Here is a 50,330-nt window from a genome sequence, read left to right as displayed (position 1 = left end):
CCGCCCTGCCGGGGCCGGTCGCCCCGCCGCCGGCACCCGTGCCCGCTCCCCCGCCCGCTGCCGCGCCGGTGCCCGCCGCGCCGCTGGTCGGCGGCTTCAGCCCGGTGCGCCGCGGTGCCCCGGAACTGGGCCCTGTGGTCAAGGCCGCGGTGGCCCATCTTACCCCGGCGCGCCACGCCCGCGCCCGGCTGCTCATGGCCGAGCGCCAGGTGGTGGCGGGCAGCCATTACCGGCTGCTGCTGAAGCTGCGCGACGGGTCGGTCTGGCGGGTCATGGTCTGGCAGCGGCTCGACCGCAGCCTGCAGATCACCGAGGCGGTGCGCACCCTGTCCTGAGCCCCTTCAGACCTTCACCGAACGCAATCCGGCCCGGCCCGCCACAGAGGGCGGACCGGGCCGGAAGAGGCTGGAGGCCGTGGCGCGCGCGGCGGGCTACGGGACCACCGCGCGCGCCCGCGGAGCTCAGCGCATCGCGATCTTGGTGCGCTCGACCTCGGCGAGGCTGAAGGCCACCGGATTGCCGTTGAAGGTGCCGCGGACCAGCCGCTGGCCGACGATGAGGCGGAAGCTGCGGCCGTCGCTGGCCGAACCCGAGATCACCCGCTGTCCCTTGCTGCTGGTGCGCTCGACGTAGGTGTAGGTCGTCCCGGCGTGCTGGAACTGGCCGGTGGCTTCGGCCTGGGCCATGGTGGCGGCGCCGAAAGCGAATGTTGCGACTGCGAAGGTCTTGGCGGCGAAAGTCATCTTGGTCATGGCATTGATCCCTGTTTTGGAGATGAATGCCCCGGGCATCCGTATGTTGTGCCCCCACTTTGCCTTTGTTGCATTGCGGCGCAATTGAATTGTGCGGCGCAGCAATTGCGCTTCATGCAACTGGAGCCCAGTGGGCTTGCCTGTCCGGGCGCGGCGCCGCACAAGGCCGGGATGAGCGACCCCGACGATCTTGCCATCCGCCTGCGCCGCGCGACGTTCAACCGGGCCCTGGCCGGCGGCGACCTGGCCGCGATCGGCCCGCTGTTGGCGCGCGATGTGGTGCTGGTGACCGGCACCGACAGCGCCGTGCTGGCGGGGCGCAAGGCGCAGCTCCAGGCCTGGCAACGCGAATTCGCCGTGCCGCCCGCCGCGCGCCAGCGCTATGTGCGCACGCCGGCTACGATCACGCTGTCCGCCGCCGCGCCGGTCGCGCTGGAGCAGGGCGCCTGGACCTGTACCGTGGGCGAGGCCGTGACCGCAGCGGGGAGCTATGCCGCGAAGTGGCGCAAGGTGGACGCGGACTGGGTGATCGAGGCGGAGATCTTCGTCACCTTGGCCTAGGCCAGGCAGCGCCCGGGACTAGTCCGCGCCCGGATCCTCGGCGTTGTCCGCCACCGAGGCGGTGAGGATGTCGAAGTCGTGGCCATCCCATTGCGGTTCGGCATCGATCCGGGCGATGACCCGCTGCGCCGCGCGCGCCAGCGGGCCGGCATGGGGGTTGAGCGCGATCGGCCTCGCCGCGGCGCGGGCATCGGCCAGCCGGTGCCGCCGGACGAGCTCGGACACCAGCGTCATCCGCAGGCCGAGGTCAAACGGCGCCAGCCGCGAGGCCTTGAGCAGTCCGTTGAAGGCGAGCTCGGTGGGCGGCAGGTCCTGCCGCATGTAGCTGTAGTAGAAGTAGATCAGCGGCAGCGGATGGTCGGGCTCGCGCCGGTTGAGCTGGGCGAAGGTGACCCGCGCCTGGCGGTAGGCCGCGGCCCGGTCGGCCGCCTCCTCGGCCAGGCGGAACTGCGCCAGGCCCTTCTGGACATAGGCCTTGGCCAGCGTGGGGTCGCGCGCCAGCGCGGCATCCGCCGCGGCGATCGCCTCACGGTCGTTGCCGGCGTCGTGCTCGGCCTCGGCCAGCGCGGCCTGGACCCGCGGATCGTCGGGATGACGCGCGGCAACGGCGCGGGCCTCGACCAGCAGGGCCTTGGCCTGTTCGGCATCGACCCCGCGCTCGGACCGGATCCGCACCGGCAGAATGGCCGCTTCGCCCGCGGCGAGCCGGCGCAGGCTGACCGGTCCCGATGGCACGAGCGACGGCTTGAGGTCGAAGCTCATCATCCGGCGCTTGATCAGATAGCGGTCGAGATCGTGCTCGAGCACGGCAAGGTCGCCGAAGGCCTCCAGCGCGGCTTCTCGCGAACTGCGCCCCTTGGTCAGTCCCTGAAGATAGCGGTTCAGCTGGCCTTTGCGCTCGGGGTCGAAGGTCAGGTAGTGGAACAGCAGCCAGCTCTTTCCATAGAATGCGTCGTAGCGTCGGCTGGGCGTCTGCTTGGGCGGATCGAGCAGTTCGCTGACCGGCACGTCGCGGGCAAAGCCGGGGACGAGGAGTTCCGCGGCGCGATGCAGCGCCGGCCGGCCGATCACCACGCCGCCCGCGGACGGGAAGGTTGCCGCCGAGAAGAATTCGGCCGCGCCCTCGGCATACCAGCGGGGCATCGGAAAGTTGCTGCTGGTGAGCATGAAATGGTGGGTGTATTCGTGGAGCAGCGTGCTCATCGACTGGTCGAGGTCGCGCGAGTTGGTCCTGACCGTCGGCACGATCGCCAGCGATCCGCCCGCGCGCGGCAGGTAGAACCCCCCGAGAAACCGGTTGTTGCCGCCGTGCAGCTTGCGGACGTCTTGTTCGGACCGGACGACATAGACGGTGACCCGGTTGGATGGGCTCGGCGGCTCGGGGCTGGCGTTGGTGAGCATGGCGAGCGCGGCATGGTAGCGTTCGAGCTGCTCGGCAAAGCGGCGGATCTGGGCTTCGCTTTCGTCGGCATAGACCACGAAATGGGCGCTTGACGCCTCGGTCCATTCCGCCCGGGCCACCGTCGGCGCGAACGCCGCCGCCACCAGGGCCATCACCCGCGCGAACCGCATCGACCGTATCCGATCCGCGACCCGGGCCCACTATTGCGCCGCTGGCAACGCCTGACAAGATCCGGTGAGACCCCTAGGTTCCGGGTCAGCTCCCCCCAAACAGTGGCGATGCCGGGCCCTTGCCCCGCCCGGCGACGCGACGAGGCTGTCCCGTGGGTCGTCGAGCGGGGCAGTGGGCCGGCATCGCTTTCCCGCCAGGGAACCCCCTAGCGCTTGCGCACGAACTCCGCGCGCAACACCAGGCCCTTGATGCCGGGATAGCGGCAGTCGATCTCCTGCGCATCGCCGGTCAGGCGGATCGACTTGATCAGCGTGCCCTGCTTCAATGTCTGCCCGGCGCCCTTGACCACAAGATCCTTGATCAGGGTCACCTGGTCGCCATCGGCCAGCAGGTTGCCCACCGCGTCGCGCACCTCGATGGCCGCGCCGGCGGCCTGCCGGGCGGCCAGCGTGGCGGCGGGCAGCCACTCGCCGCTATCCTCGTCGTACACGTAGTCTTCGTCGTCCGCGGCCATGCTGTCCTCCGTCCCTGCAAGGCCGGCCCCTGCCAGCCCGCAGGCCGCTTGGCCAGCGCCGCGTCAGTCGGTGACGCTGTAGCCGCGGCCGACCGGGGCCTTGGGCCTGGCGGCGTTGAACACCGCCCCGGCCGCGACCCGGCTGCCGCGGATCACCAGGACCAGCGTGTCGCCGGCCTCGATCCGCACGTCATCACCGGGATGGAGGAAGCTCTGCGCCGGGCCGGTGCCCGCGGCGCGGTCGATCTGGACGATGAAGAAGCCGCCATTGCCGCGCCGCTCGGCCTCGGCCACGGTGGCGCCGGCCAGCGCCGAGTGCGGCGGTACGGTGACCGCCTCGAGTTCGAGCCCGAAATCGTTCAGCCCGCGCTTGAGCTCGCGCAGCTCGCTGCTCTCGCCGAGGAAACGTGCGGTGCGCGGATAGATGATCAGCTCGGCGATCCGCTCGGCACCGATGTGGGTGGGCAGCACCACCTTGTCGGCTCCGGCGTGGATCAGCTTGCCCTCGGTGCTCGGCGCCTCGCCGCGGGCGATGATCTCGAGCCGGGGGTTAAGATTGCGCGCCGACAGCGTGATGAACACGTTGGTGGCATCGTCGGGCAGGACCGTCGCCAGCACCCGCGCGCGTTCGATCCCGGCCTCCCGCAGCGATTGCTCGTCGGTGGCGTCGGCGCAGAGCGCCAGATAGCCGAGCGCGCGGATCTCCTCGCACTTGCCGGTGTCGCGCTCGACGATGATGAACGGCGTCCGCGCCGCCGCCAGCTCCTTGGCGAGCTGCAGCCCGATCCGGCCGAAGCCGCAGATGATGGCGTGGTCGGTCAGGCGTTCGATCTGGCTCTGCATGCGGTCGATCCCGAGAAAGCGCTTGAGCTGGTAATGGGCGAAGACCTGCACGAGTGCACCGGTCAGCACCAGCATGCCGGTGCAGCCGAGCACGATCGTGGCGATCGCCAGCCCGCGCAGGTAAAGGGTGTCGATCGGGCGGACTTCGCCATAGCCGACCGAGAAGATCGTCAGCGTGACCATGTAGGCCGCATCGCCGAGTGACCAGCCGGCGGCCATGAACCCCGCCGTCGCGGCGCAGAACACCACGATCATGTAAACTAGGGTGCGCCGCAGGTTCTGCAGCGGCGGGCCGATCACGCTGGACGCGGCCTGTTCGATCAACTGGTTGCGACGATCCGCCATGAAAACCCCCGACGCCAGAGTGACCGCGCCCGCGGGGGTTGTCCAGCCGCTGCAGCGCGGCGGACCGAAGGTGATTGACCGGCGGGGGAGAGGGCTGGGGCTGGTGCCGTCCCTGTTTCAGGTGAACCGAAACAGTCCCTAAAGCCGGCGGACCGCCTCGAGCGGCTCGTGGGTGGCCAGCGCGCGTTCGGTTGCCGGCGGGATCTCGCGGCAGAACTCGACCCCCATGTTCTCGTCCTCACGCCAGCGGACGTAACCGGTGATCGTGCCGATTCGGGTGAACTGCAGCGCCACGAAGTGGCCCGGACCGATTGCCGGATCGGCATGGCGCACGCAGCACCCGAACGAGGAGACATCGACCAGTGCGAGCCGGCCGGCGGGCTGGGCATAGACATCGAACCGGGCGACCCGGCTGCGCCGGCGCCGCTCGTCGGCCGATGTGGCGGCAAGGGCCGCGGGATCGGCCGTCGGGTCGCCGAACGGGTCGGCGCGCGAGACAAGACGGACAGGATGCGTCGACACCGATGGGTTCTCCTGCGGCCGGCCGGTTTACCGGGACGCAGGGAACCTACGCAGCGGAGAGCTAACGCGGCGTTAAACGCCGGCAACGGCCCGTCGCACCCCGGCCCGATGCGCCGGGCCGGGGTCGCCTGCTCGGGTCGGTCAGGCAGGCTCGGACACGGGGGCCCGCGCGGGCAGGGGCTTCGGTTCCGGCTGCAGGCCCAGCTCGAGCGCGGCGAGGAACTGGTCGGTGGCGCGCTCCCAGGTGAAGCGCGCGCCGTAGACCGCGGCGGCCGAGCGATCGAGCCGCAGCGCGCGGTGGATCGCGCTGGGCAGGCTGGGGTCCAGCGCGGCGATCGTCGCGGGCATGGCCCCATCGGCCCCGCGGCCATCGCGGCCGAGGATGTCGAGCGGGCCGGCAACCGGGAAGGCCGCCACCGGCAGCCCGCAGGCCAGCGCCTCGAGCACGACCAGCCCGAAGGTGTCGGTCAGGCTGGGAAAGACGAACACGTCGGCGCCGCGATAGGCGCTGGCAAGATCCTCGCCCGCCAGCGCGCCAAGGAACACCGCCGCGGGGAAGCGGCTGCGCAGGCTCTCCAGCGCCGGTCCATCGCCAACCACAACCTTGGTGCCGGGCACGTCCGCGGTGAGGAAGGCCTCGAGGTTCTTTTCCGGCGCAACCCGGCCGACATTGAGCAGGATCGGCCCACGGCCTTGCGCCTTCAGCGCGGCGAGCGCCGGGTGCGGCGGGCGATCGGGGCGGAAGGTCCAGCCATCGATCCCGCGGCCCCATAGCGCGGTGCGGGGCAGGCCGCGCGCCGCCAGCTCGGCGGCGAGTGTGGGGGTCGAGACCATGACGGCGCGGCTCGGGGCGTGGAAGCGGCGCAGCACCGGCCAGAACCATTCGGCGTCCATGCCCGTGCGCACCGCCAGGTAGTCCGGGAAGCGGGTGTGGAAGGCGCTGGTGAAGGGCACCCCGCGCGCGATGCACCAGCCGCGGGCGGACCAGCCGATCGGCCCTTCGGTGGCGATGTGGACGATGTCGGGGGCGAAGCCGTCGAGCAGCCGCCGCGCGGTGAACCGCGGCGCCAGCGCCAGGCGGATCTGGCTGTAGCCCGGCATCGGCAGCGTGGCGAAGCGCAGCGGGGTGATCAGCTCGACCTCGTGCCCGCGGCGGTCGAGCTCGGCGACCGTGGCAGCCAGGGTCCGGACCACCCCGTTGACCTGCGGGAACCAGGCATCCGAGGCGATCGCGATGCGCAGCGGACGGGACAGATCGGTCATGGCTCAGCCCTCCGCGCCGGCCAGGGCCGGGACCGGGAGCCGAGCGGCGGTCTCGGCCGCGGTGTCGCGGCCCGGGGTGGTGCCGGCGCTGTCGCGGGTGCGGATCTCGGCGGCCCAGTCGATGATGTGCATGGCCCCGTCGGCCTCCTCGACCAGCGCGGTACAGCTCTCCACCCAGTCGCCGTCGTTGTAATAGGTGACCGGGCCGATCTGGCGGATCTCGGCGCAGTGGATATGGCCGCAGACGATCCCGTCGGCGCCGCGGGCCATCGCCTCCTGGGCCACCGCGTCCTCGAAGTTGCAGACGAACTGGACCGCGTTCTTGACCCGCTTCTTGAGATAGCCGGACAGCGACCAGTAGGGCAGCTTGAACTGGCGGCGCACCCGGTTGACCACGATGTTGAGCCGCAGCATCAGCCCGTAGGCCTTGTCGCCGAGGAAGGCGAGCCACCTGGCATAGAGCACCACCCCGTCGAACGAATCGCCGTGCAGCACCAGCAGCTTGCGGCCGTCGGCGGTGATGTGCTCGGCCTCGAGCACCAGTTCGACCCCGCCGAAGGTGAGCCCGGCGAAATCGCGCAGCATCTCGTCATGGTTGCCTGCGACGAACACCACGCGGGTGCCGTTGTGCGCCATCTTGAGCACGCGGCGCACCACCTCGTTGTGGGCATCGGGCCAATACCAGCCCTTGCGCAGGCGCCAGCCGTCGACCACGTCGCCGACCAGGTAGAGCGTACGGCACTCGATCGAGCGGAGGAAATCGACCAGCATCTCGGCATTGCAGCCGCGGGTGCCGAGGTGGATGTCCGAGATCCACACCGTGCGGACCTTGCGCTTGGGGCGGAAGGCGCGGGGCTCGGGCAGGTTCAGCCATTGTGGCAGGCCGCCCGCCGCGCTTTCCGGCCCGGTGCCGGCGCGGGCGAGGAGATCTTCGACGGCTTCGGCAACGCGTGTGGCCATGATCCGGCTCCATGATCCGTTTCTGCGGTCATGGCAGCGCGAGGTTGCCGCGCGATGACGGAGCGGCGACAGTTGGGTTACAGCGCGAGGCGGCCGGTTCAGGCGCTTTCGCGGATGACCAGCTCGGGCGCCATGATGGTCGAGCCGGTCGCCTCGCCGGCGAGGCGGCGCAGCAGGTTGGCGACCAGCGTGCGCGCCCCTGCGGCGATGTCCTGGCGCACGGTGGTGAGTTGCGGCACGGTCTGGGTAGCCAGCGGCAGATCGTCGAAGCCGACGATCGCGATGTCCTCGGGCACCTTGCGGTGGCGCTCGTGGAGCAGGCGCACCGTGGCCATGGCGATCACGTCCGAGGCGGCGAAGATGCCGTCGATCGCTGGGTCCATGCGGTCGAGGTCCGCCGCGATCTGGCCGGGCATCTCCTGCTGCGACAGGTGCGTGGGATAGACCGCGAGGGTGGCGCCGCTGCCGCTTTCGGCCAGGGCGGCGCGCGCTCCGGCCAGCCGCTGTTCGATCTCTAGCCCGGTGGTATCGCCGAAGAAGGCGAGCCGGCGGCGCCCGCGCGACAGCAGGTGGCGCACGGCCAGCTGCCCGCCGACGAAGCTGTCGGTCCCGACCACGCAGTGCCGCTGGCCGGGGCGGGCGGTGCCCCAGACAACCAGCGGCGGATAGACCGCGGCGGTGCGCTCGATCGCGGCAAACTGGTCGGACTGGCCGATCATCACCACCCCGTCGAGCATCCCGGAATCGACGATCCGTTCGAGCCAGTCTTCCCCGTCGGCAGGGATCACCCGGCTCAGCATCAGGTCGTAGCCGACCTCGGTCAGCCCATCGGCAAGGTGGCCGAGCATGGTCATGAAGAAGGGATCGGAAATGTGCTGCTTCTTCTCGTGGCCGAGCGGGATGACCACGCCGATCACCCCGGTCTGGCCGGTGCGCAGGCGGCTGGCCATCTGGTTGGGGCGGAAGCCGTGCTCGCGGGCCAGGGCCTGGATCCGTTCGCGCGTGCGGCTGTTGACCAGCTCCTTGCCGGCCAGCGCGCGCGACACGGTTCCGGCCGAGACCCCCGCCAGCTTCGCCAGTTCCGAGATGTTGCGGATGCGGCGCGGTTTGGCTTCGGGCTCGGCTGTCATGCCCCGGTCTCCCCTTGGTGCGGTCTGGGTCGGCTGGTGTCGCCGGGTCGGCGCGGCCTCCGGAACCATCTAAGCGCCTGATTGCAGGCGGGCAATGCTTTGCGCAGCGCGATGCGCCGAAGGCGGCCGGCCGATGTTTCAACGTCTGGCGGCCCGGACCGTTCCGATCGCGGCGGGCTTGTCTCGTCCGGCCGGCGGTCCTAGCCAAGGCACATGAACCAGCCCGTCCCTTCCCAGGTCCCGGTATCCACCTTGGCGTCCACTCCTGCCATCGCCGCGGTCGAACCGTTCCATGCCATCGCGGTGAGCCGCGTCGCGCACGAGCTGGCCGAGGCAGGGCTCGACGTGATCCACATGGAGTTCGGCCAGCCGTCGACCAGCGCGCCGGCCGGAGCGATCGCCGAGGCGCACCGGGTGCTCGACACCGAGCCGATGGGCTACTGGGAGAGCAATCCGCTGAAGGAGCGGATCGCCGCCGACTATGCCGAGCGCTACGGCGTGACGGTGGACCGCGAGCAGGTGATCCTGACCTGCGGCGCCTCGCCCGCGCTGGTGCTGGCGCTATCGTGCCTGTTCGCCCCGGGTGCGCGGGTGGCGCTCGCCCGGCCTGGCTATGTGGCCTATCGCAACACCCTGCGCGCGCTCTACCTCGAGCCGGTCGAGTTGCCCTGCGGCGAGGCCGAGCGTTTCCAGCTGACCGCCGCGGCGCTGGCCGCGCTCGATCCCGCGCCCGACGGGGTGATCATCGCCAGCCCGGCCAATCCCACCGGCACGATCATCCCGCCTGACGAGCTGGCGGCCATCGTCGCCGTCTGCCGCGCACGCGGGATCCGCATCGTCTCGGACGAGATCTACCACGGGCTGAGCTATGTCGGCCCCGCCCGCTCGGTGCTGGAGCACGCCCCTGAAGCCTTCGTGGTGAACAGCTTTTCCAAGTACTTCAGCATGCCTGGCTGGCGGCTCGGCTGGCTGGTGGTGCCCCCGGCCAGCATCCCCGCCGCGCGGGCGCGGATGGGCAACCTGTTCCTCACCCCGCCGGTGATCGCCCAGCGGGCCGGGCTGGCGGCCTTCGCCTGCCGCCCCGAACTGGAGGACTATGTGGCGACCTATGCGCGCAACCGCGACCGCCTGCTGGCCGCGCTGCCCGCGCTGGGCCTGAGCCGGGTCGCGCCCCCGGACGGGGCGTTCTACCTCTATGCCGATATCGGCCACCTGACCGACGACAGCCTGGCCTTCTGCGAACGGCTGTTGCGGGACACCGGGGTCTGCACCGCGCCAGGGATCGATTTCGATCCGGTCGACGGCCACCGCTTCATGCGCTTCAGTTTCGCGGTCTCGACCGCGCTGGTCGAAGAGGCGATCGCCCGGATGATCCCGTGGTTCGCCCGCCAGCCCCGGCGGGAAGTGTAAAACATCCTCAGGTCTGCGGGATAGGGGTTCCCGTGGGCTGGCGTTCACCAGCGCTTCAGCGAATGTCGCGAAATGATACGGGCTCGCGCATCGCGGGTTTTCCCGTGATTGACCGGCCGGCGCCGTGCCGGAAGGACGGGGCCGAACAACAAAGGGATTCGCGCCGGTGATGAAGCGCAACACGATTGGAGCCCTGGGGCCGGGCCAGGCCGAGTGGACCGCGGTAGGCGTGCTGGAGGACTGGCGTGACCGCCTCGCCGATCTGGCGACGGCCTGCGCCGGGGCCTATGCCGACGAGGAGCACACCCACCTGCTAGCGCTGCACGCGCTGGTGGCAGCGGCGCCGCACCCGGTGCTGGTGACCGGACTGGCCGTGCCGGCCGAAATCCGCCTCCTGGGCCTGCTTGAGGCCGGCGGCGCAGCCTCGGCGGCGCTGGCGCTGATCGGACCGGAGTGCGGTTACTTGCTCTCGCGCGGGAGCAACGGGGATCATCTGGCCAGCGTGGTCCTGCCCGGCGCGTCGCAGGAGGTGTCGGCCTGCGGCGATACCGCCGCGCTGGCCTTGGTCGGGGCGCTGGCCCGGGCGCTGGCCGAACCGGTCATCGGCCGCCCCGCACAGGCCTGAGCCGAGCCCGGGACGGCGCCGGGCCGGCCCTGCGCGCCGGTTCAGCCTACCAGCGAAGCCTCGATCGCGATCCGGATCGCTTCCGACGTATGGGTTGCGCCCATCTTGTTGAGCATGTTGGCGCGGTGGATCTCGACCGTGCGCGGCGAGATGTTCAACTTCTCGCCGATCAGGCGGTTCGACAGGCCGCCAGCCACTCCCGCCAGCACTTCGCGCTCGCGCTTGGTCAGCCGCTCGACCCGGCTGCGGGCGACCGCCTCGCGCAGCTTGGCCCCGGCGACAGAGCGGGCGCGCTCCTCGGCCAGGTCCATGCTGTCGGTCAGCTGGCGTTCGTCGAACGGCCAGACCATGTAGTCCACCGCGCCGTGCAGCACGGCCTCGACGATGCGCCGCGGCGAAGGCTCGTCGGCGAAGGCGATGATCGGCAGCCAGTCTCCGGTCTGCCCCATGTGCTGAAGCAAATCGGCGATCGCGGTGCCGTTGTCATGCACGAGCAGCAGGCCGTCGCGGGGCCAGCGGCTGAACAACTCGGAGGTGTCCTCGAACGGCTCGACGTGCAGGCCGCTGCCTGACAGGCAATGCGAGATTGCGGCCCGGCGGCGGAAGTCACCATCGACGAGAAGGAGGTTGTTGCGTCTGGTCATGCCCCAAGCCTTACCGATTTGTGCGTAAGGGTTAAGCCGGAGACGGCTCCGCAATGGAGCAATATTCAATCCGTTTTGAACACAATTCGCCGAGTGGTATGATCCGCAAGCGCAATTTTCTCAGCAATCGCGCCACGTGAGACCTTACCGGAGTGGTATGGTCAGTTCGGCTTCGCGTTCACCACCAGCGCCGAGGCGATATCGACGAAGTCTGCCCGGACCCGGCTGATCTGCTCGGGATCGAAGGTCAGCACGCTGTCGAGCACCGCCTGACGCGCGGCCTGGTAGAACTGGCGCAGCGCCGCCGCAACCCCCTCGTTGCCGTTCACGCCCAGCTGCAGCGCGGTCAGCGCCGACAGCGCGCGGGTGATCGCCTTGCTCTTGGTGGCGTTGTCCCCACGTTCGTGCGCGAACAGGGCCGAGCCGAGCGCAGCGATCAGGTGCTCGTAGCACAGCCCGACCAGCTCCATCGGATCGCAGCCGGTCACCCGGGCGTCGAAGTCGACCCGGCGGTAGGCGTCCTGGGGATTGTGGCGGGCGAGCAGGGTCATGGGGCGGCGTCCTCAGGCTGGATCAGTTGTTGCTCGAGTTCCACGCGTCGATCTGGTTCTTGAGGAACGTCAGCGTCGAGGTGGAGGCCGAGACATTGGTCTGGGTCTTGGCAAAGCGGGTAACGAGCTGCTGGCGGAGCAGCTCCTGCTTGTCCGCGATGGCCGCGAGGTCGCTTGACAGCCGGGTCTTCAGCCCGGTGTAGCGGTTGACCGACGAGGTCAGCGAGAAGGCGTCGGTGCTGCGGTTCATCCGCCGGGCGAGCCCGTCGATCGTGCTGTAGACACCGTCGATGCCGTTGGTGAACATCGCGGCGACCCCGGTGGGATCGGCGCGCAGGGCGGCGGTCAGGCGGGCACCATCAAGCTGGAAGGTGCCGTCGCGCTGGATCGCCACGCCCAGGTCCGCCAGCGTACGCGGCGCGCCGGCCGGTGCATTCGGCATGATCACCTGGCCCGAAAGCTGGGACAGCGACCGCTTTAGGGCAAGTGCGCCGCCGTCGCGGGCCAGATCGCCGCTGAGTGGATCGGTGGCGGTGCGAACCTCGCTGGCGAGCTGGTTGAGCGCCGAGACGAAGTCGGTCATGACCTCGCTGATCGCGCTGGTGTTGTCGGCGAAGGTCAGCGTCGCCGGTGCCCCGGTGTTGGTCGCGGTGAGCGTCAGGTTGAGCCCCGGGATCACCTCGTTGACGGTGTTCGTGGGCGACGACATCGGCAGGCCATCGAGCCGGAAGCTGGCGTTCTGCGCCGTCGTGAGCAGGCGGTTGGTCGCCCCCATCGTCGGGTTCCAGGCGAACTGGGCGAGGCCGGGATCGGCCGGGTCCTCGGTCGCCTCGATGACGAAGCCGTTGACCGCGCCCTCGGCGCCCTTGACCATCAGCCGCGGGCCGTCGGTGGTATTGGCGACATAGGCCGAGACGCCGGCGCGCGCGCCGTTGATGGCCGAGGCGATATCGGCGATGTCGGCCCCGGCGGCGATCGTCAGATCGATCGCCGGGCGCGCGGTGTCCTCGGTGAAGCTGCTCCCGGCGACCGTGCCGAAGCGCAGCGTCAGCGTGCCCGAACCGACCGTGGCGGTGGTCGAGGCGACCGGCGGGCTGGCGAGCGACTGGGCCGCGGCGAGCTGGGTGACCTCGAGGGTGTAGCTGCCCCTGGGGGTGGCCGAACCCGACAGCCGCGGCGTGGCAACCGCTGCCGACAGCGACGGCTGCGGCGAGAGGTCGCCGCTGCGCACCCGGTCGCCGATCGAGGTGGCGAAGGTCTGCAGCATCGACCGGAGATTGCCGGCCACGCTGATCTGCTTGTCGAGCGTGTCGGTCCGGGTGGTCAGGCGGTCGGTCTGGCCGGCGAACTGGGCTGCGGCGAGGTTTGCCGCGAGGGTGTTCCAGTCGACCGAGTTGGCGCCGTTCAGCGACGTGAGGATCGCGCTGGACGCGGCGCTCCTGGTGGTGGCGGCGGAGGTGGTCGACATGCTGTTCAGAACGGTCCGGAACGACAGGAATTAATCCCGCGTCGCCAGCGCCACGACAAAACCACCGAGGCGTCGGCGACGCCGGTGGACAGGCCCGGCGGCATGCTCAGCGCGCCCCCGGATCGGGCCGGCCATCGGCGTCGAAGCGCAGCTCGAGCGGGACGTCGATGCGCGGCAGCGGGCGGGTCTCGCCCCGCTTCAGGGCCATGACAAAGCCGAGCACGCCAGCCACCGCGGCATAAAGCTCCTCGCGGATCACCTGGTTCTCGCGCGTGGTGAAGTAGACCGAGCGCGCGAGCGCGGGATACTCCAGCAGCGGGACCTCCAGTTCACGTGCCAGCTCGCGCATCGCCAGCGCCTTCTCGCCGCGGCCCTTGGCCAGCACGATCGGGGCCGAGGCGCGGTCGGGGTCGTAGACCATCGCCACCGAGAAATGGGTCGGGTTGGTCAGGACGAACTGCGCCTCGCGCATCACCTTCTGCATCGAGCCCATCGCCAGCTGGCGCTGGCGCTGACGGATTGCCGCCTTGCGCTCGGGGCTGCCCTCGCTTTCCTTGTGCTCGTCCTTGACCTCCTGCAGGCTCATCCGCAGTCGCAGGAAGCGGCGCACCCACTGGATCGGAAAGTCGATCCCGGCGATCAGCACCAGCCCCACGCTCAGCGCGAAAAGCAGCGACATCACCGCGTCCCAGGCGGCGACCAGCTGGCCCGAGAGCGGCGCGCGGGCGAGGTCGATCAGCCCGGCAAGGTGCTCGCGCGCCCAGTAGTAGGTGATCGCACCGAGCAGGATCGACTTGGCCAGGCTCTTGCCCAGCTCGACCAGGCCCTGGGTGCCGAACATCCGCTTGAGCCCGCTCAGCGGGTTGATCCGGCTGCCCTTGGGCATCAGGTTGCTGCCCAGCCAGCGGCCTTCGCCGAACCCAAGCTGCGAGGCGATCGAGGCGAAGCAGACCATCACCCCCAGCACCAGCACCGGCGGCGCCACCGCGATCAGGGCGTTGAGCATCAGCGCGCCCGGCGCGAAATCGACCACCTCGGCCCGGCCGAAGGTCAGCCCCCCGGCGAGCGTCCCGGAGAGCAGGCCGAACAGCCAGGGCCCGGCCAGCTTGAGCCAGGCCGCCCCGGCGAGCATGGCGACCGCGGTGGCCAGTTCGCGCGAGCGCAGGACATCGCCCTGCCGCGCGGCGTCGCGTTTGCGTTTCTCGGTTGGGGCTAGGGTCTTTTCCCCGGCGCTCTCGCTCATTGGAGCAGCACCCCTTCGGCCTGCCGCAGCGCCTGGGCAGAGAGATCGGCCATCATGTCACCGGTCAGCGGGGCCGAGACGATCAGCGCGGCCAGCCCGGCCAGCACGCCGGCCGGCAGACCCAGCGAGAACAGGTTGAGCGACGGTGCCGAGCGGCTCACCACCCCGGCGGCGAACTGCACCAGCAGCAGGATCAGCGTGACCGGCAGCGCGATCGCGACGGCGGTGATAAACATCTGGGTGGCGAAGCCGGCGATCAGGGCCAGCCGGTCGGGTCCCAGCCAGGTGTGGCCGGGGGGAAAGCTGGCATAGGACTTGATGATCAGGTCGATGAACAGCAGGTGCCCGCCGAGCCCGAGGAAGACCAGGGTGAGGATCACGCCGTAGTACTGGCCGAGCGCGGGCGATTGCGCCCCGGTCTGCGGATCGGCGGCGGCGGCGATCGACATGCCCATGCCCGCGCCGATCACCTCGGCCGCGATCGTCGGCGCGGCGAAGGACAGCTGCAGCACGAAGCCCAGCGCCAGCCCGACCAGCACCTCGCCGGCCACGGCCAGCATGCCGGGCAACGAGAACAGCGCGGCGGGGGCCTGGACCCCGGTCCAGTTGCACACGAGGATGCCGATCGCCCCGGTCACGATCACCCTGGCCTGCGGCGGCACCCCCGAGGCGCCGAAGAACGGGGCGGCGAACAGCGCCGCGCCGATCCGCGTCATCAGGAACAGCCAGCGCCAGAACTCGGTTTCGAGCGCCCCCAGGCCGAAGTTCAAGGCCAGCATCGCGCGGCGCTCAGACCTTGCCCAGGCGGGCGATCTCGCCGAAGATCTCCTGGGTGAAATCGCCGACGAGACCAAGCATCGAGGCGCCCATCACCACCAGCACCAGCGCGATCACGCCCAGTTTGGGGACGAAGGTGAGCGTCTGCTCGTTCACCGAGGTGGCGGCCTGGACGATGCCGATGACGATACCCACCGCGAGGCTGGCCAGCAGCACCGGGGCGGCCACCAGCGCCGTGATGTAGAGCATCCGGTCGGCCAGGGCGAGGAGCGAGGCGGTATCGTCCATCAGCCGAAACTCGCCGCAAGGCTGCCCATCAGCAGCGCCCAGCCATCGACCAGGACGAACAGCAGCAGCTTGAAGGGCAGCGAGACGATCGTCGGGCTCATCATCATCATGCCCAGGCTCATCAGCACCGAGGAGACCACGAGGTCGATCACCAGGAAGGGCAGGAACAGCATGAAGCCGATCTGGAAGGCGGTCTTCAGCTCGCTGGTGACGAAGGCCGGGAGCAGGATCGAGAAGGGCACGTCCTGGGTGCGGGCGAACTTGGGCGCCTTGGCCATGTCGGCGAACATCGCCAGGTCATGCTCGCGGGTCTGGCGGATCATGAAGGCGTGGAACTGCAGCCCGGCGGTGCTGATCGCCTGCTCGGCATTGATCTGCCCGGCGGCATAGGGCTGGATCGCCTGCTGGCTGACCTTGTCGAGCGTGGGCGCCATGATAAACAGGGAGAGGAACAGCGACAGCCCGATCAGCACCTGATTGGGCGGGCTCTGCTGCAGGCCGAGCGCCTGGCGCAGGATACCGAGCACCACCAGCACGCGGGTGAAGCTGGTCATCATCAGCACGAGGCTGGGCAGGATGGTCAGCAGCCCCATGATCAGGAGCAGCTGGAGCGACAGCGTCAACCCGCCGCCGGGGCCCCCGTTCATCGATTGAAAGGCACGGTCGAGCGCGCCGGGGATGGCCGAGGAGCCGGCGGCCTGGGCCTGGGCGTGGACCAGCGTCGGGGTGACCAGCAGCGCCAGGGCCGGGACGATCCGGGACATGCGCCTCATGCCGCGGGCTCCGCGGCCGAGGTGGCGGAAGGCGTGGCGGACGGGGTGGCGGACGGGTTGGGCAGGGCGCGTGCCGGGGCCTCGGCCAGCCGGGTCAGGCCATTGCGCGAGGCCGAGACAAGGATCTCGCGGCCGTGGAACTCGATCACCGCCAGCTTGAGCGTGGGCGAGAGCATGGTGGTCTCGATCACGCGTACCGCCTTGGTCTGGCCCGGCGCGGCGCCGAAGCGGCCCTGCATCTTTTGCAGCAGCTTGAGCGTGCCCCAGATCAGCCCGCCGATCAGCGGGAGCACGATGAACAGCTTGAGGACGTACCAGAGCATCAGGCGGCCTCGGCCCCCGAACCGCCCGCGAGCTCGACGATGCGCAGCCCGAAGCGACCGTTCTCGGCGACGATCTCGCCCTTGGCGATCAGCTTGCCGTTGACCATCACGTCGAGCAGCTCGTCGGTCAGCCGGTCAAGCATGACGACGCTTTCCTCGCCCAGCGAGAGCACGTCCTTCAGCTTCATTTCGGTGCGGCCGAGTTCGACCGTGACGCGCACGTCGACATCCTTGAGGAGATCGAAGCCGCGGGTGGGAAGGGTCATTGGGGTGTTCCTCGAGGTCAGCTGAAGGGCAGTCAGAAGGCGGAGCGGATCTGGAGCGCGACGCGGTCGTCGGCAGCGCCGACCGTGCCGGTGGCCACGGTCACGGCGCCGAGCCGCAGCGGGACCTGGCGCGCGACGGCGACGGGGACGACCATGCCGGGCTCGAGCCGGGCAACGGTCGCCATGGCCATGGCCATGTCGACCAGCACGGCCGAGAGCTGCATCGGCACATCGGCGAAGGGCTCGGCCAGCGGGTCGGCCATGGCGTGACGGACCGGCGCCGAGCGGCGCGGACTGGTCGAGAACAGCGCGCTGAGGGTGGGCAGCGGCAGGGCCAGCGAGATCTGCCAGGTGTCGCCGCCGGGCTCGGTCACGTCGAGCTCGAGCTGGGCGACGGTGGCGTCGCGGGCGAAGGGTTCGAGCAGCACGAGGTTGCCGTTGCGGCGCAGTGGCCGCAGCGCCTCGGGCTGGCCGGGGACGAGCACCGCGGCCAGCTCGCGCACCAGCATGGTCTCGAGCCGGACGATCATCAGCTCGGCCGAGACCGGGAACTCGGCGGGGAGCGGCGAGGGGGCCTCGCCGCGGCCGCCGAAGGTGCGGTCGACCATCCGCAGCACCGCCGCGGCGTCGAGCGAGGCCAGCAGCGGCAGGCTCTCGGCGCCGACCCCGATCAGGCTGTTGGCGGCCAGGTCCGGGGCGAACATGGCGATGTCCTCGAGCGTGGTGAGCTTGGCCGGCTTGGCCTTGACCGTCAGCGCCTTGCCGCCGGCCAGCGGTGCCAGTCCGGCCAGCAGCGGCCGCGTCAGGCGCTCGCCGGCGCGGGTCAGCAGCGGCAGCAGCTCTTCCGGGCCGGGCTCTGCGCGGAGCAGCTCGGGGCAGTGCTGGGCCACGGCGCGGGCGGCCACGGGCGGACGTTCAGGCTTCACCGGGGATCCCTCACTGGACCAGGAACGACTTGAAATAGACCTCGTCGACCCCGCCGAAGCCCTCTTCCTTGGTCAGGACCTGGTTGATCGCCTGGGTCAGGCGCTTCTGCAGCTTCTCCTTGCCGGCCAGCGAGCCGATGTCTTCCTCGGGGGTGTCGGCCAGCACGTTGAGCATGGCCGAGCGGATCGCCAGCTCGTGCTTCTTCAGCCACATCAGCACGCGCCCGTCGCGGCGGGTCGAGCAGGCGATCGCGACCTGGACCAGCGCATCCGACTCCTTGAGGTTCGAGGTGAACTCGTCGGAGAAGGTAAAGTAGCTGGTCTTGTACTCGCTGCCGCCCTCGCCCTCGACTTCGGCAGCGCCGCCTTCGCCTTCCTTCTCGCCCTCCTTCTTGGGCGCGTAGGGGTCCTCCTCGCCCTTGCGGACGAGCTTGGGGTTGTTGTCTTCCTTGACCTCCTTGTCGTGCCCGCCGCCGATCACGCCGGCCACGACGAGACCATAGACGCCGCCGCCACTCACCGCGATCAGCACGACCGGGATCAGCAGCTTCATCAGCATGCCGCCCTTCTTCTTCTTCTTGGGCTTTTCTTCCTTGTCAGAACTCATGGCTGGATCTCTCCGGAGTCAGTCGAATGGGGCGATCGCAGGATGATCAGGCGAAGATGCCGCGCGGGCGGGCCGGATCGGCCGCATCGCGGGCAGGACTGCGGTTGGCGGCGGGGGCCTGCTCGGCCGCATCGAAGCGGGCGCCGCGGCCCTGCCGCTGGCCGGCCTCGCCGCCCTGTGCCGAAGCCTCGCCGCGGGCGAGGCCGGTGCCGGCCCAGCCCGGCGTGGACTGGCCGGAGGGGCTGCCGTCCCGGCCCGCACCGTCCGCGCTCGTGGCGCTGCCGGGGGCCGGGATCGCGGCCTGGACCGCGCGGGCGAAGTCCGGATCGGGGCTGGCGACCGAGACGGCGAGCCCGTTCTGGTCCTGCTGGAAGCTGAGCGAGATCGGGCCGAACTCGGCGTGGTTGAGCCCGATGTTGACCGTCTGGGGTAGGCCGGTCTGGGCCGCATCGCGCGCGGTCATCAGGCGGTCCATCAGGGCGGCGAAATCGCGCGGCTGGGGCGCCCCGGACAGCACCGGGCCGCTCGCACCGCCCGCTGCCGGGACGACGCCGGGGGCCGGGGCCGGGTTGCCGAGCAGGCTCGCGGTATCGGGTGCAAGGGCCGGCTCGGCCAGGCCGGCCGCCGGGCTCTCGCCCTCGGCCGACAGCATGGGGCGCAGGCGCAGGCCCGTGGCCGGGCGGGCGGCCGGAGCTTCGAAGGTGAGCGCGGCGGCCTGGGCCGGATCGGTCTGCGCCGGATCGAGCCGCAGCGCCAGCGCCGCGTCCTGCGGCTGGGCCGGCGTCGCGGCGGCGGCAGCCGCGCCCGGCAGGGCCTCGCGCAGCGGCAGGGGCCGGCCGAGCAGCTGGGCCTCAATCAGCGGCGAGAGGCCAGACGGGGTCGCGGTGGCGGCGGGGGCGGTTTCGGGCATGGTCTCGGGCGAGGCCGCGACGAGGCTCAGGCTGGTCGTGGTCACGCTGGCGATCAGCACCGGGGCGCCATCCTCGCTGGTGGCATCGCCGGGCTCGCCAGAGGCCCCGTCCGCAGCCAGACCCGCCGCCGGCTTCGCGCCCGGCATCTCGGCTTGGGGCAGGCGCAGCGCGCGCAACGCCGCGAGCAGGGTGGGAACGGCCTGCGCCGCCTCGGTGGCCGCGTCAGGGGCGGTCGGGGTGGCTTCGCCGGGGGCGGTAGGCGCCGCCGGCAGGCTCTCGGGCAGGGTACCCGGCAACAGACCCGGCAAGATCTTGCCGGCCAGCGGCAGGGGGGCGGCAAGGATTGGCTGGGCGCCGACCAGTTCGGCATCGCTTTCGAGCGGGAGCGCGGGCACCGATCCGGAGCTGGCGACGGCGGGAGCCGTCGGGGCGGTGCCGGGCGCGGTGGCCAGCAGCTCGGCAAAGCTCCCGGTTTCCGGGGTGCCGGCCCCGTTGTCGGCCGGCGAACCGGCGAGCGCGACCGTGGCGCTGACAACGGAAGGTGCGGCAGGCTGGATCATGGCGGCAGGTCCCCAGAGAGTGTCTGCGATCTGCTATTCAAGCTCCGTGCCAAGTTGCTTGCGCGCGGTGAGCGGGGCCTGCTCGCCCTGGCTCGCCAGCGCCTTGGCCTCGGCCCGGGCGCGGTCTTCCACGGCCTGGCGGCGGCGCTCGGCCTCGGACAGCTTGAGCAGCTTGGTGTCGGCGATCCCGCGGGCACGTTCGGCATCGGCCACGGTGCTGCGCGCAACTCCGGCGAGCCCCTCGCGGAAGCTGGTCATCAGGCGCAGGGCCTGGCCGTCGGTCATGTCGCGGCGGGCGGCATAGTCGCTTTCGAGCTGGCCGGTGCGGTCGGCCAGGGCCAGCAGCTGGGCCAGCGTCCCCTCGGCCTGGGCGGCTTCGGCGGCGGCGGTCTGCTTGGCGATCGCGCGGACCTTCTCGAGCCGCTGCAACCGCGCCAGGCGCTTGCGGTCAGCCGGCATCGCCGATCAGCGCGGCAAGCTGGGCGATGCTCTGGTCCAGCGGCACGACCTCGCGCTGGGCCTGGCCGAGGAAGGCTTTCATCGGCTCCTGCATGGCGATCGCGCGGTCGAGCAGCGGGTCGGCCCCGGCGCGGTAGGCGCCCATCAGCACGAGGTCGCGATTGGCCTCATAGCTGGCCACCAGCGCGCGGAAGGTGCGCGCCATGCGGGCATGGCCGGGTTCGGTGATGTCGCTCATCACGCGCGACAGCGAGGCGGCGATGTCGATCGCCGGATATTGCCCGCGCTGCGCCAGATCGCGCGACAGCACGACGTGGCCATCCAGGATCGACCGGGCGGTATCGACTACCGGATCGTCCTGGTTGTCGCCATCGGCGAGCACGGTGTAGAGCCCGGTGATCGAGCCGCCCGAGGCGGCCGAGTTGCCGGCCCGTTCGACCAGCTTGGTGATCGTGGCCAGGGCGGAGGGCGGATAGCCGCGCGCCGCGCCGGGTTCGCCCAGCAGCAGCGCGATCTCGCGCCCGGCATGGGCGACGCGGGTCAGGCTGTCCATGATCAGCAGCACGCGCTTGCCGGTCGCCCGGAAATGCTCGGCGATCGAGGTCGCCAGCATGGCGCCGCGGATGCGCAGGTTGGGGGCATGGTCGGCCGGGACCGCGACCACCACGGTGCGTTCGCGCTTCTCCCCGGCCATGTGGCGCTCGACGAAGTCGGAGACCTCGCGCGCGCGCTCGCCGATCAGCCCGACCACGACGATCTCGGCCTCGGCGCCGGTGGCGATCATGTCGAGCAGGACCGACTTGCCCACCCCCGAGCCGGCCATCACGCCGATCCGCTGGCCCACCCCGAACGTGGTCAGCGCGTTGAGCGCGCGCACCCCGGTGTCGAAGCGCTCGCGCACCGGGGCGCGGTCGAGCGCACCGGTGCGGATCCCGCCGGCCGGCCATTCGTCGCGGAAATGGATCGGGCCCAGCCCGTCGATCGGATGACCCTCGCCGTCGACCGCGCGGCCGAGGAAAGCCTCGCCCACCGGAAGCATGCCGGGATGGCCCTCGGGCCGCACGCGCGAGCCGGGGCGCAGCAGGACGGTATCGCCCAGCAGCATCATCAGCGTCCGTCCGTTGCGGAAGCCGATCACCTCGGCCAGCGGTTCGCCGCGGCCATGCGCCACGCGGCATAGCGCGCCGACCGGTACCGACAGGCCCGCCACCTCGATCAGCCCGCCGTCGCAGGCGGCGACCACGCCGTAGCGGTGCGGGGTGAAATCGGGCTGGGCGGCAGCCAGCTCGTCAAGCAGCGGCTCGAACAGGTTCAGCATGCGTGGAAGGCCTCGGCCAGGGCGCGGCGCCACTGCGCCGGGCCGTCCTCGACCCCGCCATTCTGGGTCTCGACCCGCAGCGCCCCGCGTTCGAGCGCGGGATCGGGGGTGAATTTCCAGTCCTGCGGCAGCCGCGTCTCGATCAGTGCGAGATCCTCGGGATGGAGCCGGATGACGCGCTCGTCGTCGGCGCGGGCGAGCATGGCCACGGCGCGCTCGACCCGCGCGGTGAGCGCTGCGTGATCATGGGCATAGGGCACCAGCGTCGCCTCGCACAGCGCCATCACCGTGTCCTGAAGGCGTTGGCGCAGCGCCTCGGCCAGTTCGGCGTCGAAGCGGGCGAAAGAGAATTCCAGCGCGGCGCGGGCCTCGGCTTCGGCGGCCATCTGCTCGGCGGCCTGGGCCATCGCGTCTTCCGCGCCCTTGGCATAGCCTTCGGCCCAGGCCAGCGCGACCGGGTCCTCGCTCTCGACCGGGGCCGGCGCGGCCGCGGGCGCGGCGAGGGCCGGGGCGAAGCGGCTGTCCTGGCGGAACCCGTCCTCGGCCGGCGCCCCGGTGAGCGCGGCAAGGCTAGACATAGTCGTCGTCGCCCTGGCCGAACACGATCGTGCCCTCGGCAGCCAGACGGCGGGCGACCGCGACGATCGCCTTCTGCGCGGCGATCACGTCGGCCATCTTGAGGCGACCGCGGTTCGCGATCTCGTCCTTGATGCCGTCGGCGGCGCGGCTCGACATGGCCTTGAAGAACACGGTGCGCTGGTCCTCGGCAATGCCCTTCAGCGCATCGATCAGGGTGTCGCTCTCGACCTCGCGCAGCAGTGCGCCCATGGCCTGGGCATCGAGCACGAAGAGGTGCTCGAACTTGAACATCTCGCTCTCGATCTGCTTGGCGAGGTTCTTGTCGAGCTTGGTGATCTCCGGCATCACGCGCTTCTCGACCGCCTTGCCGGCCGAATTGATGATCTCGGCCGCCTCGCGCGGGCCGCCCATGGTCAGCGGGGCGCTGCCGTGGGCCTCGCGGATGCGCTGGCCCAGCAGCTCCTCCAGCATGGTCAGCGCCTCGGGCTGGACCGGGCCCAGGGTGGCGATGCGGTGAACCACCTGCGGTTGCTTGTCGGCCGGCAGCGCATGGAGCACCTCGGCGGCGACCTCGGGGTCGAGCTGAACCAGCAGCACGGCGATCGCCTGGGGATGCTCCTCGGCGATAAGCGGCACCAGGGCATCGGGATTGAGCCAGCGCGCCAGCTCGAGCGGGCTCGGCGGCTTGTGGTCGGGCGGCAGGATCCGCTGCATCAGGTTGTCGGCCTTCACCCCGCCCACGGCGCGGGTCATCAACGACCGCACCTGGCCGAGCCGGTCATGGGCCTTGAGCCCGAGCCGCTCGGTCTTGTCGACGAACGAGGCGATGGCATTGGCGATCACCTCGGGCGCGATCTCGCCCAGCGCGCACATCTTCTCGCCCAGCAGCCGCAGTTCGGCCGGCTCGAGCCGCGACAGGATCTGCGCCGCCTGTTTCTCGTCGAGCAGCATCACCATCACGGCGGCGCGATCGGCCTCGCTCAGGCTGTCCGGATCGAGCGTGGTCACGGCGTTCATGCGGCAGGTTCCGGTTCAGGGGTTTGCGACAGCATCTCGCGCAGGGCGAGCACGGCGTCCTCGGGGCGTTCGGCGGCAATGCGCTGGGCCAGGCTGACCTGTTCAACCAGCGCCTCGGGACTGACCGGTGGCGGCAGGGTGCGGCCAGCGGTGCGGCTTTCGCCCTCGCTTTCCTCGCCGGGCTCGGCCTCGGTCTCTTCATTGCGGGCAGTGGCACTGGCGGGATCGCGCTTGAGTGCCTTGATCAGCGGACGCACGCCCAGCAGCAGCACCAGCAGCACGCCAAGCAGGGCCAGGCCATAGCGGACATAGCTCTGGAACCACGGCTGTTGCCACATCGGGATGGCTTCCACCACCGGGGCATCGAACGGCCGCAGCACGACCGCGACCTGATCGCCGCGCGCCGCATCGGCGCCGACCGCGGCGCTGATCAGCTGTTTCATCTGCTCGATGTCCTGCGGCTTGGCCTTCTTGAGCGCGCTCGCGCTCAGCGCGACGGCCACGGACAAGCGCTTGATCTTGCCCGGGCTGCCATTGGCGACCGAAACCTCGCGGCCCAGTTCATAGGTGCGCGTCGCACTCGATTCGCCATTGGTCGGCGCTGCGCCCGGGGTAGCCGCCGCGGTCGGGGTGCCTTGCGGCGCCCCCGGAGAGGCGATCGGCGCGGGCGGCGGGGTATTGGCGGTGACGCCGGGCACCCCGGCGGCCGGTGCCGCACCCGAGGTCTGCGACTGCTGCTGGGTCTCGGTGCGCAGCACGCCCTGCTTGTCATAGGACTCGCGCGCGGAGGTGACCTGGTCCATGTCGAGATCGACCTGGACCTCGCTCGAGAAGTTGCCGGCGCCGACCATCGGGGTCAGCAGCTGGTCAAGCTGCATGCGCAGCTTGTCCTCGAGCCGGCCCTGCAGTTCGAGCCGTTCGGAATTGCCATCGGCCTTCTCGGTCAGGAGCTGGCCGTGCTGGTCGACCACGCGCACCGCGTCCGGGCTGAGCCCCGGGACCGAGCCGGCGACAAGGTTGACGATCGCGGCGACCTGGCTGTCGGAGAGCCGGCGGCCGCGGGCGAGGCGGACCATGACCGAGGCGGTGGGCGGGACGTTGTCGCGCACGAAGACCGACTTCTCGGCCTCGGCGAGATGGACGCGCACGGCCTCAACCCCGTCGATCTCCATGATCGAGAGCGTCAGATCGTGCTCGCGCGCGGCGCGCAGGCGATCGCCCTCCACCGCGCGGCTGGCGCCGAGCGGCATCTTGTCGATCCCGGCGGCGTCGTCCGGGGCGGCAAGGGCGCCGTCCGAGGCGACCAGCATCTTGGCTTTATAGAGATCGTCCTCGCCCACGGTGAGCGAGCCGGTCTGGTTGTCGATGCGATAGGCGATGCCGGCCTTGTCGAGCGTGGCGACGACTTTGGCGCGTTCGCCGTCGTCGAGCTCGGAATAGAGGGTGCGCTGGGCCTGCGGGGCCAGGGTGGCCCAGGCCAGTGCGGCCAGACCGATCCCGGCGACGCCGCCAAACACCGGCAGCACGCGGCGCACCGGTGGCTGTTTGACGAAGCTGCCGACGCGCGTGAGGATCGGGCCGCCGGTCGGATCGGTCAGCGGCGCCAGCAGTGACGGGGCGGGAAGCTGGGCTTCACCGGCAGCAACGAGATCGGCCATCTATCAGACCCCCATCCGCATGATGTCCTGGTAGGCGGACAGCAGGCGATTGCGCACCTGCAGCGTCGCTTCGAAGGCCACGCTCGATTCCTGCCGGGCGAGCATCACCTTGGCGACATCCGTTTCCTCGCCGCGTTCATAGGCGGCCGAGAGCTCCGAGGCCTTGCGCTGCGTGGCGCTCACCCCGTCGAGCGCATCCTTGAGCGCCCCGGCGAAACCGTCGCCCTGGCCCTCGGCGGGCTGGGCGGCCGGAGCGGCATCCTTGACCTGCTGGAGCAGGTTCGAGCGATCGATGATCTGCTGGCGCATGGCGAGGATCTGCTGGAGACCCCCCGCCCCGCCGATGCCGTTGATCCCGCTCATCGCCGGGCGCCTGCCGCGGCCACTTCAAGCCCGGCGTCGCGGAACGAGGCCAGCCGATAGCGCAGGGTGCGTTCCGAGATGCCGAGCCGCCGCGCCGCCGCGACCCGGCTGCCGCCACAATCGGCGAGCGCCTGCATGATCGCGCGGGCCTCGTGCATCTGGACAATGTTCGAAAGGGTGCGCCCGCCGGCTCCGGGGACGGGGACTGGAATCGAGCCGGCGGGCAGGCCACCTGCGGGAGCAGCCGCAAGGCCGCCGCCGGCGACAGCGCCGGCCTCGACCAGCCGGGCGATCCCGTCGAAGTGGATGTGATGGGGTGCGATCTCGTCGGCCTGACCGGCCAGCAGCAGGGCGCGGCGCATGACGTTCTCGAGCTCGCGGACGTTGCCCGGCCAGGAATGGGCCTTCAGCAGGGTCAGCGCGGCTTCCGACAGCCAGGGCACCGGCTGCCCGGCCGCGGCGTGGCGCAGCAGCAGGGCGAAGGCCAGCGGGGCGATGTCCTCGCCGCGCTCGCGCAGCGGCAGCAGGGCCAGCGGGAAGACGTTGAGCCGATAGAACAGGTCGGCGCGGAACCGGCCCTCCTGAACTTCGAGCGGCAGGTCGCGGTTGGCGCAGGCGATGATCCGGACGTCGACCTTGATCGGCTGGGTGGCCCCGATCGGCACGACCTCGCCCTCCTGCAGCGCGCGCAGCAGCTTGGCCTGGAGCGACAGCGGCATCTCGGCGATCTCGTCGAGCAGCAGGGTGCCGCCGTCAGCTGCGCGGAAGAAACCCTCCGATGCACCGGTGGCGCCGGTGAAGGCGCCCTTCTGGTGGCCGAACAGCAGCGCTTCCAGCATGGCCTCGGGCATGGCGGCGCAGTTGACCGCGATGAACGGGCCGTCGCGGCGCGGGCTGCGGGTATGGATGAAGCGCGACAGCACCTCCTTGCCGGTGCCGGTCGGCCCGTTGATCAGGACCGGAATGTCGCTGGCCGCAAGGCGCTCGGCCAGGGCCAGGACCGAGAGGCTCTCGGTATCGGCGGCGATCGGCAGGCCGGCGGGGCTGGCAGCGGCGAGCAGGGCAGCGAGCGTTGTTTCGCTGGCCCCGTCGACATAGTCGAGCTCGATCCCCGATTCGGTGCGCCGAAGCGCCGGGCGCGGACCGCGCGTGAGCCGCACGTGGGCCCGTCCGGCCTCGGTCCGATCGGCCAGGAGGATACCCGGTCCTGAGCCGATCGCAGCGAAAATGCCGTCGGCGCGCTGGACCAGCGGTGCGTGATTGGCAGCAGTGGCAGCAGAAAATTCAAGAGCGGACATTGATCGAGACCCCAAGCGGATTAACCATCCTGTGGCCCCTTTTTGGCGCGTGAACGTCAAAGGCTTCGGTAATTTAAGTCCTTGGATATTTACCTATGGGGAAACGCGTGGTTTCCGGCAGCTTCTTGCCGGTTGCCTTGCCGCCCCGGCTTAAACTTGCCGGCTGGTTGCCGCTCTTAGCCTCGGTTGCCGCACCGGATGGGCCGGTCGGCGCCGGGACCTTCTCGGCCGGGATCATCCTCGGAACGTATACGGGAGTAGACCATGTCGGTTATCAACACGAACATCAGCGCGATCCGCGCTGCCAATGCCTCGACCAATGCTGGCAAGATGCTGGGTACTGCGATGGAGCGCCTGTCGACCGGCAAGCGCATCAACAGCGCCAAGGACGACGCCGCCGGCCTCGCCATTGCCACCTCGATGACCTCGCAGATCAAGGGCATGGCCCAGGGTATCCGCAACGCCAACGACGGCATCTCGATGGCGCAGACCGCTGAAGGCGCGCTGGGTGAAGTCGCCAACATGCTGCAGCGTGTCCGCGAACTGACCGTCCAGGCCTCGAACGGCACCTATTCGGACGACGACCGCACCCGCATGAACTCGGAAGTGACCGCGCTGCAGGCGCAGATGACCGACGTGCTGACCAACACCCAGTTCAATGGCAACACCCTGTTCGACGGTAACGCCGGCGGCGGCACGGTCTCCATCCAGACCGGCGCCAATGCGACTGACACGGTCGACGCTTCGGCTGCCTTCGCCGATCTCTCGGCTGCCGCCACCGCCGTTGACCTGACCGCCCTCGCTGGTACGGAACTGGCCGACATCGACACCGCGATCGACCTCGTCTCGAGCCGCCGTGCCGACCTCGGTGCGATCCAGAACCGTCTGGAATCGGCGATCAACTCGCAGACCAACAACATCACCAACCTGTCCGACGCCCGTTCGCGGATCGAGGACACCGACTACTCGGCCGAAACGACCCAGATGGCCAAGGCCCAGATCCTCTCGCAGGCTTCGACCGCGATGATCGCCCAGGCCAACCAGAGCCAGCAGAACGTGCTCTCGCTGCTGCGCTAATCTGCCCTCCGCCCTCTCCCGGGCGTCTGGCCCGGCGGCGCGCCAATCGCCGCCGGGCCTTCGGGCATCCGGATCGCGGGAGGGCTGCGACATGGTCCCGTCATGGCGGCGTCGGAAGGCAACTTCCGGCGCCGTTGTGCTGCATGCGCCGGGCCTGTCCACGTCCGTCGTCAGGTCTGGCGGGTGAGGGCCGCCCGTTCGGCCCGGCTGCGCAGCGCGTCCACCTCGCGCCGCAGCCGCTCGTTTTCGGCCGACAGCTGCAGCAGCATGCGCCGGGTCAGCTCGGCTGTGGTCTCTGGTTGCCCTGCGGGGGAAGCAGGCGCAGGAGCCGGATCGGGCGCTGCGCCCGTGCCCGGAGCGGCGCTGCGCTCGAGCCGGGTGCGCGCACGCGGCAATGCCGCCTTGCGCCGGCGTGGCAGCAGGCGGCCCAGCCAGGCCACGACGCGCGCGACGACCCCCAGATCCTGCCGCACGAGGGCCCGGCCGGTCGGGCGGGTCGGCAGCGGTGCGGCGGTCGCCGGCGCCGTCGGCGCGCCGGTCACGGGCTGGTCGATCGGCCCGGCGGTGATCCCGCTGCCGGGCCGCGCGCTGGCGGCCGGAGGGGCGACCGGTGCGATGACGAGCGGTTCCGACGCACTGGCCAGAGGAATCGCCGGGCGGCCCGCGGCCGGGGTTCGCTTGGTGCGCGGCGATTTGGGTGCGCCGCCCACTGCCTGAGCGGCGGCCTTGCGGCGTGGTGCGGCAGCCGTGGGGGACGTGCTGTCCGCCGTGCGTTTCCGCCGCGGCCTGGCGGTCTTGCCCGCCGTGGAAGCGCGACGCGGCGCGGCCCCGCCCGGCTTGGTCGCAGATCTACGCCGCGAGGTTGCACCCGCTTCCGGGACAGGGGTCGGGGCTGCGGACTGACCCTGCGCCATGGCAGCGACCGGGGCGATCGGAGGTGCCGTCGTGATCAGGGCTCCGCGATGCGGCGGCACCCTGATCTCGGCGGGAAAGGCCACCGGCGCCGCCGGGGCGCCCAAGTGCGTGGCACGGCCGCGGCCGGCCGGATCAGCGGGTTGAGAGAGCTTGGCCGTCCGGACCGGACGGCGTACGGCACCGGTTTTCCGCCGGGCCTTGCGGGTCTGCGCATCGGACATCGAGATCGTCCCCCCCAAGGGTGATCGCTAGATGCAGCGTCTCACGCCCGTAGGGGGAACAACAACTGGAGATCCATCCATTTTGCTAAGTATTCCCGCATAGGCGGGCACAGGCGGGATGGCGTCAGGGAGCGGCTAGTCGGGCTGTCCGGGCAAGGCCATGCCGATGCGGCGCTTGACCTCCTCGATCCGCATGGCCTCGACCGCGGCGCGCGGGCAGTCGGCCGTCAACAGCTCGGCCAGGTGGAGCTGCTTCTGGGCGATCAGGTCGATCGCCTGCAGTTCGGTGATATGCCGGGTGACCACGTCGGGATCGGCGCAGAGCCGCGCTCCCAGCGCCTCCACCTGGACCGCCAGCTCCGACAGGATGTCGGCGGCGGCCTTAAGGTGGGGCGCCGGAGAAGGCGCGGGGGCCGTTCCCGGGCTCAGGGATTGGACCATCACTTAAGCTGCCAGTTCGAGGGTCTCGTTGTCGGCGAGCGCGGTCAGATCGAGCACCATGACCATCTGGTCGTCCAGCGCGGCCAGCCCCTGCAGGAAGGGCAGCACCGAGCTGTCCGCCGTGGCCGGGGGGGCCTGCAGTGTGTCGGTGTCGATGGTCACGATGTCGCTCACCGATTCGACGATCAGCCCGGTCTGGCGGGAGCCCAGCTGAGTGACGATGATCGCGTGGCGCGGGGTGGCCTCGACCGGAGTCCAGCCCAGCCGGGCGGCCAGGTCGATCACCGGCAGCACCGTGCCGCGAAGGTTCACCACGCCTGCCACATAGCTGGGCACGCGGGGCAGGCGGGTGGCCGGAGTCCAGGCCCGGATCTCGCGGATCGCCATGATGTCGAGAGCGAAGACCTGCCCCTCGACCTGGAAGGTGATGAGTTCACGCAGCACGAACGTTCTCCTTGGGTAGGCGGATCAGTGCGAGACGCGGCGAACCGCAGCGACCAGCTTGCTGGCGTCGAACGGCTTCACGATCCAGCCGGTCGCGCCCATCTGCCGGGCCCGATTCTTCTTCTCGTCCGAACTCTCGGTGGTCAGGACCAGGATCGGGCGGTCGCGATGGCGGGTGCCATTGCGCAACGCCTCGATCAGGCCGAAGCCATCGAGCCGAGGCATGTTGATGTCGGTGATGACGACATCGACCTCGTTCAGTTGCAGCCATTCGAGCGCGGATTGGCCATCATCGGCCTGCGCCACGTCGAAGCCGTGGGTGGTCAGGGCGTGGTTGAGCAGCGCTCGCATGCTCGCGCTGTCATCCACCGTCAGTACGCGGGTGGTTTTGGTCATGGTCACACTCACTCGGCAGGTCAGAACAGTTCGACCTCGCCCGCCGCGGCGACCGGCCGGGCGACCGGACGTTCCTCGGGGGCAAGGGTGTTGGCGACGGTCCGGCACCGGACCATGCCGGAGGCGGGGCGGAAATCGACGCGGCGGGCACTTTTGCCCCCCATGTCCTCACGAACCAGCGTGATGCGTTCGCGCTGGAGGAAGGTCTTGGCGAAGGCGGCGTTGGCGCTGCCGATCTGGGCCATGCCCGGATAGAGGTTGGCGCCGCCGTACAGATGGGCGCGCAGCCGGTGCTTGGCGGCACCGTTGGCAAGCATCTCGTTGATCAGCAGCTCCATCAGGTAGACGCCGTAATGCTCGTCGACCTCGTGGCCTCCGGCCGGGGGCTCGGCGAGGAGGAAGTGGTTCATGCCGCCGACCTGCTCCTCGGGATCGAACAGGCAGGTCGCCACGCAGGAGCCGAGCACGGTCGAGAATTCGACCCGCGGCCCGGCGCTGACGCGGGCCTGGCCCTGCAGCACGGTGAGCCGGGTGGTGGGCAAGGTGCCCGGCGGAGGCGGGGTCATCATGTTCATCGGATTACGCCGCCATCCGGAAAAGCTGGGAAGGAATGCTGTTGAGCGGCGCGATGATGCCCGCGGCGCCCAGTGCGATGGCGGCGCGCGGCATGCCGAACACGGTGCAGGTGGCCTCGTCCTGGGCGATCGTCAGCGCCCCGGCCCGGTGCATGGCGAGCAGCCCCTGGGCGCCGTCGCTGCCCATGCCGGTCAGCAGGATTCCCGCCGCCGCGGCGCCGACCTTCTCGGCAACCGAGAGGAACAGCGCATCGACGCTCGGCAGATGGCCGCTGATCGGCTGACCGGCACGGAGCCGCGCATGATAGCCGTTGGCGCTGCCCGAGACGGTCAGGTGGCGGTCATCGCCGGGAGCCAGATAGACGTGGCCGGGGCGCAGCGGCATGTCGGGCTCGGCGATCAGCACGCGCGGCGGGCAGGCCTGGTCGAGCGACTGCGCGATCGACGGGGCGAAGCGCGCGTTGACGTGCTGGACGATGACCGTCGGCGGGCAGTTGGCCGGAAAGGCCGAGAGCACGGCATGAAGGGCCTCGACCCCGCCGGTCGACGAGCCGATCGCGACCAGGCTGGGCGGGGCGGTGCGCTTCGGCATCGCGGTGACATTGCTGGGCGCCGGGGCGGCCGGGGCCGGAGCAGGCGCGCGTGCCGCGCCGGGCGCCGGGCGCTGGAAGCGGACCTGTGCCGCCTCGCGGATCATGTCGGCCAGGCGCGAATCCTTGAAGGCGCTGCCGTCCTGGGCCTTGGCGTAGCAGGCGACTGCGCCGCGGGCGAGCGCCTCGGCCGTGGTCGCAGCACCTTCCTGGGTAGCGCCCGAGATGATGATCACCGGGGTCGGGCGCAGAGCCATGATCTTGTCCAGGAAGTCGAGCCCGTTCATGCCCGGCATCTCGATGTCGAGAGTCACCACGTCGGGGTCGAACTGACGGATCAGCTCGCGCCCCTCGGCGGCGTTGGCGGCGGTCGCCACCACCTTGATGTCCGGTTCTTCCGATAGGCGCGCCATCAGGATCGCGCGCATGGTGGGCGAATCCTCGACGACGACGACTCGAATGGTCATGCAGCCCTCCGCTGGTAAATGGTCGGCCCAACCTGGACGAGGTCGCGTTCGGCGGGGCCGGTGGCGCGCTCGGAATGGCCGATGTAGAGAAAGCCGCCCGGGCGCAGCTGCGCGGCGAGGCGGGCGACGAGCCGCTCCTTGGTGGGCTGATCGAAATAGATCATCACGTTGCGGCAGAAGATCACGTCGAACGGGCGCGACAGCGGCCATTCGCCGAGCAGGTTGAGCAGCTTGAAGCGCACCAGGTTGCGCGCCTCGGCGGCAATCACCGCGCGATCGCCGCGAACCTCGGTCCAGGGCGTGCGCAGCGCGGCCGGGATCGGCTCGAGATCGTTCGCCGCATAGCTGGCGGCAGTGGCCTTGGCGATCACGTGGCTGGCCAGGTCGGTGGCGAGCACCAGGGTGTCCGACCCGATGATCCGGCGGGCTTCGGCGCGATCGGGCCCCAGCAGGGTGAGCACCAGCGACCAGACCTCCTCACCGCTCGAGCATGCGGCGCTCCACATCCGCACCGGTTCGCGTGCCGCGATCCGGGCGAGCAGGTCGGCCCGGACCTCGGCGGCGAAGTGCTCGAAGTGATGCGCCTCGCGATAGAAGAAGGTGTGGTTGGTGGTCAGCGCCTCGATCGCGCGGGTCCGCTCGGCGGGGTCCTGCTCGATCCGCTGGACGTAGTTGGCGAAGGTGCCGCAGTTGGTGTCGCGCACCATCGGGGCCAGCCGCGAATAGACCAGCATGGCTTTCGAGGGCGGCAGCACGATGCCCGCGCCCCGATAGACGATCTGGCTGATCGCCTCGAAGTCGCGCGCGCCGTACACGCCGGGACTGATCCCGGCGAGCGCCCCCGAAAGATCTTCGGCCAGCATCAGGCGGCGTCCCGCAGCGTCTGGCGCAGCAGGGTGGTCGCGGCATTGGCGACCAGGCTGTCGACGTCGAGGATCAGCGCGACGCAGCCGTCACCGAGGATGGTGGCGCCGGCGACGCCCTCCATCGAGCGGTAGTGGGTCTCGAGGCTCTTGATCACGAACTGGCGCTGGTCGGAAATGCCATCGACCAGCAGCGCAGCCTGTCCGGCGGCCTCGGTCTCGACCACGATCAGCACGCCGTTCTCGGGCGAGGCCGGCTCGCCACTGGCGCCAACCAGGTGATGCAGCGGCAGGATCGGAAGGAACTTGCCGCGGACGTTGAGCATCGCGCGGCCGACGCCGAGGCCCTTCACCTCGCCCGCCCCGGGGCGCAGGCTTTCGACCACATTGGCCAGCGGCACGACCAGCGACTGGTCGCCCACGTTGATGATCATGCCTTCCGAGATCGCCAGGGTCAGCGGCAGGGTCAGGATGAAGGCGGTGCCCTTGCCCTGTTCGCTCTCAATGGTGATGCGGCCGCCCAGATCCTTCACGGCCTGGCGCACCACGTCCATGCCCACGCCGCGGCCCGAGATGTTCGAGACCTGCTGCGCGGTCGAGAAGCCCGGGGCGAAGATCAGGTGATCGATCTCCTCGCGCGAAAGCTGGGCGTCGGGGGCGACAATGCCCTTCTCGATCGCCTTGGCCAGCACGCGCTGCTGGTCGATGCCCTTGCCGTCGTCGGCGATGCGGATGTGGATGCGGCCCGAGCGATGCTCGGCCGACAGCGAGACCGTGCCCTCGGCCGGCTTGCCGGCGGCGACGCGCTCCTCGGCCGTCTCGATGCCGTGGTCGACCGCGTTGCGGATCAGGTGGGTCAGCGGTTCGCCGAGCTTCTCGATCACGGTCTTGTCGAGTTCGGTGCTCTCGCCCGAAACCTCGAGGCGGACGTGCTTGCCGGTGGTTGCGGCCAGCTCGCGCAGGATGCGCGGCACGCGGCTGAAGACCGAGCCGATCGGCTGCGCGCGGATCGCCATCGCGCTTTCCTGGATGTCGCGCGTCAGGGTCTCGAGCATGCCGAGCTCCTCGATCGCGGTGACGTTCTCGTTCGACAGGCGCTGGGCCAGCATGGCCTGGGCGATAACCAGCTCGCCGACCGTGTCGATCAGCCGGTCAAGCTTGACCAGATCGATGCGGATCGACTGGCCGGCGACCGGCGGGGCGGGCGGGGCCGGGGCATTGCTGGCGGCCTGAGCGGGCTCGCCGGCCGGCTGGCCGGGGCCATCGTTGGCCGGGCCGGCCGGGATCGCGGCCGCGGTGCTGGTCGCCGCGGGGACGGCGGGCGCCGGCGGGGCGGGATGCTGGACGCGCGGCATCGGCTGGTCCTGGCCGATCGTCACGCCGCAGTCGTCGCCGACGAAGTCGAACACGTCGCGGACCTCGGCCTCGTCGACCGTGCCGGGCATGGCGAAGGTCCAGCCAAGGTAGCCGGTGCGCCAGTCGAGCAGATCGAGCGGGGGAATCTCGCCGCAATCAACCTGCACGCAGCGGCCGCCGAGGCGGGCCAGCTCGCGCAGCAGGAGTACCGGCTCGCCGCCGTTGGTCATCGCGCCGGCATGGGGCCGGACATGGACCAGCCATTCGCGCGGAGCCGTCTCGGCCGGGGCCGGAGCTGTAGCCTGGGCCGGAGCCGGAGCGAGATCGTCCGACAGCGAATCGAGCAGCGAATCGAGATCGACCGCCACGCCGTTGTCGTCATCGCCCATGGTCACCGGGGCCGAAGCGGCCGGTGCGGGGGCGGGTGCCGGGACGGGAGCAGCGGCGGCAGCGGGCGCCGGGTTGCCAGCGTTGCGCGCCTGGGCGGCCTCGAGTTCGGCCAGGAGCCGGGTATCGTCCGGGGTGTCACCCTCGCCGCGGGCGGCTGCGACGTGGTCGCTCAGCGTGTCGAGCGCGCGCAGCAGCAGATCGACCAGCGGGGCGGTCAGCGTCACGGTGCCGTCGCGCACATCGGACAGCAGCGTTTCGAAGACGTGGGTGTAACCCTGCAGCGCCTCGAACCCGAAAGCCCCTGCGCCGCCCTTGATCGAGTGGACCGCACGGAAGATCGCGTTGATCGTCTCGCCGTCATGGGTGCCGGCCTGGCATGCCGCCAGCCCGGCCTCGGCGGCCTGCAGCGATTCGTCGCACTCGGCGAAGAAGATGCCCTGGATTTCCTCGGGGTTCATGCCGCGACCCCTTCGTCGAACAGCTCGCGATCGAGCCCGGTGAGCAGGGCGACATCGATCAGCGCGGGCGACGGATCGATCCGCGTACCTTCGCCGGTGCGCCGCGCGCTGACCAGCAGCTGCAGCATGGCCTGGCCGCACTGGCGCGTGGCCGTGCCATCGATCCGCAGCGGCCCGCTGCCGATGGCGGCCACGAACTCGGGCAGCAGCACCTCGGCGGCGGCCCGGTCGCAACGTTCAGGAAGGGTGATAGTCTGCATCATGCCCCTGTTTTCGGCCAAAAAGTCTTTCAGGACCCGGCCACCGGCAGGACCGGGGGCAAGGCGTGGTCCCCCTTCATAGAAAAGGCCTCGCAAAGGCTGAATTACCCTCCTGTTAAGGAACTTTGCGTGGGCTCGGGCAAGCGGATGGAATGATTTGCGATCGTAAAGACAGACCGTGAGCCCCGCCCGTGCGGGGGCCGGTTTGACAAGGTGATTCCATGCACGAAGCTCGAGTTCTGGTCGTCGATGATTCCGCTGCGATGCGCGCGCTCTTTTCCGATCTGCTCGACCAGACCAAGAACGTGGTCGTGGTAGGGACAGCGGCGAGCGCCGACGAGGCCCGCAAGCAGATTGTCGAGCTCAAGCCCAACGTCCTGACGCTCGATGTCGAGATGCCCGGGATGAGCGGGATCGATTTCCTGAAGGAGATCATGGAGGACAAGCCGATGCCGGTGGTGATGCTCAGCTCGCTTACCCAGGCCGGCACCGATACCTCGCTGCGGGCCTATGAGCTGGGCGCGGTCGAATGCTTCCCCAAGCCGCTCAAGGCCACCCCGGAACAGTTCGCCAAGACCGTCGGCAAGCTCGGCAAGATCGTGCTCGCCGCGGCCAACAGCAACGTCAAGGATGCGGGCACCCGCAAGCGCGCCGCCGAGGCCAAGGTGGCCGCGGCCAGCGAGGTGCAGTTCGACTGGAACGGGCATGTCGTCGCGTTGTCCGCCTCGATGGGCGGGATCGACGCGCTGGGCGATCTGCTCGCCGCCTGGCCGGCCCAGTGCCCGCCAACGATCATCACGCTCGGGCTCGAGCCGATGGTGGTCGATGCCTTCATCAACCGCATGTCGGACCAGCTGCCCTGCACCGTCAAGGCCGCGACCGACGGCGCCGCCCTGACCCCGGGGACCATCCACATTGCCGCCGATCCCGCCTGCCACGCGTTGATCGAGGCCGGTCAGCCCCCCAAGGTGCGGCTGGTCGCGCGCGATCCGGTCGAAGGGGCCCGCCCCTCGGCCACGCTGCTGTTCGGGACCATGGCCCGCGCCGGTGTCCCCGCCGTCGGCGCCGTGCTGACGGGCATGGGCGAGGACGGCGCCAAGGGGCTCAAGCTCCTGCGCGATGCCGGCGCCGCCACCTTCGCCCAGGATCCGGCGACGGCGACCGTGGGCGAGGCCCCGGCCGCGGCGATCGCTGCCGGCGCGGTGCAGCAGCCCCTCGCGCTCGAGGCGCTTGCCGCGGCGATCCTCGGCAAGTGCAGCACTTCGGGCACGTTTACCGGCTGAGGCCGATCCGACCGTACCGGCACTGTCCGCAGGGCATAACCAGCAAGCCCGTCCGGCCCTGTGCCGGGCGGGCTTGCTGTGTCACGGCCACCCGGCCCGCAGGCGGCGAGCCGCGGGTTTGCCGGTGGCACGGATGACGGCATCGATCACTGGCAGAGCGCCCGCCGCGCGCCTTGTCGCCTTCGCCCGCCCAGCGGCAGGACGTCCGGAGCGCTAGCTGCGTCTTATCCCCGGTCCTCGAGCGGGTCGCGCGGGCGGAGCTCCAGATAGTCGAACACCGCGGGCTGCTTCCGGAGCGGCGAGACGCGGATCCCCTCGGCCGCCAGCAGCTCGGCCTGGAGGTCGGTGCCCCCCGGAAATTTCGGGTTGAGGAAGCCGCCCTTCCTGAGCACCCGCCACCATGGGGTCAGCGTGTCCGCCGGGACGCCCATCTCGCGCCGTTCCTCGGCCGCGCGGGCGGCCATGTTGAGGAAGATCGCGGTCGAGACGGGGCAGGCGACGGCCACGCGATGCCGGCGGGCCAGCGCGGCGCGCAGGTCGTCCAGCGTCACCAGTTCACCCCTTCGCAGCCGGCGGACCAGGTCATCGACCTCGGCCGGGGACGAGACCACCATGGCTCCGCCCTGTGCCTCGCGAAAGCCCGGCGCGCCGGGCGGGATCATCTCGACGATGTGTGGCTGTCGTCCGTTCTGCAGGTGTTCCAGGGCCGTCTTGCGTCGTGCCATCTGCGTTCTCCCTTGTCGGGTGCAGCCCTAGCGCAGCCCCGTCACGGGGTGAATAAGACGGGTTTGTTCCCGGTCTGGTCCGGTCTGTCCGGCGGCCTCAGCTTGCCACCACGATCGAGATCCGGCGGTTGCGCGGGTCCTGCGGGTTGTCGGGGATCAGCAGCTCGCGATCGGCCACACCCTCGATCCGCTTGAAGCGGTCCTCGCGGATGCCGTTGCGCATCAGCGACTGGCGGGTGGCCTCGGCGCGTCCGGCCGAGAGCGACCAGTTGTTGGCGAGCTGGCCCTCCTGCCGGTAGGGTACGGCATCGGTGTGGCCACGGATCATCAGCGTGCCGGGCTCGGGCGAGATCGTCTGGCCCAGCGCCATCAGCAGCTGCGCCGCATCGGGGGTGAGCACGGTCGTGCCGAGCCGGAACATCGAGAAGTTGGCATTGTCGACCAGGTCGATGCGGATGCCCTCGGCGGTCTGGACCATCTTCACCTGGCTCATCAGCCGGCGCAGCGCTGCGGACTTGGCCATCTTCTCGGCCAGCTTCTGCTGCATGCGCTTGACCTTGGCCGCGCCCTCCTTGGGGCCGCCGGTGGTATCGCGCGGGATGGTCATGGCCTTTGTGCCGGTCTGGCCCATCTTGTGCGGATAATTATCCACATCGGTGATAGAACTGCCGCCCAGCAGGCCGTTCGAGCCGGCACTGTCCTGACGCATCTTGACCAGCGTTGGGGTGAAATAGTCGGCGATGCCCTTGCGCTGCTTCTCGGTGGTGGCGCCAAGCAGCCACATCAGCAGGAAGAAGGCCATCATCGCGGTCACGAAGTCGGCATAGGCGACCTTCCAGGCGCCGCCGTGGTGGCCGCCGGCCACGACCGTGACCTTCTTGACGATGATCGGCGGCGGCGGCTCGTTCTTGCCGCGCTTGGCTGGTCCGGCCATGGTTCAGCGCTCCCTTAGCGGCCGCGCAGGCTGTCGAGCAGCTCGGACAGGCCCGGCCGGAAGGCGTGGCCCAGGCCCGAGCGGGCACTTTCGACCACCAGCGGCTGCGGCCAGCCGTGCAGGCTCGCGATGATCACCTGCTTGACCGCGTGGAAGATCTGCTCGTCCTGGTCGATCACCTGCTTGAGCCGGCCCGCCATCGGCGCGACCATGCCGTAGGCCAGCAGCACGCCCATGAAGGTCCCGACCAGCGCCGAACCGATCATCCCGCCGAGGATCGCCGGCGGCTTGTCGATCGAGCCCATGGTCTTGACCACGCCGAGCACGGCCGCGACGATGCCGAGCGCGGGGAGCGCGTCGGCCAGCGTCTGCAGCGCGTGCTGCGGCTCGTGCATTTCGTGGAAGTGGGTCTTCATCGCATTGTCCATGACCTCCTCGACGGCATGGACCTCGAGCGTGCCCGAGCTGACCACGATCAGCGTCAGGGTGTCGCAGATCAGGTCGACCAGCGCATGGTTGGCCAGCAGCCGGGGGAATTCAGCGAACAGCGCCGACGACTTGGGATCGGTGACGTGCGATTCGAGCGCGACCGGGCCTTCCGAGCGGAGCAGTTTCATCAGCCGGGTGACCAGGATGATCGCGTCGATGTGGTCCTGCTTGGTATGCTGCGGGCCCTTGAAGATCTTGGCAAAGCCGCCGCCGATCAGCTTGAGCTCGTGCATCGAGTTGCCGGTGATCGTGGCGCCGATCGCCGCGCCGCCGATGATCAGCATTTCGTGGGGAATCGCGTGCATCACGGGGCCCAGCGCACCGCCGGTGATGGCGAAGCCGCCAAAGACCATGACCAGGAGGACAACGATACCGATACCAGCGAACATGCGATTGGATTCCTGTCAGAGCGTCACGGCGGAAGGGACGGGAAGGGGCGGCGGTCAGTTGAGCAGGCGGAACAGCGACAGCCCGGCCAGCTTGGTGAAGCTGGCCTGGCTCGCCTCGAGCACGGTCATCGTCTCCTGCAGCTTGGCCACGGTGGCGGCGATGTCGGTCCCGCCGACGTCGCTTTCCTCCTGGGCGCGCAGTTCGGACAGGTTGGTGCGGCGCTCGGTGGTCAGGTCGATCCACGAGAGCCGGCTGCCGACCACGGTCTGCGCGGTGGTGATGGTGTCGAGACTCTGGCTCAGCGCGGTGAGCCCGTCCTGGGCCGCCTGCTGCGCGCCGGCGCCACCGGCCTTGAGCGCGTCGGCGAGCGTCTTGAGCTGGGCGAGCAGGTCGTTCGGACCACCGGTGGTGCCGAACACCTCGGGGCCGGTCAGCGCGCGGGTCACGTTCTGGCCGTCGCCGAGCGGCAGGTCGCCGGCCGTGGCCGTGCCCTGGTAGCTCGCGTTGCCGGCGCTATCGACCGTGTAGGCCGCACCCGACGACTGCCCGCCGAACAGCGCATTGCCAGCCGAATCGCGCGAATTGGCCAGTTGGATGATATTGTTGCGGATCGCCTCGATCTCGGTGCCGATGCCGGCGCGGATGCTGCCCGTCATCGTCCCGCTGGCGGCCTGGGTGGTCAGCTCCTGCAGCCGGATCACGTAGTCCGCGAGGGAGCTCAGCGCGCCATCGGTGAGCTGCAGGTCCGACGTGGCCTTGGCGGCGTTAGTGATGTCGATCTGCGACAGCGATTCGGCGCGCTGCAGCTGGCGCAGCCGCGAGGCGCCGACGGGATCGTCGGATGAGCGCGAGATCCGCTGCCCGCGCGACAGGTCGGCCTGGAGCCCTTCGGCGCGCTTGCGCAGATCGGCGATGTCCATCGTCGAGCGATCGTAGAAGGCGCTGGTGCTGGTGCTGACGATGGGCATGGCAGTCTAGTCCTCAGCGGATGGCGAGCAGGGTTTCGAAGATGTCTTTGGCGGTCTGCATGACCTTGCCCGAGGCCTGGAAGGCCTGCTGGTAGCGCACGAGGTTCACCGCCTCCTGGTCAAGATCGACCCCGGCCTGGGCCTGCAGGCTGACCGACGCGGTGTTGGCGATGGTCTGCAGGGCATCGCGCGTGACCTTGCGGCCGGCGACCGTGCCGGAGATGTCGAACAGCAGGGCATCGAGCTTGCCGGTCGGATCTTCGCCATCCAGCGCGGCGCGCAGGGCATTGAGGTTGCCCGGATCGCGGCTGTTGGCGAGCGCGCCGGCCGGGGCCGTGGCGATCCCGGCGCCACTGGTCAGGACCAGCGCCATGGTCGCCGCGGAATTGCCCGAGAACATCGGCTGGCCGGTTCCGCCGCCCAGATTGCGGCCATTGCCCTGGGCGGTGTTGACCGTGTCGATCACCCCGTCGGCGATGTCATCAAGGTTGGCGCGCACCGCGGCAAGCTTGGTCAGGGCCTGGCTCTTGCCGGCGAGCGAGCCGCCGACCAGCGACACGGCGGTGCCACCGACGCTGAAGCTGATTGTCCCGTCCGTGCCGGTGGTCATCGCCAGGGCCGTGGCGGTGCCGCCCTGGACCAGGGTCTCGCCGCCAGTGCCGCCGACCTGCACGGTGACCGTGTTGTCGACTGCAATGGTGGTGGTGACGTCGGTATAGTTTGACAGCTGCTGGAGCAGGCTGTCGCGCTGGTCGAGCAGGGCGGTCTGATCGCTGCTGGCATCGGCGGCGCGGGCCAGGCGCAGGTTCACCTGGCTCAGCTGGCTGGCCAGGATGTTGACCTGGTTGACCCCGTCCTGCGCCTCGAACCGCAGCCCCGTGCCGACCGAATCCAGCGCGTTGGCGGCGATGTTGAAGGTGCCGACCAGGGTGCGGGCATCCTCGATCACGCTGGCCCGCAACGAATCCGAGGTCGGATCGCCGACGAGCTGCTGCAGCGAGCCCTCGAACTTGACCATGGCATCGTAGACGCCCGACTGTTCGACCGCCGCCTCGGTGTTCTCCAGCCCGGCCACTTCGGCCGCGGCGCGCGCGGCGTCGGCGCCGGTGCGGCGGACCTCGGCCTGGCGGAACAGATCGGCGTTGCGCACCACGGCATCGAGCCGGACGCCCGAGAGCGAAACGTCGCCGATCCGGCCGAAGCCGCCGGAGGACGCGACCTCGGCCATCCGCGCCGAGCGGCGGACATAGCCCTCGGACGAGGCGTTGGCGATGTTCTGCGCGGTGACGTCGAGCGCGATACGCGCCGCCTGGGCGCCGCTGCGGCCGATCGAGAGCAGGTCGGAGGCCATGCTCAGCGCGCCTTCGTGGTGGTGGCCGGCGCCAGCCCGGCCACGGCGGCGAGCTGGGTCTCGAGCGACTTGGCGAAGCCGAACGCGCCGCTGTTCGCGGCAATGTCGGCAACCTGCTCGTCCTGCATCTGGCGGAAGGTGTCGAGCGCCTGGCCGCCGAACAGCGGATCGTCGCCGCCGAGCTTGGCGGCGCGGGCGCTGGCCAGCATCTGGCGGACAAAGATCGCCTCGAACTGCTTGGCCGCCTGGGCCAGCTTCTCGCGGTCGCTGGGCCCGCGGGGCTGCAGCGACAGCGCGGTGTTGACGGACGGGAGCGGGGTCATAGCACCTCCATCTCGGCCTTGAGCGCGCCGGCCTGCTTGAGCGCCTGGAGAATTTCGACCAGATCCGACGGCCCGACCCCGAGCAGGTTGAGCGCATCGACCACCTTGGCGAGCGAGGCGCCGCCCTTGGTCAGGATCAGGTGGCTGCCGTCCTCCTCGGCGCTGACCTGGCTCTGCGGCGTCACCACGGTCTGGCCCTGGCTGAACGGTGCGGGTTGGCTGACCTGGATCTTCTCGTCCACCTTCAGCACCAGCTTGCCGTGGCTGATCGCGGCCGGGGCGAGGCGCACCGCGCTGTTGATCACCACCGTGCCGGTGCGGCTGTTGACGATCACCTTGGCCGGGGTCTCGGCGGGGACCACGCTGAGCATCTCGATCGCGGCCATCACCGATGCGCGGGTATCGGTCGCGGCCGGGAGGGCGAGGGCGAGGGTGACGCCGTCCTCGACCCGGGCGGTTCCGGGATAGCGCGCATTGATCGCGTCGCGGACCCGCGCGGCGGTGAGGAAATCGGCATGATAAAGGTTCCAGCGCAGCTCGGCGCCGCTGTCGAACCCGGTCTCGACCGCGCGCTCGACGCTCGCCCCCTCGGGGATGCGGCCGACCGTAGGCACATTGACCGAGAGCTTCGAGCCGTCGCGGCCCGACACGCCGAGCCCGCCGACCGCGAGGTTGCCCTGGGCCATCGCGTAGATCTGGCCGTCCGCGCCGTAGAGCGGCGACAGAATCAGCGCGCCGCCCCGCAGGCTCTTGGCCCGGCCGAGCGCGGAGACGGTGACGTCGATGTGCTGGCCGGGCTTGGCGAAGGCCGGCAGGTCGGCCGTGATCAGCACCGCCGCCGCGTTCTTCAGCCCGGGCGAGATCCCCGGCGGCAGCTGCACGCCGAAGCGGCCGGCCGTGCCGCGCATCGCCTGGGTCAGGTATTCGAGATTGTCGTCACCGGTGCCGTCGAGGCCGACGACGATGCCATAGCCGGTGAGCTGGTTCGAGCGCACCCCCTGGAAGGCACCGAGATCGCGCACGCGCTCGGCATGGCCGGGGGCGGAGATCAGCAGCAGGGCGCAGCACAGCAGCAGCCAGCGCAGCGCCTGGGCCAGGCTGCGGCGCAGCGTGTCCCGCGCGGTGCGGGGCGTGACGGGGTGGGCAGCGGTCATCACGGTCACCATCAGAACGGCGCGATCAGGTTGAAGAAGCGGCTCAGCCAGCCCTCGCGGCTGGCGCGCTGGACCGAGCCGTTGCCGGCATACTCCACGCGCACGTCGGCCACCTGGTTCGAACGAACCTGGTTCTGCTGATCGATGTCGATCAGCCGGACGATCCCTGAAAACTGGATCCATTCCTGGCCCTGGCTGAGCAGCAAGCGCTTTTCTCCTCTGACCAGCGCGGTGCCGTTCGGCCGGACCTCGGCGATGGTGACACCCACCGCGCCGTTGAACTGGCTTGTCTGCGTCGCACTGCCATCGCCCTTGAACGACGATTGGCCGCCAGCATTAAGGGCATTGGGGTCAAGGAATGACAGCGGACCCGCCGATGGCGGGGTCACCGAGAAGGCGCCGTTGCGCTCGGTGCGCGATCCCGCCGCCTTGTTGGTGATCGTGTTCTCGATCAGCAGGATCGTGACGGGATCGCCGACCCGGCGCGCGACGGTGCCCTGGATCAGCGAGGCATAGCCAAGCCCGGCGTCGAAAATCGCACCGGTCGGGCGCGCCGGCGCGGCCGGGATAGTTGGCAGGCTGGCGTCGAAACCGGGCTTGGGCTTGCCGGCCAGAACAGGCCCGGCGAGGACCAGGGCGAGCAGCCCCGCCACCGGCGCGGCTACGCGGAGACGATGCGGGCGGAGACGAAGCGGGCGGAGACGAAACGGGCGGAGCGGGCGGGTCATGGCGATCACAGCGTCTGGTTGGCGTTCTGGAGCATCTCGTCGACCGCCGAGATCATCTTCGAGTTGACCTCGTAGGCGCGCTGGCACTCGATCATGTCGACCAGCTCCTCGACGACATTCACGTTCGAGGCCTCGAGCATGCCCTGGCGGATGTTGCCGCGGCCGATGGTTCCGGCGATGCCGATCTGGGCCTGGCCGCTGGCGGCGGTCTCGGTCAGGAAGTTGTCGCCCATCGCCTTGAGCCCGCCGGGGTTGACGAAGCTGGCGAGGGTGATCTGGCCAAGCTGGGTCGGCACGGCCTGCCCGGGGACGAGCGCCGAGACCGTGCCGTCGTTGCTGACGGTTACTGCGGCGGCGCCTTCCGGGATGGTGATCACCGGCTGGACGACATAGCCCTGTGCGGTCACGAGCTGGCCCTGCGCCGACCGGCTGAAGTTGCCGGCGCGGGTATAGGCGAGTGCGCCGCCAGGGAGCGTGACCTGGAAGTAGCCCTCGCCGTCGAGCGCGAGATCAAGCGCATTGTTGGTGGTCTGCAGCGTCCCCTGGCTTTCGATCCGGGTGGTCGACTGGACCCCCACGCCGGTGCCGAGGTTGAGCCCGGTCGCATAGGCGGTCTCGTTCGACGACTGCTGGCCGGCGACCCGCGCGTCCTGGTAGGCCAGGGTGGCGAAGTTGGCGCGGTCGCGCTTGAACGCGGTGGTGCCGACGTTCGCCAGGTTGTTGGCGATCACGCGCATCCGCTGGTCCTGGGCCTCGAGGCCGGTGCGGGCGACGTGAAGGGCGCTGGAAGGCATGGGGTACTACTCCGTCAGGTGACGCGCATCAGCGCCGCGCTGGACTCGTCGACGTCCTTGGCGGTGCTGATCAGCTTGGTGCGAATGTCGAACAGGCGCTGGGCCTCGACCATCTGGACGAGGACCTCGCTAGGCTTGACGTTGGATTGCTCGAGCGAGCCGGGGACCACTCTGGCCTCGAGATCGCCCGGAAGGGTGCCACCGCCATAGACGCGGAACAGGCCGTCGAGGCCCTTCTCGATCCGCGTGCCGGCCGGGGTGGCGAGCTTGAGCCGGTCGACCCGGTTGGGCGGCGCATCGGGCGTGGCCGGATCGCGCACTAGCACCTGCCCGTCGGGCGCAATGCTGACACGCCCGCCAGGCGGGACGGTAATCGGGCCATTCTCGCCCATCACCGGCCGGCCGTCGCCATTCTCGAGCACGCCGGTGGCCGAGACGGTGAGATCGCCGCGCCGGGTATAGGCTTCCTGGCCGTCCTGGGCCTGCACGGTGAGCAGGGCCTGGCCGACCATCGCGATGTCGAGCTGCCGCCCGGTCTCGGTCAGCGAGCCCTGGGCCATGTTGGCCCCGCGCACCTCGCTGTCGCTCAGCGCGCGCACCTCGAGGCTGTTGCCCTTCAGGGTCATCGGCGTGAACTGCAGCGTATCTTCGCGATAGCCGACCGTCTGGGTGTTCGCCATGTTGCTGGCGATCACCCGCTGGCGCACCATCGAGGCGTTGAGGCCGGAAAAGGCGGTGAAGATCAGGCGGTCCATCGGCGGGCTCCGTCAGGCGTGGTCAGGGCTGGGATCAGGTCCGCAGGTTGATCACGGTCTGCGAGATCTGCGTGGCGGTATCGATCGCCTTGGCATTGGCCTGGAAGTTGCGCTGCGCGGTGATCAGGCCGACCAGCTCCTCGGCGATGTCGACGTTCGAGCGCTCGAGCGCACCCGACAGCAGCTCGCCGTACTGGCCGCTGCCCGGCTGCCCGTAGATCGCCGCGCCCGAGATGCCGGTGGCGGTCCAGTTCGACGAACCGACCTGCTTGAGCCCACCCGGCGCGACGAAGCTGGCCAGCGCGACCTTGCCGATCGTGACGTTGGTGCCATCGGCGTAGGAGGCCACGACATTGCCGTTGGCCCCGACCGTCACCCCGGCGAACTGGGCGCCGTTGTTCGTTGCCGGCACCTGGGCGCTGCTCGGGGTGGTGGCGAAGCCGCCGCTGCCGTTCGAAGCGAAGATCTGCAGCCGGTTGTCCGAGCTGTCGTGGATGAAGCCTGCACCATCCATCGTGAAGCCGCCGTTGCGGGTGTAATAGGTCTGGCCGGTGGTGCCGTTGACCGTGGCGAAGAAGCCGTCGCCGTTGATTGCGACGTCCAGCGCCGAGCCGGTCTGCTCGATCGGCCCAAGCGTGAAGTTCTGGCTGATCGCCTCGACCGAGGCGCCGATGCCCTGGATCATCTTCGGGTTGGTGTAAGAGGTGCCCGCGACGATGTCGGCGAACTCGACCCGGCTCTTCTTGAAGCCGCTGGTCTCGCCGTTGGCGATGTTGTGCGAAATCACGTTGAGTTCGGTCTGGGCGTTCTTCAGGCCGTTGAGCGAAGTATAGAAGGACATCGTTGGTCTCCCGTCAGGCGGTCTTGGCGGTGGTGTCGGCGGTGGTCGCGGCCGTGGCCTGGGCGGCCTGCTGCGCGGTCAGGACGGCGTCGAGTTTGGTCGCGATTTCCTTGAGCGTGGTGCTCATGTCGGTGGTCGCGGACAGCGAGGAGAACTGCGCCATCTGCGCCAGCATGTCCTTGTTATCCATCGGATTGAATGGATCCTGCTGACGCATCTGGGTGGTCATCAGCTTGATGAAGTCCGCCGTGCCCATCGCGCCGAAGCCGCTCTTGGCCTTGGTCGTGGTCGCGGTCGAGGTGGTCGCGGCAGCCGCTGTGCTGCCCGTGGAGGTTACTGTGGTCATTTCATCCTCATCGTATCGAGCATCAGCTGCTTGGCGGTGGACAGGGCCTCGACCAGGTTCTGGTACTGGCGCGAGGAATCGAGCATCTCGACCATCTCGGCGTTCTCATCGACCGGGGCGGTCCAGACGTCCCCGTTGGCATCGGCCAGGGGATGGTCGGGATTGTGTTCGCGCACGGCCGCGGCCGATGAGCGGACCACGCCCCTGACGTCGACCGTGGCCAGGCCGCTGGTCTGATCGAGGGCGGTCTGGAACACGGGCCGGAGCGGCTTGTAGGCTTCGGCCTCGCTGCCCGAGACGGTCCCGGCGTTGGCGAGGTTGGAGGCGGCGGCGTTCATCCGCACGAGCTGGGCGGACAGGCTGCGCTGGGCGAGGGAGAACAGCGAGAGCGGAGCTTGGCCGGGCATCGTCAGTCGCCCTTGAGCGCGCGCGTGATCGTCTCGACGCGGCCCTTGATGAATTGCAGCGTGGCAGAATAGCCGACCGCGTTCTCGGCGAAGGCGGTCTGCTCGGTCATCATCTCGACGGTGTTGCCGTCCATGCTGGGCATGGTCGGCACACGGTAGCGGATCGCGCCGCTTGCTGCCTGGCTGGCGCTCTGGCCGGCCTCCGCCGCCTTGAGCGCGGCCCCGAAATCGATGTCGCGGGCCTTGTAGCCGGGGGTCGCGGCATTGGCGATGTTGGAGGTCAGCAGGCCCATGCGCTGCGAGCGCAGCGTGAGGGCCGTGCCATGGATGCCGAACAGGGATTCACGCATTGGGTTTCTCCGGTGGGGGGCGGCAAGCGCTCCTCGGGCCCAAGTTTTGCAAGGGTCGTGCCAAATGTTGCGGGGGTGCCATTTGCGGCGCGCTTGCCGGATCGGGCGGCAAAGCGCTGCCGGGCAGCGGCAAATTTCCGCCGTGACGAGCCTGAAACCTCGCCGCCGCTGCCGTTCTTAGGGGGGCAATGGAAGGACCTGCCGCACGATGGCGCTGACCCTGATCGATGGAACCGCCGCGCTGATCGTGTTCGGCGGGACCGCGCTCGCCACCGTGCTGCGCTGCGGGCTGCGCGAGGTCGCAGCCACGGCGCGGGCGCTGGCGCGGGCCTGGGGCCCGGGCTACAGCGCCGATGCCGGGCGGGCCGAACTGGCCCCCCAGGTCCGCGAGATCCGTGCCGAGGGCCTGCTGCGCGCCCATCCCCGCAAGCTGGACGACCGCGATCTGGCCGAAGCCACCGAGGTGCTGTTCCACACCCGCTCGCTCGAGGCGCTGGTCAAGGCGCATGCCCGCCACAGCATGGCCCGCCGGGCCGAGGCCGAAACCGGCGTGCGCGTGCTGGCCCAGGCTTCCGAGCTGGCCCCGGTGTTCGGCATGGCCGGAACCCTGGTTGCGCTCAACCGCATGCCTGCCGACCTGGCCACGGGTGATGCCGTGACTGGGGCGATCGGGATGGCGGTTGTCACCACGCTTTACGGCATCCTGGCGGCCAACCTCGTGCTCGCCCCCCTGGCCCGGTGGGTCGAGCGCGCGGCTGAGCGCGAGGAGCGTGAGCGGCAGGTGGTGATCGACTGGCTGTCCGAGCAGGTCGGCGCGGTCCTGCCCCCGCCGCGCGACGGGCGGGGCGAGCCTCGCCCGGAGCCGCGCTCCGAACCACGCCGGGTGGCATGATGCGGGTCCGGGCCGGGGTGGGCTGGCAATATGCGTTGGCTGACCTGTCGCTGATCCTGTTCATGGTCTGCGCCGCAGCGCTCGCCCGCGAGCAGAAGGTCCACGCCGTGCGGCCGCCGCCCCCGCCGCCGCCGCGGGTGGCGCCGCCGGCCATCGCCCTGGCCGATCCGGTCGCGGTCTGGCGCGCCGGTCCGGGCATGCCCAGCCTGCAGCAGTGGCTGGCCTCGCAAACACTCGATCCCCGCCAGCGGCTGACCGTGGTGGCGCATTACACCGGCGGGCGGGCCCAGCTCGCCTTTGCCCGGGCCGAGACGGCGCTGCGCGACCTGCCGCGCGTGCCCCCCTCGACGCGGATCGTGGTCGAACCGGCTGCGACCGACGATCTCTCGGCGACGCTGACCTGGGATGTTGGCGGGCGGTGATGGCACGGCCCTTGCTTTCCTTGCGGGCATGACCCTTCGAGGACGCCTGCCATGAAGTCTCTCTCCGCTGTCTCCACCCTGTTGTTGGTGCCCCTTGCCCTGTCGGCCACGCCTGCCGAGGCGGCGCCCTTCACCGATCCGGCGGCGATCGATGCGGCCGTCGCCCAGTTCACCGGCGTGCCGCAGGGAGCGACCGGGGGGGCAGCGCAGCCGGTCGACCGCCGGCTCCGCTTGGCCACGTGCCGCAACCCGCTCAGTATCGGCTGGTATGGCCAGCGCCGCGACACCGTGCTTGTCCAATGTCCGGATGTTGGCAGTTGGCGCCTGTTCGTGCCGCTGCTGCAGACAGTCGGTGCGGCCAGTACCCCGGCGGTGCTGCGCGGGGAAAGTGTGACCGTGGCGGTCAGCGGTCCCGGCTTCAGCATCTCGCAGCCGGGCGAAGCGCTTGACGGCGGGGCGGTGGGCACCTGGATCCGGGTGCGCTCGGCGGTGGCCGGAAGCCAGCCGATGCGCGCCCGCATCGTGCGTCCGGGGCTGGTCGAGGTGCAGCTCGAGGGCGACTAGAGCTGGGTCAAACCCGTTGATCTACCTGCAAAAAGGTGAAGCGCGCGGCAGGAATTTGCCGCAATCCGGCAAAAAATTACCGAAGCCCTTAAATTGGCATGGCGCCCACCGTTCTTCCCCTGTGGAGAACACGGAGCGGCACCATGCCTATCGAATCCAGCCCTAACATCCCGAGCCCCGGCGTCGCCGGGTTGCGTCAGGTCGGCACGATCGATGCGCGGACTGTCAGACTGGCAGCCGGCGCCAAGGATCAGGCAGCGGTCGGGTCGACACCCGATGCGGTCGCGACCCCGGCGGCCACCTTCCAGCCGAGCCAGGCGCTCGACCCGGGTCAAGCCCCGGTCGACGTCGAGCGCGTCAAGGTGATCCGCCACGCGATCGAGACCGGCACCTATCCCGTCATCCCCGCCAAGATCGCCGACGCCATGATCGCGGCCGGCCTGCTGCTGAGGACCCCGGCATGAGCAAGACCCAGACGATGCGCGACAGCTTGCGGCAGATGGTTGCCGTGCTGCAAGAGGAACGGCAGGCACTTGCCGGGCTCGACCTCGACGCCATCATGGGCGCGGCGGTCAACAAGCAGGGTCTGTGCGACCTGCTGCAGGACAACGATCCAGCCGAAGTCGACGACGAATGCCGTGGGCTGCTCGAGGCGGCCCGCCGTCTCAACGAGGTAAACCGGCAGGTTCGCAACCTGATCGCGGCCAATGTCGCCCAGCGGCTTGATGCCCTGGTCGGCTCGCCCGCCCTCTATCGCGCCCGCCCGGCGTATGCCTACGCCGGGTCGCACGCCTGACACCAGCCAATTTGGCACGACCTTTGCTGACTAGCCTCGCAGACGATGGTCGCGGGGTCTGAGCGCAAGGCTTCCCGCGGTCGACGCAACCGGGGAAGTCGCTTGAGCGAGATCGTAACCACTACCGTCCCACCGCCGCAGGTTGCGGCGCGCGCGGCCATTGCGCGTGCCGCCCAGGCCACCGGGGTCGACTTCGATTACCTGCTGGCCCAGGCCAAGCTCGAATCCGGGCTTGATCCCCATGCGCGCGCCGGCACGTCCAGCGCGACCGGGCTGTACCAGTTCCTCGGCGGCACTTGGCTCGACACGCTCAAGAAGCACGGCGCCGAACACGGCCTCGGCTGGGCCAGCGCCGCCGCGGCCGATCCGGCGATGCGCGCGCAGATCATGGCGCTGCGCCACGATCCGCAAGTCTCCGCGCTGATGGCGGCGGAGCTCGCTGGCGACAACCAGCAGGCGCTCGGCACCGCGCTGGGGCGCACCCCCGACGCGTCCGAGCTCTACCTCGCCCATTTCCTCGGCGCCCACGGGGCCACCCAGTTCCTCTCGGCGCTCGCGGTCGATCCCGGGCAGAGCGCGGCCTCGATCGTGCCGGGCGCCGCGGCAACCAACCGCGCGATCTTTTTCGCCGCCGATGGGGCCCCGCGCTCGCTGGGCGAGGTGATGGGCCTGCTGCGCAGCCGACTGGCAGGGGCGATGGAGGGCGGCGATCCCGCCCAGTGGGCCGCCTTTGCGCCTGCCGCGCCCGGCGCCGCCGGTGCGACCGCCAGCGGCGGTCCCGTCGCCCGCGCCTTCCAGGCGGCCCAGGCGGCGGCCCAGGCCGGCAGCGAGGCCGGCG

Annotated in this window: 62 protein-coding genes; 12 read left to right on the top strand and 50 right to left on the bottom strand. The window is 70.2% G+C overall.

Going from position 1 to position 50,330, the window contains the following annotated elements:
* The coding region (locus H7F53_RS15265; protein ID WP_221773762.1) for a cystatin family protein at positions 1-335 on the top strand (335 nt) is incomplete at its 5' end.
* Positions 336-461: 126 nt separating this feature from the next.
* Here the strand turns inward: H7F53_RS15265 and H7F53_RS15260 are convergent.
* Complete coding sequence (locus tag H7F53_RS15260) at positions 462-752, bottom strand: hypothetical protein (protein WP_185680366.1); 291 nt, start codon at positions 750-752, stop codon at positions 462-464.
* A gap of 171 nt (positions 753-923) precedes the next feature.
* Here H7F53_RS15260 and H7F53_RS15255 point away from each other — a divergent pair, with 171 nt between their 5' ends.
* The gene (locus tag H7F53_RS15255; protein ID WP_185680365.1) at positions 924-1,313 is read left to right on the top strand and encodes a nuclear transport factor 2 family protein; all 390 of its coding nucleotides are present in this window, start codon (positions 924-926) and stop codon (positions 1,311-1,313) included.
* 18 nt (positions 1,314-1,331) lie between these two features.
* On the opposite strand, the gene H7F53_RS15250 is transcribed toward H7F53_RS15255, so the two are convergent.
* From H7F53_RS15250 to H7F53_RS15220, 7 genes are all read right to left on the bottom strand, one after another.
* Complete coding sequence (locus H7F53_RS15250; protein ID WP_185680364.1) at positions 1,332-2,885, bottom strand: hypothetical protein; 1,554 nt, start codon at positions 2,883-2,885, stop codon at positions 1,332-1,334.
* A gap of 206 nt (positions 2,886-3,091) precedes the next feature.
* On the bottom strand, positions 3,092-3,400 hold the full coding sequence (locus H7F53_RS15245; protein WP_185680363.1) for an alkylphosphonate utilization protein: 309 nt from the start codon (positions 3,398-3,400) through the stop codon (positions 3,092-3,094).
* A gap of 63 nt (positions 3,401-3,463) precedes the next feature.
* Positions 3,464-4,588: a potassium channel family protein gene (locus tag H7F53_RS15240; protein WP_185680362.1), complete on the bottom strand. Its 1,125-nt coding sequence runs from the start codon at positions 4,586-4,588 to the stop codon at positions 3,464-3,466.
* 138 nt (positions 4,589-4,726) lie between these two features.
* Positions 4,727-5,110: a PilZ domain-containing protein gene (locus H7F53_RS17935; RefSeq protein WP_185680361.1), complete on the bottom strand. Its 384-nt coding sequence runs from the start codon at positions 5,108-5,110 to the stop codon at positions 4,727-4,729.
* A 141-nt stretch (positions 5,111-5,251) separates the two neighbouring features.
* On the bottom strand, positions 5,252-6,352 hold the full coding sequence (locus tag H7F53_RS15230) for a glycosyltransferase family 4 protein (RefSeq protein WP_185680372.1): 1,101 nt from the start codon (positions 6,350-6,352) through the stop codon (positions 5,252-5,254).
* A gap of 24 nt (positions 6,353-6,376) precedes the next feature.
* On the bottom strand, positions 6,377-7,333 hold the full coding sequence (locus H7F53_RS15225) for a UDP-2,3-diacylglucosamine diphosphatase (RefSeq protein ID WP_185680360.1): 957 nt from the start codon (positions 7,331-7,333) through the stop codon (positions 6,377-6,379).
* A 98-nt stretch (positions 7,334-7,431) separates the two neighbouring features.
* Entirely contained in the window at positions 7,432-8,463 is a 1,032-nt protein-coding gene (locus tag H7F53_RS15220; protein ID WP_185680359.1) for a LacI family DNA-binding transcriptional regulator, read from the bottom strand.
* Between the two features lie 213 nt (positions 8,464-8,676).
* On the opposite strand from H7F53_RS15220, the gene H7F53_RS15215 reads away from it, so the two are divergent.
* Positions 8,677-9,873: an aminotransferase class I/II-fold pyridoxal phosphate-dependent enzyme gene (locus H7F53_RS15215; protein WP_185680358.1), complete on the top strand. Its 1,197-nt coding sequence runs from the start codon at positions 8,677-8,679 to the stop codon at positions 9,871-9,873.
* Positions 9,874-10,042: 169 nt separating this feature from the next.
* Entirely contained in the window at positions 10,043-10,498 is a 456-nt protein-coding gene (locus H7F53_RS15210; RefSeq protein ID WP_185680357.1) for a hypothetical protein, read from the top strand.
* A 41-nt stretch (positions 10,499-10,539) separates the two neighbouring features.
* Here H7F53_RS15210 and H7F53_RS15205 read toward each other — a convergent pair whose 3' ends face one another.
* The 19 genes from H7F53_RS15205 to H7F53_RS15115 all read right to left on the bottom strand — a co-directional run bounded on the left by H7F53_RS15205 (position 10,540) and on the right by H7F53_RS15115 (position 26,527).
* Entirely contained in the window at positions 10,540-11,142 is a 603-nt protein-coding gene (locus tag H7F53_RS15205) for a response regulator transcription factor (protein ID WP_185680356.1), read from the bottom strand.
* A 161-nt stretch (positions 11,143-11,303) separates the two neighbouring features.
* A complete protein-coding gene (locus tag H7F53_RS15200) occupies positions 11,304-11,693 on the bottom strand; it encodes a flagellar export chaperone FliS (RefSeq protein ID WP_246438932.1) in 390 nt (129 codons plus the stop codon).
* A gap of 22 nt (positions 11,694-11,715) precedes the next feature.
* Positions 11,716-13,161 carry a flagellar filament capping protein FliD gene (gene fliD, locus H7F53_RS15195; RefSeq protein WP_185680355.1) on the bottom strand — a complete coding sequence of 482 codons (1,446 nt, stop codon included), beginning with the start codon at positions 13,159-13,161 and terminating at the stop codon, positions 11,716-11,718.
* Between the two features lie 106 nt (positions 13,162-13,267).
* Entirely contained in the window at positions 13,268-14,404 is a 1,137-nt protein-coding gene (locus H7F53_RS15190) for an EscU/YscU/HrcU family type III secretion system export apparatus switch protein (RefSeq protein WP_185680354.1), read from the bottom strand.
* Positions 14,401-15,183: a flagellar biosynthetic protein FliR gene (gene fliR, locus H7F53_RS15185; RefSeq protein WP_185680353.1), complete on the bottom strand. Its 783-nt coding sequence runs from the start codon at positions 15,181-15,183 to the stop codon at positions 14,401-14,403. Before fliR ends, H7F53_RS15190 begins: the two co-directional genes overlap by 4 nt.
* 10 nt (positions 15,184-15,193) lie before the next feature.
* Positions 15,194-15,469 carry a flagellar biosynthetic protein FliQ gene (locus H7F53_RS15180; protein ID WP_185680352.1) on the bottom strand — a complete coding sequence of 92 codons (276 nt, stop codon included), beginning with the start codon at positions 15,467-15,469 and terminating at the stop codon, positions 15,194-15,196.
* Entirely contained in the window at positions 15,469-16,242 is a 774-nt protein-coding gene (fliP, locus tag H7F53_RS15175) for a flagellar type III secretion system pore protein FliP (RefSeq protein WP_185680351.1), read from the bottom strand. Before fliP ends, H7F53_RS15180 begins: the two co-directional genes overlap by 1 nt.
* Positions 16,239-16,565 (bottom strand): flagellar biosynthetic protein FliO, encoded by a 327-nt coding sequence (locus tag H7F53_RS15170; RefSeq protein WP_185680350.1) that lies wholly within the window; start codon positions 16,563-16,565, stop codon positions 16,239-16,241. The genes fliP and H7F53_RS15170 overlap by 4 nt, the downstream gene beginning before the upstream one ends.
* Positions 16,565-16,831, bottom strand: a complete 267-nt coding sequence (fliN, locus tag H7F53_RS15165; protein WP_185680349.1) for a flagellar motor switch protein FliN — start codon at positions 16,829-16,831, stop codon at positions 16,565-16,567. The genes H7F53_RS15170 and fliN overlap by 1 nt, the downstream gene beginning before the upstream one ends.
* A 32-nt stretch (positions 16,832-16,863) precedes the next feature.
* Complete coding sequence (locus tag H7F53_RS17930; RefSeq protein WP_185680348.1) at positions 16,864-17,757, bottom strand: FliM/FliN family flagellar motor switch protein; 894 nt, start codon at positions 17,755-17,757, stop codon at positions 16,864-16,866.
* Positions 17,758-17,767: 10 nt separating this feature from the next.
* Positions 17,768-18,364 carry a flagellar basal body-associated FliL family protein gene (locus H7F53_RS15155; protein ID WP_185680347.1) on the bottom strand — a complete coding sequence of 199 codons (597 nt, stop codon included), beginning with the start codon at positions 18,362-18,364 and terminating at the stop codon, positions 17,768-17,770.
* Between the two features lie 46 nt (positions 18,365-18,410).
* Complete coding sequence (locus H7F53_RS15150) at positions 18,411-19,835, bottom strand: hypothetical protein (RefSeq protein WP_185680346.1); 1,425 nt, start codon at positions 19,833-19,835, stop codon at positions 18,411-18,413.
* Between the two features lie 33 nt (positions 19,836-19,868).
* Positions 19,869-20,294 (bottom strand): hypothetical protein, encoded by a 426-nt coding sequence (locus H7F53_RS15145; RefSeq protein ID WP_185680345.1) that lies wholly within the window; start codon positions 20,292-20,294, stop codon positions 19,869-19,871.
* A complete protein-coding gene (locus H7F53_RS15140; protein ID WP_185680344.1) occupies positions 20,284-21,612 on the bottom strand; it encodes a FliI/YscN family ATPase in 1,329 nt (442 codons plus the stop codon). Before H7F53_RS15140 ends, H7F53_RS15145 begins: the two co-directional genes overlap by 11 nt.
* Positions 21,606-22,190, bottom strand: coding sequence for a FliH/SctL family protein (locus tag H7F53_RS15135; RefSeq protein ID WP_185680343.1), 585 nt, complete (start codon positions 22,188-22,190; stop codon positions 21,606-21,608). The genes H7F53_RS15140 and H7F53_RS15135 overlap by 7 nt, the downstream gene beginning before the upstream one ends.
* Positions 22,183-23,208 carry a flagellar motor switch protein FliG gene (gene fliG, locus H7F53_RS15130; RefSeq protein ID WP_185680342.1) on the bottom strand — a complete coding sequence of 342 codons (1,026 nt, stop codon included), beginning with the start codon at positions 23,206-23,208 and terminating at the stop codon, positions 22,183-22,185. The genes H7F53_RS15135 and fliG overlap by 8 nt, the downstream gene beginning before the upstream one ends.
* Positions 23,205-24,866, bottom strand: coding sequence for a flagellar basal-body MS-ring/collar protein FliF (fliF, locus tag H7F53_RS15125; protein ID WP_185680341.1), 1,662 nt, complete (start codon positions 24,864-24,866; stop codon positions 23,205-23,207). Before fliF ends, fliG begins: the two co-directional genes overlap by 4 nt.
* A gap of 3 nt (positions 24,867-24,869) precedes the next feature.
* Positions 24,870-25,229 (bottom strand): flagellar hook-basal body complex protein FliE, encoded by a 360-nt coding sequence (gene fliE, locus H7F53_RS15120; protein WP_185680340.1) that lies wholly within the window; start codon positions 25,227-25,229, stop codon positions 24,870-24,872.
* Positions 25,226-26,527: a sigma-54 interaction domain-containing protein gene (locus tag H7F53_RS15115; RefSeq protein ID WP_185680339.1), complete on the bottom strand. Its 1,302-nt coding sequence runs from the start codon at positions 26,525-26,527 to the stop codon at positions 25,226-25,228. Before H7F53_RS15115 ends, fliE begins: the two co-directional genes overlap by 4 nt.
* A gap of 264 nt (positions 26,528-26,791) precedes the next feature.
* Between H7F53_RS15115 and H7F53_RS15110 the strand changes: the two genes are divergently transcribed.
* Positions 26,792-27,604, top strand: a complete 813-nt coding sequence (locus H7F53_RS15110) for a flagellin N-terminal helical domain-containing protein (protein ID WP_185680338.1) — start codon at positions 26,792-26,794, stop codon at positions 27,602-27,604.
* 170 nt (positions 27,605-27,774) lie between these two features.
* On the opposite strand, the gene H7F53_RS15105 is transcribed toward H7F53_RS15110, so the two are convergent.
* From H7F53_RS15105 to H7F53_RS15065, 9 genes are all read right to left on the bottom strand, one after another.
* Complete coding sequence (locus tag H7F53_RS15105) at positions 27,775-28,314, bottom strand: hypothetical protein (RefSeq protein ID WP_185680337.1); 540 nt, start codon at positions 28,312-28,314, stop codon at positions 27,775-27,777.
* A gap of 561 nt (positions 28,315-28,875) precedes the next feature.
* Positions 28,876-29,181 (bottom strand): hypothetical protein, encoded by a 306-nt coding sequence (locus H7F53_RS15100; protein WP_246438931.1) that lies wholly within the window; start codon positions 29,179-29,181, stop codon positions 28,876-28,878.
* Between the two features lie 3 nt (positions 29,182-29,184).
* Complete coding sequence (locus tag H7F53_RS15095; RefSeq protein ID WP_185680336.1) at positions 29,185-29,625, bottom strand: chemotaxis protein CheW; 441 nt, start codon at positions 29,623-29,625, stop codon at positions 29,185-29,187.
* 24 nt (positions 29,626-29,649) lie between these two features.
* Positions 29,650-30,021 (bottom strand): response regulator, encoded by a 372-nt coding sequence (locus tag H7F53_RS15090; protein ID WP_185680335.1) that lies wholly within the window; start codon positions 30,019-30,021, stop codon positions 29,650-29,652.
* A 20-nt stretch (positions 30,022-30,041) separates the two neighbouring features.
* Positions 30,042-30,590 (bottom strand): chemotaxis protein CheD, encoded by a 549-nt coding sequence (locus H7F53_RS15085; RefSeq protein ID WP_379542769.1) that lies wholly within the window; start codon positions 30,588-30,590, stop codon positions 30,042-30,044.
* A 10-nt stretch (positions 30,591-30,600) separates the two neighbouring features.
* Positions 30,601-31,653, bottom strand: a complete 1,053-nt coding sequence (cheB, locus tag H7F53_RS15080; protein ID WP_185680334.1) for a chemotaxis-specific protein-glutamate methyltransferase CheB — start codon at positions 31,651-31,653, stop codon at positions 30,601-30,603.
* Positions 31,650-32,516, bottom strand: a complete 867-nt coding sequence (locus H7F53_RS15075) for a CheR family methyltransferase (protein WP_185680333.1) — start codon at positions 32,514-32,516, stop codon at positions 31,650-31,652. The genes cheB and H7F53_RS15075 overlap by 4 nt, the downstream gene beginning before the upstream one ends.
* A complete protein-coding gene (locus H7F53_RS15070) occupies positions 32,516-34,720 on the bottom strand; it encodes a chemotaxis protein CheA (protein WP_185680332.1) in 2,205 nt (734 codons plus the stop codon). Before H7F53_RS15070 ends, H7F53_RS15075 begins: the two co-directional genes overlap by 1 nt.
* Positions 34,717-34,980, bottom strand: coding sequence for an STAS domain-containing protein (locus H7F53_RS15065; protein WP_185680368.1), 264 nt, complete (start codon positions 34,978-34,980; stop codon positions 34,717-34,719). Before H7F53_RS15065 ends, H7F53_RS15070 begins: the two co-directional genes overlap by 4 nt.
* 221 nt (positions 34,981-35,201) lie before the next feature.
* Here H7F53_RS15065 and H7F53_RS15060 point away from each other — a divergent pair, with 221 nt between their 5' ends.
* Positions 35,202-36,263 (top strand): chemotaxis protein CheB, encoded by a 1,062-nt coding sequence (locus H7F53_RS15060; RefSeq protein ID WP_185680331.1) that lies wholly within the window; start codon positions 35,202-35,204, stop codon positions 36,261-36,263.
* A gap of 224 nt (positions 36,264-36,487) precedes the next feature.
* On the opposite strand, the gene H7F53_RS15055 is transcribed toward H7F53_RS15060, so the two are convergent.
* From H7F53_RS15055 to flgB, 14 genes are all read right to left on the bottom strand, one after another.
* Positions 36,488-36,988, bottom strand: coding sequence for an MGMT family protein (locus tag H7F53_RS15055; RefSeq protein ID WP_185680330.1), 501 nt, complete (start codon positions 36,986-36,988; stop codon positions 36,488-36,490).
* Between the two features lie 97 nt (positions 36,989-37,085).
* Complete coding sequence (locus H7F53_RS15050) at positions 37,086-37,922, bottom strand: flagellar motor protein MotB (protein WP_185680329.1); 837 nt, start codon at positions 37,920-37,922, stop codon at positions 37,086-37,088.
* Between the two features lie 14 nt (positions 37,923-37,936).
* Positions 37,937-38,800, bottom strand: a complete 864-nt coding sequence (gene motA / locus H7F53_RS15045; protein WP_185680328.1) for a flagellar motor stator protein MotA — start codon at positions 38,798-38,800, stop codon at positions 37,937-37,939.
* Positions 38,801-38,854: 54 nt separating this feature from the next.
* Entirely contained in the window at positions 38,855-39,769 is a 915-nt protein-coding gene (locus H7F53_RS15040; protein WP_185680327.1) for a flagellin N-terminal helical domain-containing protein, read from the bottom strand.
* A gap of 13 nt (positions 39,770-39,782) precedes the next feature.
* A complete protein-coding gene (gene flgK / locus H7F53_RS15035) occupies positions 39,783-41,120 on the bottom strand; it encodes a flagellar hook-associated protein FlgK (protein WP_185680326.1) in 1,338 nt (445 codons plus the stop codon).
* Positions 41,121-41,122: 2 nt separating this feature from the next.
* Positions 41,123-41,443: a rod-binding protein gene (locus tag H7F53_RS15030; RefSeq protein WP_185680325.1), complete on the bottom strand. Its 321-nt coding sequence runs from the start codon at positions 41,441-41,443 to the stop codon at positions 41,123-41,125.
* A complete protein-coding gene (locus tag H7F53_RS15025) occupies positions 41,440-42,597 on the bottom strand; it encodes a flagellar basal body P-ring protein FlgI (protein ID WP_185680324.1) in 1,158 nt (385 codons plus the stop codon). The genes H7F53_RS15030 and H7F53_RS15025 overlap by 4 nt, the downstream gene beginning before the upstream one ends.
* 11 nt (positions 42,598-42,608) lie before the next feature.
* Complete coding sequence (locus tag H7F53_RS15020; protein WP_343062098.1) at positions 42,609-43,250, bottom strand: flagellar basal body L-ring protein FlgH; 642 nt, start codon at positions 43,248-43,250, stop codon at positions 42,609-42,611.
* A gap of 80 nt (positions 43,251-43,330) precedes the next feature.
* Positions 43,331-44,119, bottom strand: coding sequence for a flagellar basal-body rod protein FlgG (flgG, locus tag H7F53_RS15015; protein WP_185680322.1), 789 nt, complete (start codon positions 44,117-44,119; stop codon positions 43,331-43,333).
* A gap of 14 nt (positions 44,120-44,133) precedes the next feature.
* A complete protein-coding gene (locus H7F53_RS15010) occupies positions 44,134-44,874 on the bottom strand; it encodes a flagellar basal body rod protein FlgF (RefSeq protein ID WP_185680321.1) in 741 nt (246 codons plus the stop codon).
* Between the two features lie 34 nt (positions 44,875-44,908).
* Complete coding sequence (locus H7F53_RS15005; RefSeq protein ID WP_185680320.1) at positions 44,909-45,715, bottom strand: flagellar hook-basal body protein; 807 nt, start codon at positions 45,713-45,715, stop codon at positions 44,909-44,911.
* Between the two features lie 13 nt (positions 45,716-45,728).
* Entirely contained in the window at positions 45,729-46,061 is a 333-nt protein-coding gene (locus H7F53_RS15000; protein WP_185680319.1) for a flagellar hook assembly protein FlgD, read from the bottom strand.
* Positions 46,058-46,468, bottom strand: a complete 411-nt coding sequence (flgC, locus tag H7F53_RS14995) for a flagellar basal body rod protein FlgC (protein WP_185680318.1) — start codon at positions 46,466-46,468, stop codon at positions 46,058-46,060. The genes H7F53_RS15000 and flgC overlap by 4 nt, the downstream gene beginning before the upstream one ends.
* A gap of 2 nt (positions 46,469-46,470) precedes the next feature.
* Entirely contained in the window at positions 46,471-46,818 is a 348-nt protein-coding gene (gene flgB / locus H7F53_RS14990) for a flagellar basal body rod protein FlgB (protein ID WP_185680317.1), read from the bottom strand.
* 208 nt (positions 46,819-47,026) lie between these two features.
* Between flgB and H7F53_RS14985 the strand changes: the two genes are divergently transcribed.
* From H7F53_RS14985 to H7F53_RS14960, 6 genes are all read left to right on the top strand, one after another.
* Positions 47,027-47,710, top strand: coding sequence for a MotA/TolQ/ExbB proton channel family protein (locus H7F53_RS14985; RefSeq protein ID WP_185680316.1), 684 nt, complete (start codon positions 47,027-47,029; stop codon positions 47,708-47,710).
* Positions 47,707-48,132 carry a hypothetical protein gene (locus H7F53_RS14980; RefSeq protein ID WP_185680315.1) on the top strand — a complete coding sequence of 142 codons (426 nt, stop codon included), beginning with the start codon at positions 47,707-47,709 and terminating at the stop codon, positions 48,130-48,132. The genes H7F53_RS14985 and H7F53_RS14980 overlap by 4 nt, the downstream gene beginning before the upstream one ends.
* A gap of 51 nt (positions 48,133-48,183) precedes the next feature.
* Positions 48,184-48,696 (top strand): flagella basal body P-ring formation protein FlgA, encoded by a 513-nt coding sequence (locus tag H7F53_RS14975; RefSeq protein ID WP_185680314.1) that lies wholly within the window; start codon positions 48,184-48,186, stop codon positions 48,694-48,696.
* Between the two features lie 143 nt (positions 48,697-48,839).
* On the top strand, positions 48,840-49,160 hold the full coding sequence (locus H7F53_RS14970; RefSeq protein ID WP_185680313.1) for a flagellar biosynthesis anti-sigma factor FlgM: 321 nt from the start codon (positions 48,840-48,842) through the stop codon (positions 49,158-49,160).
* Positions 49,157-49,492, top strand: coding sequence for a flagellar protein FlgN (locus H7F53_RS14965; RefSeq protein ID WP_185680312.1), 336 nt, complete (start codon positions 49,157-49,159; stop codon positions 49,490-49,492). Before H7F53_RS14970 ends, H7F53_RS14965 begins: the two co-directional genes overlap by 4 nt.
* A gap of 102 nt (positions 49,493-49,594) precedes the next feature.
* On the top strand, positions 49,595-50,330 hold a 736-nt coding region (locus tag H7F53_RS14960), incomplete at its 3' end, for a lysozyme family protein (RefSeq protein ID WP_185680311.1).

Origin of the sequence: Novosphingobium piscinae, assembly GCF_014230355.1 — a bacterium.
GTDB classification, from domain to species: domain Bacteria; phylum Pseudomonadota; class Alphaproteobacteria; order Sphingomonadales; family Sphingomonadaceae; genus Novosphingobium; species Novosphingobium piscinae.
The sequence above is the reverse complement of the archived record's forward strand: the minus strand, read 5'-3'. Positions and strand labels throughout refer to the sequence as shown.

Coding starts and splice junctions, on each gene's coding strand:
- H7F53_RS15260 (WP_185680366.1), bottom strand. CDS start 752: ATGACCAAGATGACTTTCGCCGCCAAGACCTTCGCAGTCGCAACATTC.
- H7F53_RS15255 (WP_185680365.1), top strand. CDS start 924: ATGAGCGACCCCGACGATCTTGCCATCCGCCTGCGCCGCGCGACGTTC.
- H7F53_RS15250 (WP_185680364.1), bottom strand. CDS start 2,885: ATGCGGTTCGCGCGGGTGATGGCCCTGGTGGCGGCGGCGTTCGCGCCG.
- H7F53_RS15245 (WP_185680363.1), bottom strand. CDS start 3,400: ATGGCCGCGGACGACGAAGACTACGTGTACGACGAGGATAGCGGCGAG.
- H7F53_RS15240 (WP_185680362.1), bottom strand. CDS start 4,588: ATGGCGGATCGTCGCAACCAGTTGATCGAACAGGCCGCGTCCAGCGTG.
- H7F53_RS15225 (WP_185680360.1), bottom strand. CDS start 7,333: ATGGCCACACGCGTTGCCGAAGCCGTCGAAGATCTCCTCGCCCGCGCC.
- H7F53_RS15220 (WP_185680359.1), bottom strand. CDS start 8,463: ATGACAGCCGAGCCCGAAGCCAAACCGCGCCGCATCCGCAACATCTCG.
- H7F53_RS15215 (WP_185680358.1), top strand. CDS start 8,677: ATGAACCAGCCCGTCCCTTCCCAGGTCCCGGTATCCACCTTGGCGTCC.
- H7F53_RS15210 (WP_185680357.1), top strand. CDS start 10,043: ATGAAGCGCAACACGATTGGAGCCCTGGGGCCGGGCCAGGCCGAGTGG.
- H7F53_RS15205 (WP_185680356.1), bottom strand. CDS start 11,142: ATGACCAGACGCAACAACCTCCTTCTCGTCGATGGTGACTTCCGCCGC.
- H7F53_RS15200 (WP_246438932.1), bottom strand. CDS start 11,693: ATGACCCTGCTCGCCCGCCACAATCCCCAGGACGCCTACCGCCGGGTC.
- fliD (WP_185680355.1), bottom strand. CDS start 13,161: ATGTCGACCACCTCCGCCGCCACCACCAGGAGCGCCGCGTCCAGCGCG.
- H7F53_RS15190 (WP_185680354.1), bottom strand. CDS start 14,404: ATGAGCGAGAGCGCCGGGGAAAAGACCCTAGCCCCAACCGAGAAACGC.
- fliR (WP_185680353.1), bottom strand. CDS start 15,183: ATGCTGGCCTTGAACTTCGGCCTGGGGGCGCTCGAAACCGAGTTCTGG.
- H7F53_RS15180 (WP_185680352.1), bottom strand. CDS start 15,469: ATGGACGATACCGCCTCGCTCCTCGCCCTGGCCGACCGGATGCTCTAC.
- fliP (WP_185680351.1), bottom strand. CDS start 16,242: ATGAGGCGCATGTCCCGGATCGTCCCGGCCCTGGCGCTGCTGGTCACC.
- H7F53_RS15170 (WP_185680350.1), bottom strand. CDS start 16,565: ATGCTCTGGTACGTCCTCAAGCTGTTCATCGTGCTCCCGCTGATCGGC.
- fliN (WP_185680349.1), bottom strand. CDS start 16,831: ATGACCCTTCCCACCCGCGGCTTCGATCTCCTCAAGGATGTCGACGTG.
- H7F53_RS15155 (WP_185680347.1), bottom strand. CDS start 18,364: ATGAGTTCTGACAAGGAAGAAAAGCCCAAGAAGAAGAAGAAGGGCGGC.
- H7F53_RS15150 (WP_185680346.1), bottom strand. CDS start 19,835: ATGATCCAGCCTGCCGCACCTTCCGTTGTCAGCGCCACGGTCGCGCTC.
- H7F53_RS15145 (WP_185680345.1), bottom strand. CDS start 20,294: ATGCCGGCTGACCGCAAGCGCCTGGCGCGGTTGCAGCGGCTCGAGAAG.
- H7F53_RS15140 (WP_185680344.1), bottom strand. CDS start 21,612: ATGCTGAACCTGTTCGAGCCGCTGCTTGACGAGCTGGCTGCCGCCCAG.
- H7F53_RS15135 (WP_185680343.1), bottom strand. CDS start 22,190: ATGTCTAGCCTTGCCGCGCTCACCGGGGCGCCGGCCGAGGACGGGTTC.
- fliG (WP_185680342.1), bottom strand. CDS start 23,208: ATGAACGCCGTGACCACGCTCGATCCGGACAGCCTGAGCGAGGCCGAT.
- fliF (WP_185680341.1), bottom strand. CDS start 24,866: ATGGCCGATCTCGTTGCTGCCGGTGAAGCCCAGCTTCCCGCCCCGTCA.
- fliE (WP_185680340.1), bottom strand. CDS start 25,229: ATGAGCGGGATCAACGGCATCGGCGGGGCGGGGGGTCTCCAGCAGATC.
- H7F53_RS15115 (WP_185680339.1), bottom strand. CDS start 26,527: ATGTCCGCTCTTGAATTTTCTGCTGCCACTGCTGCCAATCACGCACCG.
- H7F53_RS15110 (WP_185680338.1), top strand. CDS start 26,792: ATGTCGGTTATCAACACGAACATCAGCGCGATCCGCGCTGCCAATGCC.
- H7F53_RS15100 (WP_246438931.1), bottom strand. CDS start 29,181: ATGGTCCAATCCCTGAGCCCGGGAACGGCCCCCGCGCCTTCTCCGGCG.
- H7F53_RS15090 (WP_185680335.1), bottom strand. CDS start 30,021: ATGACCAAAACCACCCGCGTACTGACGGTGGATGACAGCGCGAGCATG.
- H7F53_RS15085 (WP_379542769.1), bottom strand. CDS start 30,590: ATGATGACCCCGCCTCCGCCGGGCACCTTGCCCACCACCCGGCTCACC.
- cheB (WP_185680334.1), bottom strand. CDS start 31,653: ATGACCATTCGAGTCGTCGTCGTCGAGGATTCGCCCACCATGCGCGCG.
- H7F53_RS15075 (WP_185680333.1), bottom strand. CDS start 32,516: ATGCTGGCCGAAGATCTTTCGGGGGCGCTCGCCGGGATCAGTCCCGGC.
- H7F53_RS15070 (WP_185680332.1), bottom strand. CDS start 34,720: ATGAACCCCGAGGAAATCCAGGGCATCTTCTTCGCCGAGTGCGACGAA.
- H7F53_RS15065 (WP_185680368.1), bottom strand. CDS start 34,980: ATGCAGACTATCACCCTTCCTGAACGTTGCGACCGGGCCGCCGCCGAG.
- H7F53_RS15060 (WP_185680331.1), top strand. CDS start 35,202: ATGCACGAAGCTCGAGTTCTGGTCGTCGATGATTCCGCTGCGATGCGC.
- H7F53_RS15055 (WP_185680330.1), bottom strand. CDS start 36,988: ATGGCACGACGCAAGACGGCCCTGGAACACCTGCAGAACGGACGACAG.
- H7F53_RS15050 (WP_185680329.1), bottom strand. CDS start 37,922: ATGGCCGGACCAGCCAAGCGCGGCAAGAACGAGCCGCCGCCGCCGATC.
- motA (WP_185680328.1), bottom strand. CDS start 38,800: ATGTTCGCTGGTATCGGTATCGTTGTCCTCCTGGTCATGGTCTTTGGC.
- H7F53_RS15040 (WP_185680327.1), bottom strand. CDS start 39,769: ATGCCCATCGTCAGCACCAGCACCAGCGCCTTCTACGATCGCTCGACG.
- flgK (WP_185680326.1), bottom strand. CDS start 41,120: ATGGCCTCCGACCTGCTCTCGATCGGCCGCAGCGGCGCCCAGGCGGCG.
- H7F53_RS15030 (WP_185680325.1), bottom strand. CDS start 41,443: ATGACCCCGCTCCCGTCCGTCAACACCGCGCTGTCGCTGCAGCCCCGC.
- H7F53_RS15025 (WP_185680324.1), bottom strand. CDS start 42,597: ATGACCGCTGCCCACCCCGTCACGCCCCGCACCGCGCGGGACACGCTG.
- flgG (WP_185680322.1), bottom strand. CDS start 44,119: ATGCCTTCCAGCGCCCTTCACGTCGCCCGCACCGGCCTCGAGGCCCAG.
- H7F53_RS15010 (WP_185680321.1), bottom strand. CDS start 44,874: ATGGACCGCCTGATCTTCACCGCCTTTTCCGGCCTCAACGCCTCGATG.
- H7F53_RS15005 (WP_185680320.1), bottom strand. CDS start 45,715: ATGTCCTTCTATACTTCGCTCAACGGCCTGAAGAACGCCCAGACCGAA.
- H7F53_RS15000 (WP_185680319.1), bottom strand. CDS start 46,061: ATGACCACAGTAACCTCCACGGGCAGCACAGCGGCTGCCGCGACCACC.
- flgC (WP_185680318.1), bottom strand. CDS start 46,468: ATGCCCGGCCAAGCTCCGCTCTCGCTGTTCTCCCTCGCCCAGCGCAGC.
- flgB (WP_185680317.1), bottom strand. CDS start 46,818: ATGCGTGAATCCCTGTTCGGCATCCATGGCACGGCCCTCACGCTGCGC.
- H7F53_RS14985 (WP_185680316.1), top strand. CDS start 47,027: ATGGCGCTGACCCTGATCGATGGAACCGCCGCGCTGATCGTGTTCGGC.
- H7F53_RS14980 (WP_185680315.1), top strand. CDS start 47,707: ATGATGCGGGTCCGGGCCGGGGTGGGCTGGCAATATGCGTTGGCTGAC.
- H7F53_RS14975 (WP_185680314.1), top strand. CDS start 48,184: ATGAAGTCTCTCTCCGCTGTCTCCACCCTGTTGTTGGTGCCCCTTGCC.
- H7F53_RS14970 (WP_185680313.1), top strand. CDS start 48,840: ATGCCTATCGAATCCAGCCCTAACATCCCGAGCCCCGGCGTCGCCGGG.
- H7F53_RS14965 (WP_185680312.1), top strand. CDS start 49,157: ATGAGCAAGACCCAGACGATGCGCGACAGCTTGCGGCAGATGGTTGCC.